Genomic DNA, 55,257 nt, shown 5'->3' with positions numbered 1-55,257 from the left:
GCGAGCGGTTGAGCCAGCCAGTCCGGCGCGGCTGGAGAACACGCGCTCGCCTATAGTGAACGCAGCCATGCAGCAGCCGGTCCTCGGGGGCTGCAGCGGCCACGGGAGGCGAGCCATGCGGATTGCGTCGATCGACACCATCGTGCTGCGCGTGCCATTCACGGTCGGCGGGGTCTCCGCCGCCGGCGTGTGGGGCGGGGCGGGTTTGCAGGCCGCCGATTCGCTGCTGGTCAAGGTGACCACGGACGACGGCATCGTGGGCTGGGGCGAAACCTTCGGCTTTATCGGCATCCCGATGGTCAAGGCGGCGCTCGACGAACTGCTGGCGCCCGCGTGCCTCGGCATGGATGCCACGCAGCCCGAGGCGCTAAGCCTGGACCTGCAGCGCCGGTTCCACGTCTTCGGGCGCAGCGGCGCCATCATGTACGGGCTGTCGGCGCTAGATATCGCGCTGTGGGACATCTGTGGCAAGGCCGCCGGCCTGCCGCTGTACCGGCTGCTGGGCGGAACGCGGCGGGAACAACTGCCGGCGTATGCCAGCCTGATCCGCTACGCCGACCGTGAGACGATCGCGGCCAACACGCAGCGCGCGATCGCCGACGGCTACCGCAGCATCAAGCTGCACGAGGTCGACCTCGCTGTCGTACAGGCCGCGCGCGAGACGGCCGGGCCCGATATCGAATTCACGCTCGATGCGAACTGTCCGTGGTCGCTGGCCGAGGCCATCGACATGGCGCGCGCGCTGGCGCCGCTGTCGCTGCGCTGGCTCGAGGAGCCGCTGTGGCCACCGGAGAACTACGCCGGCCTGGCCGCGTTGCGCCGGCAATGCGGCATTGCCGTGGCGGCGGGCGAGAACGCCTCGACGCTGATGGACTTCCACCAGATGCTCGGCGCCGGCGCGGTCGACGTCATCCAGCCGAGCCCGGCCAAGATGGGCGGCATCAGCCCGCTGCGCAAGGTGTTCGCGCTGGCCGAGGCGCACAACACGCAGGTGATGGTCCACACCTTCTACGACGGCCCCGGGCTGCTGGCCAGCATCCATGCCACGGCGGCGCTGGGCGATGCGCGTGCCATGATCGAATGGCGCTACTTCGACATGGAGGCCCGGGTGCTCGGCGATGCGGTGGTGCCGCGGGACGGGATGATTCGGGTGCCAGACGGGCCGGGTCTGGGCATCGATCCCGATCCGGAGGTGATCCGGCGCTACCGGGTCGGATGAAAGGCATCACCCCGAACAGCGCGTGCACCAGTTCCGTGCCTGTCCTGGGCTGGCGACGTCGGCAATCCAACGCAGGCAAAGTTGCCTGCGGCCCAACGGTCTCCGGGAAGTGCAGGGCCGGTACCAACACTACACCCATTCCGCCACACCGGCGTCCGCGAGTGGCTTGGCTAGCCGCCGGCGTCGATGCCCGCGCCGCACACCCAAAAATGTCATGCGAGGCAGGTACGCTGCACATCCCGCACGGCCTGGCAGCAAACTTGCTTGTTGATTGCATCTGGCCGACAGGGGACATCCATCCGTTGGGAGAAGCCATGCATCAAGCACGCATCACCGCGCACAAAGGGATTCTGGTCGTCGAACTGGTGCCTGACCCGGCAAACGGCGACGGCACCTCGACCGACAAGCTCCGCAACCTGGCCACGGTCATCCATGACACAGGACGGCACCTCGGCGTTTCAGAGGAAGCCCTGGCGCTGCTGAAGATGGTGAAGCGCGGCCTCGACCGCATCGGCGACTTTGCCTGGTTCAGCAGCGACGACGGCAAGGATCACTTCGCCTGGCTGGGCGGCCCGAAGCGGCTGGTGAGTCCGACGTCGGTGGCGGCTGCCCGCGACTACGCGATCCTTGCCCACCGGGTGATTCCGAACCAGGTGCCGGACGGCGCCAGGATGGCGATCGAGACGAACTTCTGAGTGCGCCGCCGCGCGCACCGGTGTCGAGACTGGCGTGAGGGGAAGCCATCACGGCCCAAAGCGCCGTGCTGTGGCTGGAATGCCAGCGGGTCCATTTGGTATACTTCAACGCAACTTCCTGGCCCTTTGCCGGGCCACAAATACCAACGACCCGCCATGACCCAACCGCAGAAGCAAAGCATGGCCGCCGAGATCCGGGCGGCCATCGAGGCCGAGATCGAAAGCGGTGCGTTGCCTCCCGGTACGCCGCTGGACGAGCGCAGCCTGGCAGAGCGCTTCGGCGTATCGCGCACGCCGGTGCGGGAGGCGCTGCAGCAACTCGCCGTGCAGAATCTCGTGCGCATCGCCCCGCGCGTAGGGGTCTTTGTCTCGCGCATGTCGATCACACAGTTGCGGGAAACGCTGGAACTGCTTGGCGAGCTGGAAGCGGTTGCCGCCAAGCTCGCCGCGCGCCGCATGGACGACGAGCAACGCCTCCAGCTCAAGGCCAGCATGCAGCAGTGCGCCGAGGCGTTCTCCCAGGAAGACGGCAAGAAATTCGCCGAGGCCAATGCCGGCTTTCATGACCTGGTCTACGCCGGCAGCCACAACGAATACCTGGTCGAGCAGATCCAGGGCATCCGCCGGCTGATGCAGCGCTACCGGCCGAAGATCTTCCTGACCCAGGGCCAGCGCCAGCGTGCGCTCGCGGACCACCAGCGCCTGGCCGATGCCATCCTGAGCGGCGACGAGGCCGCGGCGCATGCGGCCATGCTGGAACATGCGCCGGTCGGCACCACCGGGTTCTCGGAGTTCCTGTCGACGCTGCCGATGAGCTACCTCGAAACCGACAGCGGACCGGCCGCCGGCATGGCGCCCGCGACCGCCGGCAAGCGAGGCCGGCGCGCCGCGACGGAAGACGAGGGCGAAGCCAGGCCGCGCGCCCGGCGCATGCCGGGCCGCGTCAGCACGGCCTGACTGACGCGCCTCGCCGCCGCTCAGAAGCGGTGCCGTATGCCGGCGGCGACGCCGAACTGGCTGTCCTCGCTGGGCGCGATCCGGTAGGCCGCCGTGGCCCCGTTGAAGTTCTCGAAGTTGAGCGCCGCGTTCTTGGTGAAGGCTGCGCTGAGGTAGACGTCGGTGCGCTTGGACAAGCTGTAGTCGGCGATCATCGTGACCTGCCACGGGTTGGCCGGATCGCCCGCGGCGCCATAGACCGACCTGAGGTTGTCGTAGTAGACCGCGCCGGTCAGCTGCAGCGCCGGAGTGGCCTGGAAATTGAGGGCGAACCACCAGAGGTCGTCGCGCCCGATGGCGCCGGGCGTCGCGACATCGTTCTTGCCGTAGCGGTACGCGGCCTGGGCCAGCAACTGCGGCGTGACCTGGTAGCGCAGGCCCAGTGCTGCTTTCTGCGTCCGCTGGTAGTCGCCCGCCACCTTCGCGCTGTTCACATTGTCATAGGCCGCCGCAATGCCGAACGATCCGATGCGGTAGTCCACGCCGGCACCGTAGCCCGCGGATCCCGTCATCGAGCCCGGCTGCTCGCCAAAACTCCAGTGCAGTTCCGTGGACAGCGGGCCGAAGTCGCCGTGGTACTTCGCCATATTGTCCTGGCGCAGCCCGGCGCCGGCGATGGTGGTCACCGGTTCGTACAGGGTCGCATACGCGGTGGGCGAGTAGTTGGCCATGGTCAGGAACAGCGACGAGTATTGCCGGCCGAAGGTCAGCTTGTGCCCGCCGGCCGCGAGTCCGACCCAGGCCTGGCGCCCGAACAGCCGGCCGCCCTGCGTGGAAATGCCGGTGTCGACGCTGAAGCCGCTTTCCAGCGCGTAGATCGCCTGCTTGCCGCCGCCCAGGTCTTCCACCCCGCGCAGGCCCCAGCGGCTCGGCGACAGGCCGCCTGAGCTGAGCGCTACCTTTGACTTGCCGTCCGGCTGCCCCGTCGCGAGGTTGTTGTTGCTGTACTCGATGTTGGCATCGACCACGCCGTACAGCGTGACCGAAGCTTGCGCCGTGCCGGCCAGGCCGGCCAGGGCGCACGCGATGCCGATGGTGCTTTTTTTCATTGCTTTTCTCCTCCAGGATGAACGGATTGCGCGGCTGATCCCGCCGCTGCACCGGGGTGCCATTGCATCAACGGCATGAAAAAATGGCCGGAAACGGCGTTTTCCGGCGGCACGGACCCGCGCCCGAGGCGCAGCCCAGGCAGGGCTGCAATCCATCGGACGCATCGGACGGTGTCGGGGTGGCGAGGGGTGGAAAACTCAGGCCGGCACGAGGCCCGGCTCGAGGTCAGCGAAGCGACGGCCTTCGCGCGCCAGGCGTTGAAGCAGCGGGGACGGGGTCCACCAGTAGCCATGGCGGGCATGGAAGCGCTCGATATCCGCGCAGACGCTGGCCAGTCCCAGCTGGTCCGCCAGGTACATCGGTCCGCCGCGGTGCGCCGGGAAGCCGTAGCCGGTCACGTACACGATGTCGATATCGCTCGCGCGCAGCGCAACGCCCTGTTCGAGCAGTTTCGCGCCTTCATTGATCATGCCGTACAGGCAGCGCTTAAGGATCTCTTCCTCGTCAACCGGCTGGCGCGCGATGCCCAGCCTGGCGGATTCGTCGACGATAAACTGCTCGACCGCCGGGTCGCGTTGCGGCGTGCGGCTGCCTTGTTCGTAGCGATACCAGCCCGCACCGGACTTTTGGCCCAGGCGTCCCATCTCGGTCAGCTTCAGGATCAGGTCGTTCCAGCGCCGGTCGGTGGGGCGGGTGGCCAGCTGCGCCTTGCGGGTCTGGTAGCCCACGTCGTTGCCGGCCATGTCATGCACGGCGAAGATCCCCATCGCATAGCCGAAGCGTGTCAGCGCCTGGTCGACTTCATGCGGCAGCGCGCCTTCCTCCAGCAGGAAGTGCGCCTCGCGCGTGTAGTTGCGGAACAGCGCGTTGCCGATAAAGCCCGGATAGACGCGGGCGAGCACCGAGACCTTGCCCAGGCGGCGTCCCAGCTCCATCAGCGTCGCGATCACGTCCGGCGCAGTCTGCTGCGCGCGCACGACCTCAAGCAAACGCATGACATGGGCCGGGCTGAAGAAATGCGCGCCGACCACATCCTGCGGCCGCTGCGTGACCGCGGCGATGGCGTCCACATCCAGCCCCGAGGTATTGGTGGCCAGGATCGCACCGGGCTTGGCCAGCGCATCGAGCTTGCGGAAGATGTCCTGCTTGAGCGCCATGTCTTCGAACACGGCTTCCACGATCAGGTCGGCTCGTGCCACGTCGGCGAGCTCGACCGAGCCGCGGATCCGCGCAAGCCGCTCGTCCATCTGCGCCTGCTGCAGCCGGCCGCGCGCGACGCTGCCCGCATAGTTGTCGCGCACGCGCTGCAGGCCACGCTCCAGCGCGGCAGGCTCGGCATCGATCACCGTCACGGGAATGCCGGCATTGGCAAGCGCCATGGCGATGCCGCCGCCCATGGTGCCGGCGCCGATCACGGCCACGTGTTCTACCGGGCGCAGCGGCAGTTCCGCCGCAATGTCGGGAATCCTGGAGGCTTCCGCCTGCGCCAGGCGGATGTGGGTCTCGGCGGCGTCGCGTTCCGGCTGGGTCGCGGCGTTGCCGGCAAGGGCAGGGGTGGGGTTTGTCATGGCCTCAGTCCTGTTTGCCTGCCGGGGAGACCAGCGGCTGGGCCCGCCCTTCGACGAATTCGCGCAGCCGCTCGGCGGTTTCGGGGGAACGCTCCATGTTCGAGTTCAGGTACTCCATGAACAGGCCGTCGTCATGCGACAGGTCGTTGATGCGCGGCAGCACATTGGTGATGCGCCAGTTGGTGTCGGGCGTATTGCGGGCGATCCTGGCGGCCAGCTCGCGCGCCTTGTCCAGCGCCTGCCCGGCCGGCACAACGTAGCGCACGATGTGCTCGCGCTCGCCCTCGGCCGCCGACAGCAGGCGGCCGGTCAGCATCATGTCGGCCATCACGGTGTAGCCCACCACGCGCTGCACGCGCACCGTTCCGCCGCCGCCGACAAAGATGCCGCGCTGGCCTTCGGGCAGGCCGAAGAAGGCGGATTCATCCGCCACGCGCACGTGCGCCGCGGTGGCCAGCTCCAGCCCGCCGCCGACCACCGCGCCATGCAGTGCGGCCACGAACGGAATGGGACCGCGCGCGATGATGTCGAACACGGTGTGCCAGGAATGCCGCTGGCGCTTGCGTGGCCGCGGGGCGTTGGCGAGGGCGCCGGCCGCGCGCGCCAGCGCTTCCTTCAGGTCCAGGCCCGCGCAGAAGTTGCTGCCATGGCCAAACAGCACGCCGACGCTGGCTTCTTCGCCGGCGCGCACCACGGCATCGCGCAGCGCCCACACCACGTCTTCATTGATGGCGTTGCGCTTGTCGGGGCGGTTGAGGCCGATCAGCGCGACCGGCCCGTCGAGTTCATAGGTAACCAGTTCAGTGCTCATAATGGGAGTTCCAGTTGGCAGGAGCGGATATCGCTCGTTCGTTCATTCGATCGGTGGATGGGGGCGGTCACAGGTCCAGCACCAGCTTGCGGCTCCTGGCGCCGGAGCAGCAGATCATCATGCGTTGGTTCGCGGTCTTGTCCGCCTCGCTGAGCACCAGGTCGCGATGGTCCGGCACGCCGTCGAGCACGCGCACCTCGCAGGTGCCGCAGATGCCCTCCTGGCACGAATACGGCGGCTCGATGCCCTGACCGAGCAGGCAGTCCAGGATGGTCTGGCCCGCCTGCACTTCGACGCTGCGGCCGCTGCGGGCCAGCTCGACGGTGAAGCCGCCCTCGGTGGCGGCGCTCTCGCGCGCCGCGAAGTACTCGCGGTGGACCTGCGCGGGCGGCAGGCCGGTAGTGGCCTGCTCGAACGCTTCCAGCATCGGCAGCGGGCCGCAGCAATAGACATGGGCGCTGGCCGGCAGCGCACGGACGATGCCGGCGATATCCAGCATGCGCCCGCCGGGCTCGCGGTCGAAGCACAGCTGCACTTCGGCGTTGGCGTCATCGCGCAGCGCCTGCACGGCGTCGAGGAAGCCGGCATTGCGGCGCGTGCGCGCTGCGTAGTGCAGCTGCCAGTGCCGGCCGAGCGCCTGCAGGCGGCGGATCATGCCGAGGATCGGCGTAATGCCGATGCCGCCCGCGATAAACACACTCAGCGCGGCCGACTCCTCGAGCGGGAAGTTGTTGCGTGGGGCGCTGATCGCCAGCGTATCGCCGGGGCGCAGCACCTCGTGCAGGTAGCGCGAGCCGCCGCGGCTGTTCGGGTCCTTGTTCACGCCGATCACGTAGCGGTGCCGCTCGTGCGGCGCGTTGAGCAGCGAGTAGTTGCGGATCAGGCCATTGGGCAGGTGCACGTCGACATGGGAGCCGGCCGAGAACGGCGGCAGCGCCTTGCGCGGCGGCTCGGGCCACAGCTCGTAGCTCAGGATGCCGTCGGCCTCCCAGGCCATGGACTTGACCCTCACCTGCAGTGTTTCGGAATTGCTCATGGTGCTTCCTTCGGTTCTTCCTGTCGGAACGCTGTCATTCCGGGCTGAACCCGGACGACCTGATGATGGGTTCCCACGTCGCCAGTTCGGCGCGCTGCCGGCGGGCCATGTCCGCGGCGTTGAGGTAGTCGGGCACGACCGACAGGCGCTGCATCAGGAACGTCGCGGTCCCGGGTGCGGACAGGATCTTGCGCAGGGCTTGCTGCATGCGCTCAAGTTCGGCCGGCGGGGTCCGGGCGGGCGCCCACATCGCGGTCCAGCCTTCGGCGAACGGCATGTTCACGCCTTGCTCGGCCATGGTCGGGATCTCGGGCGCCAGCGGCGAGCGCTTCGGGCTGAAGATGCCGATCACGCGGACCTTGCCGCTGCGGTGGTACTTCATCATGTCGTCCAGCAGCGTGACGGCCGCGGGCACATGGCCGCCCACCAGGTCGGTGATCATCGGCGGGGTACCCTTGTAGGGCGCCGCGGTCAGCGTGATGCCGGCCGCCCGCGCGAACTGCATGCCGAGGAAGTGGTTCTGCCCGCCCAGCCCGGGCGTGCCGAAGGCCTCGGCTGGATGGCTTTTGGCCCAGCGGATGAACTCCTGCGCGTTCTTGCCGGTATCCGGGCGCACGGCCATGCCCAGCGGGTATGACACCAGCCCGGCCACCGGCGCGAAGTCGCGCCACAGGTCCCACTTGAGCTGCTTGCCGAACACCAGGGTCTGGAAGGTCGGCGTCGCGTTGGGGGCGATCATGTAGGTCAGGCCGTCGGGCCTGGCCGCCATCAGCATATCGGCCGCGATGCGGCCGCCCACGCCGACATGGCTTTCGATGATGACGGGCTGGTCCAGCAGCGCGGGCAGCCGGTCGGCGAAGTAGCGGGCGATCGCGTCGGTGCCGCCGCCGGGCGGCAGCCCGAGCAGAATACGGATCACGGGTCTGCCCTGCATGCCGGCATGCGCCGCCGCGGGGGCGGCTGGGGCGGCTGGGGCGGCTGGGGCGGCTGGGGCGGCTGGGGCGGCTGGGGCGGCTGGGGCGGCGATGGCGGCACAGGCCGCCAGCAACAGCCGGCGTCGGCACATGCTTGTCATGCTTGTCTCCGTTTCTCTTTGTCTTTGGTTTCCGTGCCGGCGCGCTTCAGCCCGCCTGGGTCAGCACGCGCCAGTCCGTGCCGGCGGGCAGCACGCCGCCCACCGATACCGCTTGCGCGTAGTCGAGCTCGGGGCTGTCCGCCAGCGTGGGGGTCTTGCCGGCCATGAACTCGCGCACGGACTTCAGCAGCGCCTGGCGCACGCGCAGCACGGCGCCGTCGGCCGAGCACAACTGTTCGGTGGTGCGGTCGGCGATCGGGCCCTGGCCCAGGAACATGGCGAAGTCTTCGGTCCCCAGGTGCTGCGGGAAGCCGGTGGCGTGGCCGCGCCGCATCAGGTCGCGGTTCTGTCCCCAGTTGTTGTCGGGGCCGCCCGGCGGCAGCGGCGGGAAGTCCCACACGTCCGGCGTGGCCGACATCACCGTCATGCCCAGCGGCCGGTGCGGATTGAAGTGGACGAACCAGGCGCGGTGCGTGACGTCGTCGACAGGCGTCGAGAAGAACACCGTGCCGGGACCCTTCGCGTCGGGGGCGCAGATGATCCCGTACCACGGCATCACGAAGTTGTTGACGCGGGCATAGACCTTGTCGTCGGCCAGGGGGCGGATGGCCGCATAACGGTAGCCGTAGGGCCGGTCCTCGAATTCCAGCCGCGGCGCCAGGGCCTGCGTCATGTGCAGGCGCTCGTTGCCGGAGCCGGCGGTGATCTGCGTGGTGGACTCGTGCAGCACGCCGACATGCGAAGAATCCATCGAGGCTTCCACGCCTTGGACCCAGTTGGTCGGCACTTCCTGGCTGGTGACCGAGCGCTGGTCTTCCGGCAGGGTGGTAAATGGCAGGTCGGGGAACTTCGGCGCTTGCTCGCCCTTGCCCAGCCACACCCAGACGATGCCGCCGCGCTCCTCCACCGCATAGCGGTTGACGCGCACGTGCTTGCAGAACTGCGCCTGCTCGCCGGTGTGGTTGGGCGCCTCCACTACCTCGCCGCGGGTGTTGAGCTTCCAGCCGTGGAAGATGCAGCGCAGGCCGTTGTCTTCGTTGCGGCCCATCAGCAACGAGGTCTTGCGGTGCGGGCACAATTCGTCGACCACGCCCACGCTGCCGTCGGTGGCGCGGAAGGCCGCATAGTTGCTGCCCAGCAGGCGCACGCGCACCGGCGCGCCGTCTGCCACCAGCTTGGCCGACGGCACCGCCGGCAGCCAGTAGTGCTGGCGGATCATCTCGCCCATCGGCGCGCCGCCCTCGACGCGGGTGAGCAGGTCGTTGTCTTCGCGGGTCATTGCCATGTCAGCACTCCTCGTCCTTGCGGAAGGCGCGTGAGTAGAGGCGGGTGCAGTTGCACTCGAAGATATTGCGGCGCTGTTCCTCGGTCAGCCAGTCGATGCTTTCGATCACCGGCTTCATGTCGTCGAAGTCGCGGCCCGAGACCGGGTCGCGCGCGCTACCCGTGCCGGGCTTCTCGGTGCCAAACAGCACGTTGTCGGTGCCGGCCACCTTGAGCAGCAGCTCGATCGCCTCGCGCGAGTAGTTGCAGGTGTCGAAGTACAGGTGCCTGAGCTGGTCGTCGAAACTGGTGGCTTCGCCCTTGCGCACGTTCCACGCGCGGAAGCGGCCCATCTGGTAGGGAATCGCGCCGCCGCCGTGTGCCACCACGATCTTCAGGTCCGGGTACTTGTCGAACACCTTGGCGCCCAGCAGCGAGACGATGGCGATGCTTTCCTCGTTGATGAACTTCAGCGTGTACGACTCGCGCGCGCTGCAGCTGCCCGCGGAGTGGATCAGGCCCGGCACGTCCAGTCGCGTCATGGCGTCGTAAAGCGGATGCCAGAACGGGTCGCCCAGCCCCGGCGGGGTCGGGCCTTCGCCTTCGGTGGGATCCGGATTGATCAGGCAGCCGACAAAGCCCAGTTCCTTGACGCAGCGTTCCAGCTCGGGCACCGCGCGCAGCGCCGGCGATTCGTCCATGTACTGGGGCAGGCCCGCCACGCCGCGGAAGCGGTCGGGGAACAGCTCGACGAAGCGCGCGATCAGGTCGTTGCAGTGGCGCGACCACAGTTCCGTGACGCGGCCGGGCTTGACCGAATGCATCTGCAGGTAGGGGCGTGGCGAGATGAACTGCACGTCGGTGCCGACGTTGTCCATGCTGCGCACCAGCTCCTCGGCGACCTTGCGCACCGATTCATCGGGGATGCGCGGCGTGGTCGAGGGGTTGGCGCGGCCGCCGACCAGTTCCGCCATGTAGCGGAAGCTTTCGGGGGGCATGACGATGTGGGCGTGGGAATCGATGATCATGGGTTTCAGCCTTGGGTATCGCTGGCCACCACGGCCAGGCATTCGAGTTGCAGCAACATGCCGTGCTGGAGGTCGTGCACGACGATGTGCCGCGCGGGGCGGTCGCGCGGGTCCGGGAAGCAGCGCAGCCATGCGCCGTTGATGGCATCGCGCACGCTGTCGTCCTTCACGTACACGGTGAGCTTGAGCACATCGGCGAGCGAGGCACCGCCGGCATCGAGCACGCCCTGCAGGTTGTGGAAGGCGAGCGCGGCCTGCGCGGCGGCGTCTGGCGGCAGCTCGCCGGTGCGCGCATCCTTGCCGGCGATCGCCGACGTGCAGATCAGGTTGCCCACGCGCGCGCCGACCGGGATCGGAGCCTTGTGCGCGAGGCCGGGAACATCGAGTGAGCGAGCCGGGCGGGTCATGGAGTCCTCTGTCAGGAGATGTCGGCGCCGTGGTCGCCGTCGAAGAAATGGCGGGGCACGGTGGCCAGGAATTCGGAAAAGCCGGTGGTGCCGGCCGGCACGTGCAGCAGCATCGCCTTGCCGGCCTGGGTTTCGTCGCCGGCCTGGATGGCGCGGGCGATCTGCTGGTGGTCGTGCAGCGACCTGGCGATCTGCGCCGGGCTGATGAAGTCGCGCGTGCGGTAGCGCTGCAGGCGCCGGCGCGCGTGGCGGATGTGGTCGGCCAGGAAGTCGTTGCGGCTGCCGGCATAGATGGCCTCGTGGAACACCACGTTGGCGGCCGCGTAGCCGGCGGCGTCGCCGCTGTCGGCGGCTGCCTGGCAGCAGCGCAGACCCTCGTCCAGCGCCGCCTGCACGGTTTCGTCGATGCGCCGCGCGGCCAGCCTGGCGCTCAGCGCCTCCAGTTCTCCCACGTACTCGAGCATCGCCCGCACCCTGGCGATCGACATGCGCGCCACCGTGGCGCCCTGGCGCGGCGACATGCATACCAGCTCGCGCGCGGCCAGTTGCTGCAGCGCCTCGCGCACCGGCGTGCGCGACACGCCGAAGCGGTCTGCCAGCGCGCGCTCGTCCAGCAGCGCGCCGGGCGTCAGCACACCCTTCTCGACCTCATCCTCGAGCGTGGCCCGTATGTCGTTGGCCAGGCCGGCACGTGCCGGGGCGTCAGCAGCGCCGGTGCCTGCCGTCGGGGCGGGCGTGTGCGGGTGAGGAGTGTGCGGAGTCATCGGCGTTTCTTTCTGTCGGGGCGAAGCCAGCTCTGTATGCGAAAAAATATACAACACATGATTTGTGGTATGCAAACAGAGATTTCAGGCATCCAGTTAGGTTGAGGCTGATACGCCGCTGGCAAAGTGCTGGTTTCGGGCCCATCGATGCATGCCGTCGCCGCCTCGGCAAGCTGTTGCTCCGGCTCGGAATTCGCAGCAAAGCCTTTGCTGGTGCGGAAAGCGCGTCCTAATCTGTTGCTGCGGAAGCGGCCTGGGAAGCAGTGCCTTCGGCGCCGCGCCGCGCTCGGGTGCGCAATCTTCGCCTAGGGAAAACACCGATCGGTGAATGCCAAGAAATTTATGTGGTGTGTTGAAATTGGTGTTCTGGTATGCCAGAATGAATTCAACCAACCCGGTCACGAACCAACCATGGCTGCGTGGGGCCTGTATGGCCCGGGCCGCACCATCCAACTGGAAGCTGCAATTCCATGAACAGTCACACTCCCGCCCCTGCATCCGAACTGGTGCCGGTGGATCGCATCCTGAAGCCGCGTTCGATCGCCATCGTCGGCGCCTCGGCGGACCCGAGGTCGTTTGGCGGCTTCGTGCTCGATAACCTGGAGCGCTTCGGCTATGCCGGCGCCATCCACCTGGTCAGCCGCAGCAGTACCGAGATCAACGGCCGTGCCTGCGTGAAGAGCGTGGATGAACTGCCGGAAGGCATCGACCTGGCCGTGCTGGCGATTCCCGAAGCCGGCGTGCTGGATGCCGTGCGGGCGCTGGCCGAGCGCCGTGCCAGCGCGGCGGTGTTGTTTGCCTCGGGCTATGCCGAGACCGGCGACGAAGGCCGTGCGAAGCAGGAGGAGCTGGCTGCCGCCGCGCGTGCGGCCGGCATCCTGCTGCTGGGCCCCAACTGCATGGGCTTCACCAACTTCGAGGCCGGCGTGCCGGTGACCTTCGAGCCGGTGCAGCCATATCCCTGCGGCGGCCGTCCCGGCATCGGCGTGGTGGCGCAGAGCGGCGCGATGGCGGCCAACCTGCGCGATGCCTTCATCGGCCGCGGGTTGCCGATGACCGCCACGGTGTCCACGGGCAACGAGGCGTCGGTCGGCATCGAGGACGTGCTCTCGTATTACATCGCCGATCCGCAGACGCGCGTCATCGCGGTCTACGCCGAGCAGGTGCGCAGGCCGGGCCTGTTCCTGCAGCTGGCGCGCACAGCCCGCGCCGCCGGCAAGCCCGTGGTGATGCTGATGCCGGGCCGCAGTGCGCGGGCGCGCGAGGCCGCGCAGTCGCATACCGGCGCGCTGGCCGGCGACCACGCCACGGCGTCGGTGCTGCTGGCGCGCGAGGCGGTGGTGCTGGTCGATGCGCTCGACGAACTGTTCGACACAGCGGCGATCCTGCTGCGTTTTCCGGTTCCGCCCAGCGGCGGGCCGGCCTTTATGACCGGATCGGGTGCGATGAAGAACATCGCGCTCGACTTCTGCGACGGACTCGGCCTGGAGCTGCCGGCGCTGACCGCGCCGACCACGCAGCGCCTTACCGAAATGCTGCCCGGCTATGCCGTCGCGGAGAATCCGCTGGACTACACCACCATCGGCGTGCGCCAGCCCGGCCTGATCGGCGACATCCTGCTGACCATGCTGGCCGATCCCAACATCGGCAGCATCGTGCTGGGCATTCCGGCCGGCCCGGAGGTGGCCCAGCGCGACAAGGCCGAGCACATCGTGCCGGCGCTGGCCCGCGCGGACAAGCCGGCGGTGCTGGTGGTGACCGGCGACAGCGGACCGATCGAACCGTTCTTCGTGGAGGCGATCCGCGCCAGCGGCGTGCCGTTCTTCCGTTCGCCGGACCGCGCGCTGCGCGCGCTGGCGCGCGTGGCCGCCTACGGCGAGGCGCTGCAGCGTGCGCACCGTGCCACGCAGGGCGCGCCACGGGCGCTGCCGCTGCCCGGCCCGGTGCCACCCTCGGGTGTGTTTGCCGAGTACCAGGGCAAGGCCTGGCTCGCCGGCGCCGGGCTGCCGGTGCCGCAGGGTGGCCTCGCCGCCACCGCGGACGAGGCCGTCGCAGTGGCCGCGCGCATCGGCTATCCGGTGGTGATCAAGGCGCAGGCCAGCGAGCTGCCGCACAAGAGCGACGTCGGCGGCGTGATCGTCGGGCTGGCGGGCGAGGCGGCCTTGCGTGCCGGCTGGCAGCAGCTGCACGACAACATCGGCAAGCACCGTCCCGGCCTGCGCCTGGACGGCGTGCTGGTCGAGGCCATGGGCCCGCGCGGGCTCGAACTGGTGGTTGGCGCGCGGCGCGATGCCGACTGGGGGCCGGTGGTGCTGGTGGGCCTGGGCGGCATCTGGATCGAGGCGCTGAAGGACGTGCGGCTACTGCCGGCCGACCTGGCCGAGGCCGACATCCTGCAGGAACTCGGCCGGCTGAAGGCGGCATCGCTGCTGCGCGGCATCCGTGGCGCGGCTGCGGTCGACACCGCGGCCATCGCCAAAGTGGTCGCGCTGATCGGCGAGCAGATGCGGGCCAATCCCGGGCTTGCGGAGATCGACATCAATCCGCTGGTGGCCTACCCGGACCGCGTGCTGGCGCTGGATGCGCTGGTGGTCCTGCAGCCGCAGGCGGTGGTCATGAAGCCGCACGCATGAGGCAAGCACGATGAGACTGACATTTTCCCCCGCAGAAGAAGCCTTTCGCCAGGAAGTGCGCGCCTTCGTGAAGGCGCACCTGCCGGCCGCCATCAAGCGCAAGGTCGAACTCGGCCTGCGCCTCGAACACGCCGACTACGTGACCTGGTTCCGCATCCTGGAAGCGCGCGGCTGGCTCACGCCGGGCTGGCCGGTCGAGCACGGCGGCCCGGGCTGGACCCACGTGCAGCGCTACCTGTTCGACGAAGAGACCATGCTCGGCGGCGCGCCGCGCATCATCGCCAGCGGTATCCAGATGCTGGGCCCGGTGCTGATTGCCTTCGGCACGCCCGAGCAAAAGGCCAGATACCTGCCGGACATCCGGCAGAGCAATACCTGGTGGGCGCAGGGTTTCTCAGAGCCGGGAGCCGGTTCGGACCTGGCAGCGGTGCGCACGACGGCGGTGCTGGAATCCGACGGCAAGCATTTCGTCGTGAACGGGCACAAGGTGTGGACCTCCTACGCGCACTGGTGCTCGATGATGTTCGCGCTGGTCCGCACCGATCCCGATGCCGCCAAGCCGCAGGAGGGCATCTCCTTCCTGCTGATCGACATGAAGTCGCCCGGCGTGGAAGTGCGCCCGATCCGCATGCTCGAAGGCGGCACCGACCTCAACGAGTGCTACCTGGACAACGTGCGCGTGCCGGTCGAGAACCTGGTCGGCGAGCTGCACAAGGGCTGGTCCTACGGCAAGTACCTGCTGGGCCATGAGCGCACCGGCATCGCCGGCATCGGCTCGTGCAAGCAGCAGCTCGAGCGGGCACGTGCGCTGGCGGTGCAGCAGGGACTGGAGCACGACGCGGTGCTGCAGTCGCGGCTCGCGCAGTTCGAGATCGAGCTGATGGCGCTTGAATTCACCGCGCTGCGCCTGCTGAGCCCGAACCAGCAAAGCCGCGTGCCGGCCGTCGAGGCCTCTATGCTGAAGGTGCGCGGCACCGAATTGCGCCAGGCCATCTATGAGCTGCTGGTGGAAATCGCCGGCCCGCATGCGGTGCCGTTCGACGAGGCCGCGCTGCTGGGTGGTGCCGGTGATGGCGCGGACGCAGCCAGTCCGCCGGAGCTCGCCGCGCTGGCGGCCAACTACCTCGATGCGCGCAAGCTGTCGATCTACGGCGGCGTCAATGAAGTGCAGCGCAACCTGATCAGCAAGGCCTTCCTTTCGGCCTGACACCGTACCCGACCATGGATTTTTCTCTTAGCGACGAACACCTGGCGCTGCGCGATGCGGTGCGCCGATTCTGCGACGGCGAGTATCCCGCCCACCAACGCGGCGAGGCCGAGCCGGCGGAACTGGCCGCCGCGCGCTGGGCCGGCATGGCCGATCTGGGCCTGCTCGGGCTGCCGCTGGCCGACGATGTCGGCGGCAGTGCGCAGGGCCCCGTGGAAATGATGCTGGTGGCGCAGGAACTCGGCCGCGCGCTGGGTGGCGCGGGCTGGCTCTCCAGCGTGGTGCTGGCCGGCCAGCTGCTGGACGAGGCGGGCAGCCAGGCCCAGCGACAACGCTGGCTGCCGGCCCTCGCCGGAGGCGAAGCGCGCATGGCGCTGGCATGCAGTGAAGCCGATGCGCGCTACGACCTGTCCCGCGTCACCACGCTGGCGCGGCGCGATGGCGCTGGCTGGGTGCTGGACGGCACCAAGACCCTGGTGCTGGAGGCCGGCAGCGCGGACGTGTTTCTGGTTGTCGCGCGCACCGCCGGCGATGCCGACGATGCTGCGGGCCTCTCGCTCTTTCTGGTCGAGGCGGGCACTTCGGGCCTTTCGCTCAGGGAATTCAGCACGCTCGACGGGCGCCGCGCCGCACACCTGACGCTGCGTGGCGTGCGCGTAGCGGCCGATGCCCTGGTGGGAGAGGCCGGCGCAGCGCTGCCACTGGTCGAGGCCGCCACCGACCGCGCCAGCGCCATGCTGTGCGCGGAGGCGGTGGGCGCGCTGGAAGCGCTGATCGAGCTGACTGCCGAGCAGCTCAAGACCCGCAAGCAGTTCGGCTCCACGCTGGCCAAGTTCCAGGTGCTGCAGCACCGCATCGCCGACATGCTGATCGCGCTGGAGCAGGGCAAGTCGATGGCCTGCGCGGCCGCCATGGCGGTGCAGGAAGGCGAGCCGGCACAACGGCGCCGGCTGGTGTCCGCGGCCAAGGTGCTGGCCGGCCAGGCCGGCCGCCAGCTCGGGCAGTGGGCCATCCAGATGCACGGTGCCATGGGCATGACCGACGAATGCCGCGTGGGGCACTACGCCAAGCGGCTGATGGTGATCAACCAGCTGTTCGGCGACGCCTCGCATCACCTGCGCCGCTTCGGCGGACAAGCGTAGCCGCCCGGACGGCGCATCCATAAAGATAAAAGGAGACAAGGCATGGCCATTTTCAAGACCCTCAGGACGGTGTGCTGCGCGCTGGCGCTGGGCTTCTGCCTCGCGGCCCACGCCCAGGAAAAGCCGCCGATCCGGCTGCTGGTGGGCTTTCCGCCGGGCGGCTCCACCGATACCGTCGCCCGCGTGCTGGCAGACAAGCTGCAAGGCGTGCTCGGCCAGGTGGTGATCGTCGACAACAAGCCCGGCGCGGGCGGCCGCATCGCCACCGGCATGCTCAAGCACAGCGCGCCCGATGGGCTGACCTATATGGTCGCGCCGAATGCCACCGCGATCTTCCCGACGCTGCTCTATCCGCCGGCAACGCTCAAGTACGACCTGCTGACCGACCTGAGCCCCGTCGCCGTGGTGATTTCCTACCCGCTGGCGCTGGTGGTGAGCAGCCAGACCGGCGTGACCAACGTCAGGGAATACGTGGCCTGGCTCAAGGCGCATCCCAAGGAAACCGTGTTCGGCAGCGCCGGCCTTGGCGGCCAGACGCACTTTACCGGGCTGCAGTTCGGCAAGGCAGCCGGCGTGCCGCTGAACGTGGTGCCGTACAAGGGCAACGGGCCGCTGGCGACAGACCTGATCGGCGGCCAGCTGGCCGCCGCGGTGATGACCGCCGGCGACATCCTGCCGCACACGCGCGGCGGCAAGGTGCGCATCATCGGCGTGTTCGGCGCCAGGCGCTCGCCGTTGCTGCCCGACGTGCCCACGGTGGCCGAGCAGGGCGTCAAGGTAGATGCCGGCGAGGCCTGGACCGGCGTCTGGGCGCCGGCGAAGACGCCCAAGGCCGAACTCGAACGCATGCAGACGGCGCTCGGCAAGGTGCTGGCCATGCCCGACGTGCGCAGCATGCTGGAAGAAAAGGCGGTGCTGCAGCCGGACTACCGCGACGCCGCGGACCTGGACCGCCTGCAGCGCAAAGAGCTGGCCTACTGGGGCCCCGTCATCAAGGCCAGCGGCTTCAAGCCCGAACAGTGACCCCTCCATCCATCCCGCTATGACTCTGAACGGATCCGCATACATCGTGGGGGCCTACGAGCACCCCACCCGCAAGGCCGACGATCTTTCCGTTGCCCGCCTGCACGCCGACGTCGCCCTCGGGGCGCTGGCCGATGCCGGCCTCTCGGCGAGCGATATCGACGGCTACTTCTGCGCCGGCGATGCGCCGGGGCTCGGCACCACCACCATCGTCGAATACCTCGGCCTGCGCCCGCGCCACGTCGATTCCACCGAATGCGGCGGCTCGGCGCCGATCCTGCACGTGGCCCACGCCGCCGAGGCGATTGCCGCGGGGCGCTGCAACGTGGCGCTGATCACGCTGGCCGGGCGCCCCCGCGCGGCGGGCGCGGCGCTCTCGCTCAAGGCGCCGGACCCGGACGCGCCGGAGCTGGCCTTCGAGTTGCCGTTCGGGCCGGCCACGCAGAATCTGTATGGCCTGGTGGCCCGGCGCCACATGCACGAATTCGGCACCACCAGCGAGCAGCTGGCGTGGATCAAGGTTGCCGCCTCGCACCATGCCCGGCACAACCCGCACGCGATGCTGCGCAATGTGGTGACGGTGGAAGACGTGGTGAATTCGCCCATGGTCTCGGATCCGCTGCACCGGCTCGACTGCTGCGTGATGAGCGACGGCGGCGGCGCGCTGATCGTGGCGCGTCCCGAGATCGCCAGGCAGCTCAAGCGCCCGCTGGTCAAGGTGAAGGGCGCTGGCGAGGCACCCAAGCACGCCATGGGCGGCAAGATCGACCTGACCTGGTCCGCGGCCGCGTGGTCCGGCCCCGCGGCATTCGCCGAAGCCGGGGTGACGCCGGCCGACATCAAGTACGCATCGCTCTACGACAGCTTCACCATCACCGTGCTGATGCAGCTGGAAGACCTCGGCTTCTGCAAGAAGGGCGAGGGTGGCAAATTCGTCGCCGACGGCGGCCTGATCTCCGGCGTGGGCAGGCTGCCTTTCAACACCGACGGCGGCGGGCTGTGCAACAACCACCCGGCCAATCGCGGCGGCGTTACCAAGGTGATCGAGGCCGTCCGCCAGCTGCGCGGCGAAGCGCATCCCGCCGTGCAGGTCAAGAACTGCGACCTGGCGCTGGCCAGCGGCATCGGCGGCGCGCTTGCCTCGCGCCACACCGCGGCCACGCTCATCCTGGAAAGGGTTTGAAACCATGAGCACCACGACTACCAACACCGCCGCGCGCAGGATCCCCGCGCCGCGCACGCTGGCAGAGAGCCTTCCTTTCTGGGAGGCCGCCGACCAGGGCCGCCTGCTGGTCAAGTTCTGCCTGGACTGCGGCGAGGCGCATCACTACCCGCGCGACGTCTGTCCGCACTGCCAGTCCCTGCGCACCGAATGGCGCGAGGCCAGCGGCCACGGCACGGTCTATTCGTACAGCACCATGGGGCGGGCCGAGGCGGCCTACACGCTGGCCTTCATCCAGCTCGACGAGGGCGTGACCATGATGAGCAACCTGGTGGACTGCGATCCGCGCGAGCTGGCCATCGGCCAGCGCGTGCGGGTGGTGTTCAGGGCGAGCGATGGCGGCCACGCGGTGCCAATGTTCACACCCGCATGACCTGGGAGAGCTTGAAGATGGAAGACAACGCAACCAATCCCCGGCAGGCGGAGCCGAAGCGCCACGGCCCCTTGTCGCGCTTCACCGTGATCGACGCCTCGCGCGTGCGGGCCGGCCCCACCGCGGTGCGGCTGTTCGCCGACATGGGCGCGCGCGTGATCAAGCTGGAGATCCCGCCCGGCGCACCCGGCGGCGACGACATGATCGGCGGGCGCGACCACAACCGTGCCGACTACGAGAACCTGCACCGCAACAAGGAAAGCCTGACGCTCAACATGAAGTCGCCGCAGGGCGTGGCGATCCTGCATGACCTGGTCCGGCGCGCCGATGTCTTCATCGAGAACTACCGGCCGGACGTGAAGCATCGCCTTGGCATCGGGCCCGATGCGCTGCGCGAGATCAATCCGCGCCTGGTCTACGCCAGCATCTCCGGCTTTGGCCAGGACGGCCCCTATGCGGGCTGGCCGGGCTTTGACTCCATCGCGCAGGGCATGGGCGGCCTGATGAGCGTGACCGGCAAGCCGGGCGAAGGGCCGATGCGGGTAGGCATTCCCATTGCCGACCTGTGCGCGGGCCACTTCTGCGCCATGGGCATCCTGACCGCGCTGCTCGAACGCGAAGCGTCGGGCCAGGGGCAGTGGGTGCAGACCTCGCTGCTGGAAGCGCAGATCGCCATGCTGGACTTCCAGGCCGCGCAATGGCTGATCGACGGCAAGGTGCCGGCGCAGAGCGGCAACGAGCATCCGCTCACCGTGCCCACCGGCGTGTTTGCCACGCGGGACGGCTACCTCAATATCGCCGCGATCGGGCAGACCATGTGGAAGCGGCTGTGCGAGGCACTCGACGTGCCGCATCTCGTCGACGAGCCGGGCATGGGCTCGGACCCGGAACGCGTGCGCAACCGCGACCAGGTCAATGCGGCAGTCGCCGCCGCGCTGCGCGGGCGCACCACCGCGGAATGGACCGAGCGCCTGCTCAAGGCCGGCGTGCCGTGCGGGCCGATCCACGGCATCGACCAGGTATTCGCCGACGCGCAGGTGCGCCACCTGGGCATGGCATGGCCGATGCGGCATGCGGAACTGGGCGAGGTCTCGCTGGTGGGCCAGCCCATGCGCCTGTCGCGCTATCCGCGCGAAGCGCCGCCGCGCATGGCGCCCGAACAGGGCGGCGACACCGACACCATTCTCGCGGAGCTTGGCTACAGCGCGGCGCGCATCGCCGAACTGCGCGCGGCATTCATCGTCTGATCGAAGGACATTTCCATGGCAAAAATCGTTGCCGCATTCGGCTCTTCACACAGCATCATGCTGGCCGCCCAGCGCGAGGACTGGCAATACGGCTTCCCGCAGGTCGATCCCAAGAACCCGTATTACTTCGACCGCGCGGGCGAGCCCACCACCTACGAGAAGCTGCTTGCCGCGGCGCCGGCCGAGGCCGAGTCCATGGTTACGCCCGGTCGCATGGGCGAGCGCTACGACCGCGCCGAGGCCGCCATGGACGAGCTGCGCGAGCGTATCCACGCCGCCCGGCTGGACGTGCTGCTGGTGGTCGGCGACGACCAGACCGAGTTGTTCCGCACCACCAACAACCCGGCCTTCGCGATCTACTACGGCGACACCATCCGCAACGCCAGGCGCGACGTGGGCGCGAACGACGGCTGGTACAAGAAGGCCCGCATGGCGCGGCAAGAGCCCGACGCCGACCGCGACTACCCCGTGCATGCGCCGCTGGCGCGCTGGCTGATCCGCGCGCTGTGCGACCGCGATTTCGACATCACCGCAATGGACGGCCTGGAGCGCGGGCAGTTCGAGGGCCATGCCTTCTCGTTTATCCACCGCCGCTACCTGCAGGACATTGACCGGCCAGTGGTGCCGATCGTGCCGGTGATCGTCAACACCTTCGATCCGCCCAACCAGCCCACGCCGCGGCGCTGCATCCAGCTCGGCACCGCGCTGCGCGAGCTGATCGCCAGCTACCCGGAAGACCTGCGCGTGGGCGTGCTGGCCTCCGGCGGCCTGAGCCACTTCGTGGTGGACGAAACGCTGGACGAAGCCATCATCGCCGCCATCCGCAACAAGGACACCGCCTTCCTGGCTTCGCTCGATCCGAAGCAGCTGCAGGCCGGCAGCTCAGAGATCCGCAACTGGCTGATCGCCGTGGAAGCGGTGCGCGAGCTGGACCTGGAATGGGTCAGCTACGTGCCGGGCTACCGCACCCCCGCGCTGACCGGCACCGGCCTGTGCTTCGCCGCCTGGCGCACGCTGGGCTGACCGCATCCCGCCACACAAGACAAGCCAAGACAACACCATGACGCAACCTGATTCCTACGTACAACGCCTGCGCCGGCTCGATTGCTGCGCCGTCTCGGACGCGCTCGACAAGCTGCAACTGCCCGGCGTGGTCACGGGCCTGCCGCAGCGCAGCGGCGCCGGCCGCATTGCCGGCCGCGCCATCACCGTCAAGCTCGGCACCGGCGCGCCGCCGGCGGGGCCGGTGCGGCACCTGGGCTGCACCGCCATCGAAGCGGCCGGCCCCGACCACATCATCGTGGTCGAGCAGCGCAGCGGCGTCGAAGCCGGCAGCTGGGGCGGCCTGCTGTCGCTGGGCGCCAAGGTGCGCGGCGTGGCCGGCGTGGTCGCCGATGGCCCCGTGCGCGATATCGACGAGGCCATCGCCTTTGATTTCCCGGTGTTCAGCCGGGGCCTGACGTCCTTCACCGCACGCGGCCGCGTGGTGGAGAAGGGCACCAACGTGCCGGTCGAGATCGCGGACGTGACCGTGGCCGGCGGCGACTACGTGCTTGCCGACCGCAGCGCGGTGATCTTCATCGCGGCGGGCGATATCGAGCGCGTGCTCGACACCGCCGAGGCCATCGTCCTCAAGGAGTCCGCCATGTCGAAGGCCATCCTGGCCGGCACGCCGATCGGGCAGGTGATGGGCGGCAACTACGAACACATGCTGAAGGATTGACGACCATGAGCGAATCAACGGACATCAACGTGGGCCGCGCGGCGCGGCTCGATACCGCCACCCTGAGCGACGCGCTCGACAAGCTCGGCATCGCCGGGCAGTGCTACCGCATCAAGCCGCGCGGCGACAGCTTTGCCATGGCGGGGCGCGCGTGGACGCTGCTGTACGGCCCGGCTTCCAACCCGCCGGGCACGGTGGGCGACTACATCGACGACGTGCCGCCGGGCAGCGTGCTGGTACTCGACAACGGCGGGCGCGACAACGCCACCGTGTGGGGCGACATCCTGACCGAGATCGCGCACCGCCGCGGCATCGCCGGCACCGTGATCGACGGCGTGTGCCGCGACGTGGCGCTGTGCCGCCAGCTCGGCTACCCGGTCTTCAGCAAGGACCACTGGATGCGCACCGGCAAGGACCGCGTGCAGGTGGAAGCCACCAATATCCCCGTCAATATCGGTGATGCGCGCGTGCAGCCCGGCGATATCGTGCGCGGCGATGCCGATGGGGTGGTGGTGATCCCGCGCGAGCATGAAGCGGCGGTGCTGGACACGGCCGAGGCCGTCGAGCATGCCGAGAACGCGATCCGCGAAGCCGTGCGCGGCGGCATGCGCCTGGACGAGGCGCGCCGCCAGTTCCGCTATCACCAGTTGCAGACGAAAGGGGCATGAGCATGAAGGAACATGACGCAGCCAGCACCACGCGTGCGGATTTCGAACGCGTGCCGGCGGAGGTCGTCGTGGCCGCGGCGACGCTGCCAACCGCCACGCTGCACGAGGCAGGCGGCAAGATCGGCGTGCTGCCGCCGGTGATCAAGCCGGTGGCGCCCCGCTTCCGCCTGTGCGGCCCGGCGCTGACCGTGCATTCGCCCGGTGGCGACAACCTGTGGCTGCATCGCGCCATCGAAGCCGCCCGGCCCGGCGATGTGCTGGTGGTCCATGTCGGCGGCGCCTACGAGCACGGCTATTGGGGCGAGATCATGACCACTGCCGCCAAGGTGAAGGGCCTGGCGGGACTGGTAATCGACGGCTGCGTGCGCGACGGCGTGCTGCTCGACGAGATCGGCCTCCCCGTCTTTGCGCGCGGGCTGTGCATACGCGGCACCGGCAAGGACTATGGCGCCATCGGCTGGCTCAACGAGCCGGTGCTGTTCGGCGAAACCCGCGTGGAAGCCGGCGACCTGATCGTGGGCGACGCGGATGGCGTGGTGGTCGTGCCGCGGCGGAGCGCGGCCGACGTGGTGGCGCGCGCGCAGCAGCGCGAAGCTGCCGAAGCCGCCATCCTCGGCCGCGTGCGCGCGGGCGAATCGACCATGCAGATCTATGGCTTCCACTGACGGTAAGGCCAGCGCGACCGCGCCGGGGCAGCCGCCGGCGCTTGCCATCGACGGTGCGGTGGCGGTCATCACGCTGCGCCGGCCCGAGGTCGCGAACCGCCTCGAGCCGGAAGACCTCGACCTGATGCGCGAGCACATCGCCGCCATCAATGCCCGCGACGAAGTGCTGGTGCTGCGGATCGAGGCGCAGGGCAAGCATTTCTGCAGCGGCTTCCATATCGGAAAGGTCGGTGGCAGCAACGCCGGCGAGCGCTTCGAAGCCCTCGCCAACGCGCTCGAAGCGGCACGGCCCGTCACCATCGCGGTGATCCAGGGCGGCCTGTACGGGGGCGCTACCGACCTCGCGCTGGCCTGCGATTTCCGGCTGGGCGCGCAGGGCGTCGACATGTTCGTGCCGGCGGCGCGGCTGGGGCTGCTGTTCTATCGCGGCGGGCTGGAGCGCTACGTGGCCCGGCTGGGCCTGGCCACGGCCAAGCGCGTGCTGCTGGCGGCCGACAGGCTTGATGCGGCGCAGATGCTGGCATGCGGCTTCCTTGACCGCGTGGCGGCGGATGCGCAAGCGCTGCAGGTGCAGGCCGCCGGGTTGAGCGAAAAGCTGGCCGGCATGGCGCCGCTGGCCCTGCTTGGCATGAAGCGATACCTGAACCGGATCGCGGCCGGCACGCTCGATCCGGCGGAGATTGCCGCCGACATTGCGCGCGCCGATGCGTCCGCAGACCTGCGCGAAGGCGCGCAGGCCTGGCTGGAAAAGCGCGCGCCGCGCTTTCGCGGCTGCTGAGAAGAGAGGATAGAGAATGACATCGTTGTCGACATCGTTGGAAAAAGCCTCGGACAACTACTTTGCCAGGATGCGGCGCGGGCAGGTGCCGCCACCGCCGATCTGCGCATTGCTTGGCGGCAATATCGGCGCGGTCGACCTGCAAGCGGGAACGCTGGAATCCGCCTATCAGGCCACGCCGGCTTTCCTGAACCCGGCCGGCCAGGTGCAGGGCGGCATGCTGGGAGCGATGCTCGACGACGTGACTGCCATGCTGGTGACGGCTACGCTGGGCGCTGAGGAATTCTGTGCAACGCTGAACCTCAACCTCTCCTTCCTGCGGCCGGCCAGAGCAGGCGAATTGCTCGGGCGCGCCAGGCTGGAGCGCCGCGGCAAGAACGTCTGTTACGTTGCGGCGGAGCTGCTGCAGGACGGCCGGGCGGTCGCCACCGCGACGGCAACGTGCATGCTCGTCAGCCGGGCATCGGGCTGACCGGACGCGGCAGCCTTCAGCGCTTGCCGCCCGCTTGCGCCGCGAACGTCCGCCATTCGCGGAACACGGCGTCGAGGCATGCCGCCGTCTCGCAGCCGTCACGCTTCTTGCGGAACGCGGCAACCTCGGCCTCCGTGATCGTGCCGGCCTTCAGCTGCCGCTGCTGGTCGGCATAAATGCGCTGATAGCCCATCGAAAACAGCGCCGACTCGCAGATCAGCCGCTGCGAGGGCGCGCGGCCCGCGGGCGCGGCCGACGGGTCGCAGTCGATATCGGTCGCAGCATGGGCGGTGCCGGCGAGCGCAACGGCAATGGCGGCAATGCAGCAGCGCACAAAGCGGGAGCGGAAAAAGCGGAAGCGGAGAAAGCGGGTCATGACGGGTTATGCAGCGGCACGGCCTGACGGCGCTGTGGTGCCGAACTGCTTGCGGTAGGCGGAAGGTGAAATGGCAAAGGTCTGGGCAAAGTGCTGGCGCAACGAAACCGCCGAGCCGAACCCGACTAGGCCGGCGATCACGTCGATGCTCTTGCTGGTGGTCTCCAGCAGCCGCTGCGCCGCGGTGAGCCGGTGGTTCAGCACCCACTGCGTCACCGTGGTGCCGGTCTTGGCCTTGAAGCGCCGCGTGAAATTGCGCCGGCTCATGCCCGCCTTGTCGGCCAGCAGGTCAAGCGTCAGCGGCTGTTCCAGGTGCTCGATGGCCCAATCGAGCGTGGTGCTCAGCTTGTCGGCGCCGGCCGTCTGCGGCAGCGGCTGCTCGATGTACTGCGCCTGCCCGCCATGCCGGTGCGGCGCCACCACCATGCGGCGGGCCACGCGGTTGGCGACGTCCGCGCCATGGTCGCGGCGCACCAGGTGCAGGCAGCAGTCCAGCGCGGCGGCGGTGCCCGCCGACGTGAGGATGCTGTCATCGTCGATATAGAGCGAACGGCGGTCGAGCCGGACCCTGGGATAGCGCGCGGCGAAGTCATCGGCCCAGACCCAGTGGGTGGCCGCCGGCCGGCCGTCGAGCAGGCCGGCCTCGGCGACCACGAAGGTGCCCAGGCACAGCCCGGCGATGCGCGCGCCGCGGGCGCTGGCGGCCTGCAGCGCCGCCAGCAGGGCCGGCGACGGACGTTCCGCCGGGTCGCGCCAGGCCGGCATGATGACGGTATCGGCCTGTTCCAGCGCGCAGAGGTCGTGCTCGACCTCGATGCGGAAGCCCGACATGGTCCGGATCAGGCCGGTCTGCTCGCCGCAGATCAGCAGTCGGTAGCGCGGCACGCCCAGATTGGCGAGATCGTCGCCGAACACGATGCAGGGCACGGACAGGTGGAACGGGCTGATGCCTTCGAAGGCAATCACGGCGACGGTGTGCATCGCTTCCTCGCAGGCAGGGGGGCGTCTGAAGTTGGCCCGATTCTAGCGGATGTTGTCCATCGGGACGCTTTCGGGGCGGCGGCGGTCGTTGGAAACTGCGTGCAGCGATGTGCCATGGCGGCAATCCCGCCAGGCAGGCGCGCTCCCTTCCATCACGATGAAGACAGCGAGGACAACGATGACACACCCGACGATCCGCACCCTGGCCGGTGCCAGCGCCCCCACCGCGATCGCAGCCGCCAGCACGGCGCTGCTGGTGATCGATTTCCAGAACGAATACTTCGACGGCAAGCTGCCGATCCCGGATGGCGCGGCCGCGCTCGGCAACGCGCGGCGCCTGGTGGCGCATGCGGACGCCGCCGGCATTCCCGTGTTCCACGTCCAGCACCTGGCGCCGGCGGGCAGCCCCGTCTTTGCGGAGCAGGGCGCCAGCGCGGCGTTCCACCAGGACCTGCAGCCCGCAGGCCACCATACGGTGGTGCAGAAGACTTCGGTCAGCGTGTTTCCGACCACCGACCTGGACCAGCGCCTCAAGGCCGCCGGCATCAGGACGCTGGTCATCACCGGGTTGATGACGCACGCCTGCGTCGCTGGCGCCGCGCGCGACGCGGTGCCGCTGGGCTATGGCGTGATCGTGGCGGAAGACGCCTGCGCGACGCGCGACCTGGACCGGCGCGGCGGCGTGGTGCGGCATCCTGACCTTCACCAGGCGGCGCTGGCGAGCATCGAGGATACCTTTGGCGATGTGCTGACGACGGAGCAGGTGCTGAAGCTGCCGGTGGTCTGACCGCGGCGCTGCGCGGTCGCCAGCCTACTGTTGCCCCGTGGCGTGTCCCTTTGCCAACCGCACCGGATCCACGAGTCGGTCGAATGCCTCGCCGCTCAGCAATCCCAGCGCAATCGCCGCTTCCCGCGGCGAGACGCCTTGTGCCAGCGCGACTTTGGTGATCTGCGCCGCGCGGTCATAGCCCAGCACCGGGTTGAGCGCGGTGACCGCCAGCAGCGGGTTGTCCAGGTTGCGCGCCAGCCGTTCGGCGTTGACCGCCAGCCCCTGCACCAGCCGCAGGGCGAATACGCGCGCACCATCGGCCAGCACGCGGATCGACTGCAGCACGTTGTAGATCAGCACCGGCTTGGCCACGTTCAGTTCGAAGCTGCCGGAGGCGCCCGCCATGGTCACGGTGACGTGGTTGCCGGCCACCTGCATGGCGGCCTGCGCCACGACCTCGGCGATGGTCGGGTTGCGCTTGCCGGGCATGATCGACGAAGTCAGGCCATCGTCCGGCAGCACCAGCTCGCCCAGCCCGCAGCGCGGGCCCGAGCCCAGCCAGCGCAGGTCGTTGGCGATCTTGGTGAGGGAGACGGCGATCACGTTGAGCACGCCCGACAGCTCGACCAGCGCATCGTGCGCGGCCATGCCCTCGACCTTGCAGGGATTGGAGCGGAAGGAATGGCCGGTGAGCTGACTGGCTTCCTCGCAGAAGGCCTCGGCAAAACCCGCCGGGGCGTTCAGGCCGGTGCCGGCCGCGGTGCCGCCTTGCGGCAGCACCAGCAGGCGCGGCAGGGCGCCGCGCACGCGTTCGATGGCGTTGTCTACCTGCGCGGCAAAGCCGTCGAACGCCTGCCCCATGGTCATGGGCACGGCGTCCATCAGGTGCGTGCGCGCAATCTTGAGCATATCGGCAAAGGCCAGGGCGCGCTCGCGCAGGGTGTCGCGCAGCATCACCAGGGCAGGTAGCAGCCGGTCTTCCAGTTCCAGCACCGCGCTCAGGTGCATGACCGTCGGAAAGCTGTCGTTGGACGACTGCGACGCGTTGACGTGGTCGTTCGGGTGCACCGGCGCGCGCGTGCCCAGGGGTTGGCCCAGCCGCTCGTTGGCGCGGTTGGCGATGACCTCGTTGGCATTCATGTTGGTCTGCGTGCCCGATCCGGTCTGCCAGATCGTCAGCGGGAAATGGCTGTCGAAGCGGCCACAGCGCAGCTCGGCGGCGGCGTCGACGATCGCCTCGGCAATGGCGGCGTCGAGCGCGCCGCAACGCAGGTTGGCCCTGGCCGCCGCCATCTTGTGCACGCCGAAGGCATGGACCAGGCAGTCGGGAAAACGCTCTTCGCCGATCTCGAAGATCGCCAGCGCCCGCTGCGTCTGGGCGCCCCAGTAGCGGTCGGCGGGGATGTCGAGCGGACCGAAGGCGTCGTGTTCTACGCGATATGCTGTCATGGTTGCTCAGTCCAGCGCTCAGTCCAGCGAGATATTGGCCCTGGCCGCCACTGCCTTCCAGCGCGTGATCTCGGCCTGGGTGTGCTTGCCGAGCGCGCCGGCGGTGTATTGCTCAGGCGGCAGCATCTGGATCGCCTGCGCGGTCATCTTGCCGGTGAAGGCCTTGTCGGCAATGACCTTCAGGTAGGCCTGCTGCATCTTGTCGATGACGGCCTGCGGCGTGCCCCTGGGCGCGTAGATGCCGTACCACGTGCTGGCCTCGAAGCCGGCCAGTCCCGATTCGGCCAGCGTGGGTACGTCCTTGAGCTGCGCCACGCGGGTCGCGGAGGTGACCGCCAGCGGCCGCACCTTGGATTCGGTGATCTGCGGCAGCGCCGTATTGGTCTGGTCGAACATGCCGTCGACCTGCCCGCCGATCACGTCGATCAGCGCCGGGCCGGCCCCCTTGTACGGCACCAGCGATACCTGCATGCCCGCCGACGCCGCGAACAGCGCCGCCACCAGGTGCGAGGTGGAGCCCATGCCGGCATTGCTCAGGTTGAGCTTGCCGGGGTTCTTCTTGCCGAACTCGACCAGGTCGCGCACGTTTTTCGCGGGATGGTCCTTGCGCACCATCAGCACCATCGGCGTATCCGGGAAGCGGAACACCGGCGCGAAGTCCTTGACCGGGTCGTAGGACAGTTTCTTGTACAACGCCGGCGCGGCGCCCATGTAGCCCATGTGCCCGACCAGCATGGTGTAGCCGTCAGCCGGCGCGCGCGCCGCCTTGGCCGTGCCGACGGTGCCGCCGGCGCCCGGCGAGTTGTCGATGATGATCGACTGGCCGACCTCGCGCGAGACCCGCTCGGCAATGGTGCGCGCCAGCGCATCGGTGGGGCCGCCGGCCGCGAACGGGACGATCCAGGTGATCGGCTTGCTGGGCCAGGCCTGTGCCAGTGCCGGGGTTGCGGCCACGGCCGTGGCGAGTGCCAGTGCCGCGCAGGCGGCCACTTTGCGGATGGGGTTCATGGCTTTGTCTCCTTGGATTGATTGGTAATGCGGGTCGGCCTGCTGCCTCAGGCCGCGGATTGCTTTCGGGACAGCGCGACGGCGCGGTCGACCATCTGCGGCGCGAGGCCGAGGTAGTTGGCCGGATCGGTCATCCGGTCGATGGCGGCGCGGTCGAAGTGCTTCGTCACGGCCGGCAGCGCGGCCAGCGCGTCGGCCAGCGTGCCGCCGTGCTCGTTGACCGTGCGGCAGGCGTCGTAGACCACGTCGTGGGCCTGCTGGCGGCCGATATGCGGGGCCATCCCCATCATCACAGCCTCGGCCACGATCAGGCCGTTGGTGATACCCAGGTTGTGCTTCATGCGGGCTTCGTCGACGACCAGGTCGCCCAGCGCGAACTTCGCCTGGTGCAGCGCGCCGGCGGTCAGGATGAAGCTCTCGGGGATGGCAATCCATTCCGCATGCCAGGGTCCGGTGGCGCGCTCGAAGTCCTGCACCATCGCGTCGACCATCAGCCCGGCGTGCTGGCGCACCGCCTTGGATGCGGCCAGCATCAGCTCGCTGGAAATCGGGTTGCGCTTCTGCGGCATGGTGCTGCTGGCACCGCGGCCCTTGACGAAGGGCTCGTACACCTCGGCGAATTCGGTCGACGCCATGATCATGATGTCGAGCGCGATCTTGCCCAGCGAGCCGGTGATGAGCGCGAGCAGGTTGACCGCTTCGGCAAAGCCGTCGCGTGCCACGTGCCAGGTGGTGGCCGGCACGCCGAGGCCCAGCTCCTGCGCCAGCGCTTCCTGCACTGCGAAGCCCTTGTTGCCATCTTGTCGGCCGAGCGATGCCAGCGTGCCGGCCGCGCCCGCGAACTCGACCACGGCCACACGCGGACGCAGTTCGGCCAGGCGCTGCTGGTGGCGGTCGAACATGGCCAGCCAGATCGCCGCCTTATAGCCGAAGGTCACCGGCAGCGCCTGCTGCAGGTGGGTGCGGCCGGCCATCGGCGTGTCGCGGTGCCTGACCGCCAGGTCGGCCAGGATGCCGCGCAGCGCGCGGATATCGGCGTCGATGCTGTCGAGCGCGTCGCGCACCTGCAGCGCGACCGCGGTGTCCATGATGTCCTGCGTGGTGGCGCCCCAGTGCACATAGCGTCCGGCGTCGCCGCACATCGCCACCAGCTGGTGTACCAGGGGCAGGATCGGATAGCCGACAATGTCGGTTTCCTCGCGCATGTGGTCGAAGTCGATGCGCTCCAGGCGCGACTCGCGGGCGATGACCTCGGCCGCTTCCGCGGGGATGATGCCGACCCTGGCCTCGGCCTTGGCCAGCGCGACCTCGACGTCGATATAGCGCTGGATCAGGGCCACATCGGAGAAAATCTGGCGCATCCCGGCGGTGCCGAAGGCATCGCGGAACAGGATCGAGTCAACGACAGTACTGGCCGTAGGGGCAAGGAACAGGGTCATGGGGCTACCTTGAGGAAAAGAGGGTAGTTCGTTAATATGTTCGAACATATCCACCATTAAATATGTTCGAACATATTTAGGAAAGGAGGGTAAACCCGTGTCCTACGAGGCCGCGGGCAGGCGGTCATGAGCAAAACCAATCCGGCAGAGATCAGCAAACAACTTATCGAGGGCATCACCTCCGGCCGCTACGCGGTCGGATCGCTGCTGCCCACCGAATTCGAGCTGTGCGAGCAGTACCAGGCCAGCCGCTACACCATCCGCGCGGTGTTGCAGGAACTGCAGCAGCTGGGGCTGGTGTCGCGGCGCAAGAACGTGGGCACGCGCGTGGAATCGGCGCGGCCGCGGCCGGTGTTCCGGCCCTCGCTGGCGTCGGTGGACGACCTGATGCAGTTCGCCGCCGAGCACCTGCGCGTGGTGCAGTCGGTGGATGAGGTCGCGGTGACCGCCGAGGTGGCGGCCGAGATCGGCTGCGAGCCGGGTGCGCGCTGGCTGCGGATTTCCAGCCTGCGGATGGATGGCGGCGAGGGCGGCACGCCGATGGCATGGACCGACATCTACGTGGATCCTGCCTATGCCGAGCTTGGCGAACTGGTGCGCGCGTCGCCGGACATGCTGGTCAGCACGCTGATGGAGTCGCGCTATGACCGGCAGATCGCGGAGATCCGCCAGGACGTGCGCGCGTTTGCGCTCGGTGAGGGGCGCATCGCCGAAGCGCTCAGGCTGGAACCTGGCGCGGCCGCGTTGAAGATCGTGCGGCGCTACCTGGACGCCGCCGGCGAGACCTTCGAAGTCTCGGTTACGGTACACCCCGCCGACAGTTTTTCTGTTTCGATGCGCTTGCAGCGCTCGGCGGGGTAGGGATTGCCGCAGCCGCCGTGCGGCGGCTCTATGCTGAAGTGGGAGCGCCAGCGGACATGCACCATCCACACCTTCAGCCAGGCACACTTTGGCCGGCCATTGTCCGACGGACAGCGCACGCCCTGCAGAGCGGCGCATTATGTCCGATCGAGACCATCCAGACGGTAATCGAGGACGGCGGCGTGCGCTTCCTGGTGCGCGAGGTGTCGAGCCTGCGGAGCAAGGACAAGGCTCGCAAGGGGGGCAGTGCCGGCGGCAATCCGTTCCTGCCCTATGACGCTGAACTGTTTGTCACGGATATCTCCGACGGCCATGTGGCCCTGCTGAACAAGTTCTACGTCATCGAACATCACCTGCTGATCGTCACCCGCTGCTTCGAACCGCAGGAATCACTACTGACCCTCCCGGACTTTGCCGCACTGCTTGCTTGCATGGCGGAGTTCCCAAGCCTGGGCTTCTACAACGGCGGGGCGGCCGCCGGTGCGAGCCAGGCCCACAAGCACCTGCAGCTCGTGCCGCTGCCTCTGGCCGCAGGCAGTCCATTGCCGATCGATACCCTGCTGCAGCCGGCGCGGATCAGCGGCGACCCAGGCGCCATCCGCGCCGTCCCGGGCCTTCCGTTTGCGCACGCATTCGCACCACTGGACCTGGTTGCGGCGCCCCCGCACGAGCTGGCGTGCACGGCCTGCGAGCGCTACCGCGCATTGCTCGATTCGGTTGGCGTACGGACGCTGCATGTCGATGGCACATTGCTTCAGTCGGCGCCATACAACCTGCTGGTCATGCCTGCCGGGCTGCTGCTGGTGCGCAGGGCCAGGGAATGCGTGGAAGGCATCGCGCTCAATGCCCTCGCATTTGCCGGCTCGTTGTTTGTCCGGGATGCAGCGCAGAGACGCACGGTTGAGAGGCTTGGCCCGATGAGTCTCCTCCGGCGCGCCGCGGCAGACGGTGAGACGGGTGGGGAGGGGTAGCCATGCAATGCCCGACAGGACACGCCTGTCCGCCTGCCAACGCAACGCCATTATGTAAGCAAATGTTATATACATGACGTTTAATGCACATTAAGGCGTGGGCTTCACTTCACCTCTGGTAAGTCCCTAGGGACGAAATTAGAGCAAGTCCTCTAATCTTTGCGTTGGTCTTTGTGCAGTGCACCAAGGCCCATAACCGTTTGGAAAACCACGCTCGACCGGTGCGTTGTAGCCTTGCGGCAGGCGACACCCGGCGACTACAAGAGGCATACCCAATCCATGTCCTTTTTTACGTCCGATCAGTTTGCGGCAGTCCATAAGAACAACCTGACCAACCTGGCCAAGCTGTCGAACTCCACCCTCGAAGGGATCCAGAAGCTGACGGAACTGAACCTGCAGGCGGCCAAGGCAGCCATGGCTGAAGGGCAGGTAATCCTGCAGGCCGTGTCGGCCAACCAAGATCCGGGGTTGTCAGTTCAAGGCAATGTGCCGCAATCTGCTGCGGACAAAGCCATCGAGTATGCGCGCCACGTGTGCGAGATCGCATCGCAGGCCCAGGCCGACCTGGCCAGGGCCGTTGAAGAGCAATACGAGCAGCAGCAGCGCAATGTGCAGGCCTTCGTCGATGCCTTCGTGAAAAATGCCCCGGCCGGTTCCGAAGCCATTTCCGCCACGCTGCAGGCGACATTAGATAACGCCACGCAATCCTACCGCGCCGCGCAAGCCCTGAGCCAGCAGCTGGCCGGCCTGGCTTCCGCCACGTTTACCGCAACCCCCGGCGCGGCTACGGGCCCGGATCGCCAGCCAACGCAGCGCTAGTCCGCCGGATCGAGCGGCGCGCGCCGGCCTGGCCGGTATCCATCCAAGAAGAAACTCGGTCATCGATCGGCTCCCCCCTTGCCGCATGGCGCCGGCAGGGGCTGCAGCCGTTGCGGTAAGCCGTTAAGTCGGCCTGCCATTCCCGGCAGGTCAGGGGTCTTTTACTTTGCAAGAAGAGAGAATCAGCATGACGAAGAAAATCGCATTGGTTACCGGCGGCATGGGTGGCCTGGGAGAGGCCATTTCCATCCGCTTGCATGACGCGGGCTATACGGTGGTGGTTACGCATTCGCCGGGCAACACCAAGGTCCAGGAATGGCTGGCATCCATGGCCGCCGGCGGCCGCGAGATCCGCGCATACGAGGTCGATGTGGCGGACTACGAGAGCTGCCAGGCAGGCATGGCACGGATCCTGGCCGAGTTCGGCCGCGTCGACATCCTGGTGAACAACGCCGGCATCACGCGGGACATGGCGTTCAGGAAGATGGACAAGCCAAACTGGGATGCGGTGATCAGGACCAATCTCGACTCCGTGTTCAATGTCACCAAGCCCCTCTGCGAGGGCATGGTGGAGCGCGGGTGGGGCCGGATCATCAACATCTCGTCAGTCAACGCTTCCAAGGGCGCCTTTGGCCAGACCAACTATTCCGCGGCCAAGGCCGGCATGCATGGCTTCACCAAGGCCCTGGCCCTGGAGGTCGCCAGGAAAGGCGTGACGGTCAACACGGTATCGCCGGGCTACCTGGCCACCAAGATGGTGACGGCCGTGCCGAAGGAGATCATGGACAGCAAGATCCTGCCGCAGATTCCGATGGGGCGCCTGGGCAAGCCCGAGGAAGTGGCGGGACTGGTCGCTTTCCTTTGCTCGGAGGATGCGGCTTACCTGACTGGTGCGAATCTCGCCATCAACGGCGGTCAGCATATGGACTGACGTAGGGATGGGCGGTCGGGGCGCCGTCAATGGCTATATCGCCGGCTATGCGGCAGCCGTGATTGCCGGCCTCGGATTCCAAAGAAAATGCCCGCCGTGATCCGCGGCGGGCATTCCTTGGCAACGAACCCGGTGGCGGCGCGCCGGCCTTACTCCAGCTTCGCGCCCGAACGCTCGACGATGTCCTTCCACTTCTTGTAGTCCGACTGCACCAGCTCGGAGAACTCCCTGGTCGTCATCAGCTTGGCTTCCGCGCCTTGCTCCTGGATCGCCTGGATCATCGCCGGCGTGGCCAGGACCTTGTTCACTTCGGCATGGATGCGGTTGACCACCTCGGGCGGCGTCCTGGCCGGGGCGAACAGGCCGTACCAGGTGCTGACGTCCACCTGCTTGTAGCCGCTTTCCGCCACGGTGGGCACGTCAGGCAGCGACGTGCTGCGCGTGGCCGAGGTCACGGCCAGCGCGCGCAGCTTGCCCGCCTTGACCTGCGCCAGCGCCGACGGCACCGATGCCACCATCAGGTCGACGTTGCCGGCCAGCGCGTCCATCATCGCCGCGTTGGAGCCCTTGTAGGGCACGTGCAGCAGCTTGATCCCCGCCGCATGGCTGAAGATCTCGGCAGCCAGGTGGATGGTGGTGCCGTTGCCGGGCGAACCATACTTGACTGCGCCCGGTGCGCTGCGCGCGGCGGTGACCACGTCGGCCAGCGTCTTGAAGCGCGAATTGGCCGACGTGACGATCACGATCGGGGTGTAGGCGACATGGCTGATCGCGACCAGGTCGCGGTTCGGCACATAAGTGACCGACTTGTACAGCCACGGCGCGACCACCAGATTGTCCTTCTGGCCCATCACCAGCTCATAACCGGTCGGCGCTGCCCGGACCGCCTCGGCGATGCCCAGCGTGCCGCCGGCGCCCGGCTTGTTGTCCGGCACGAAATTCCACTTGGTGGCCTGGCCGACCTGCGTTGCCACCAGGCGGGACAGGATGTCGGTGCCGCCGCCGGGCGGGAACGGGATCACTAGCCGGATCGGCTTGGTCGGAAAGCTGGCCGGGGTCTGCGCGTGGGCGCTCGTCAGTCCGCATGCCACCAGCAGGGTGGCAAAGAGGGCCTTCAACATCTTGTTTCTCCTCGATCGAAATCTTGCGGGGCGGACCCTGGCTTGCTGCCTGTGAACCTGTCGGATTGCGGCGGTGTCGGGCACTGGAACGGCCCGGAGCGGATGGCGGGGAACGTCTGGATCGTGCGGTGGCGAGGCAAGCGCAGGGGTCTCGGCCCTGGTCGCGAGCCGACATTTTCGCATATTAGGTATGCGTTGGCCCGATATCGCCTTCGGGCAGCGTGGGTCCTGTTGCGTTGGCGCGCTCAGCCGGCCAGCGCGCGGCAGAGCGATGGCAGGTCGCTGAGGATCAGGTGCGGGCGCGCGCCGCCGCGTTGCCATTGCGCCGTGTGCGGGCCGTCCGGGCGCACCAGCCACGCGGCCTGCAGCCCCGCGCCGAGTGCGCCGACGATGTCGAGGTCGGGATCGTCGCCGACATGCAGCATCTGTTCCGGCGGCGTGTCGACTGCCGCGGCCGCCGCATGGAAGATCGCCGCCGCCGGCTTGGCCGTGCCGAACGTTCCGGCGCTGAGCGCCGCGCGGAAGAAGTGATGGCCGCCGGTGACCTTCAGGTCGGCGTTGCCGTTGGACACGGCCACCAGCGGGAAGCGTTCGCTGAGCCATTCCAGCGCGGGCAGCGCGTCCTCGAAGAATTCGACCTGCTGCCGCGCGGCAAAGAAGGCGTCGTATGCGTCTTCTGCCAGGCTAGCGTCCTCGCCGGCCATCTCCAGCGCCAGCAGGATCGAGCCGAGGCGCAGCGCACGGTAGTCATGCGCAAGGTGCGGGTTGCGGCCTTCATAGCTCGCGCGCAGGTCGCGCAGCACCGCGGGCGAGGTCAGCACCCCGGCTGTCTTCGGCGCGTGCTGCAGCAGCCAGGCCAGCAGCGTCGCCTCGGCGCGGGCCACGGCGGGGCCGAACGGCCACAGGGTGTCGTCGAGATCGAAGGAGATGGCGGAGACCTTGGACAGGCGCATGGGGCGGGGACGCTGCGGATTGGCGAGGGCGATGGGGTCTGGTAGCTTACCACCGCACGGGCCCCGTTTCCGTCGCTCGTTTCCGCCGGCCATTTCCGCCGGCCGTTTCCGATGTGCCGGCCGCGCCATAATCTCGCACCGCCCGCATCTTGTGGCGGGAATCCGCCAGCGTGTTCGAGCCCGATTATGCGACCGAGGCGTCGCGGCGCGGCGACTCCACCGTGCGCGTGCACCTGCGCAACTACGATGCCGCGCGCCTGCAGCGCTTCTGGCATGCGTGGTGCGCAGATACGACGTACAACCTGACCTACCGGAATTGCGCCGTCAGCGTGGCGCGCGCGCTCGAAGCCGCGGTGGAAGGCGCCTTGATGCGCAGGCGAGGGCAGCGGCAGTCGTGGACGCTGCTGCTGCAGACGCTGTGCATGCCGGAGCTATGGCTGGCCGCACAGATCCGCAAGCGCGGCAAGACCATGGCGTGGACGCCGGGGCTGGTGCGTGACTACGCGCGTGCACTGAGCCTGCTGGTCGATCCGCATCCGCACCCGCATGCGCACCCGCGCCGGTTGTGGCGGCTCGGCATCGCTGCGATGAATCGCTGGCGCCGGCAGCGGCGGCAATGGCGCGCGGCCGACCACCGCGTGCACGCGGAATAGCGCGCGTACGCGTGGTCGTCTTCAATGCAAGCGCTGGCTACTTGCCCTGCCGCTGACCCGGCTTGCGGCTTGCATCGCCCTGGTGTTGCCTGCTTGGGTCCTGGTTCTTGAAGCCGCCATAGCTGCTCTGGCCCGGATCTTCGCTGCGGCTCTTGATGTCGCGCGCGTCGCGGTCGGTCCTGACGCCCGGATTGGGCTGGGCCCCAGGCGCATTCCGCTGTTCCTTCTGCGTTGCCATATCGCTCTCCTGTGGGTTGGCCGGAACCGATGGAGTTGCAACATCCATGCCGTGGCGGGCAGGGCGCTGCAGACTCCGGCAGAGCTGTGCCGGAGGGCGTTGCGCCCTGGGTTTCCGTGCCTCCCGCTGAACATCTTGCCGCCCGTTGTAGAAATGAAACCCGTCGCGGGCGATGCGGTAACAGGCGTGTTCTAACATCTCTGTTCCCGCGCTCCGGTGACGTGGCACGAGCCGAACTTTCGCGCCGCCGGGGTGTCGTTAGCTCCATAACCGTGCAACCCGCAATGAACAGGACGACGCATGAACCTTGACCTCCTCCTCGATCATCCCTGGTTCGGCACGTGGACCGCCGCGCTGGTCGCCGTCATCGTCGCGCTGATCGCGCATCGCCTTGGCGGCCTGGTGCTGTTGCGCATTACGCGCGCCACGCCGGTGCTGCATGCCATCGCGATCAAGTCGCGCGCGCCGGCCAAGGCGGTGCTGCCGCTGCTGGCGTTGCAGGCAGTTTGGCAGGCGGCGCCGGACGACCTGCGCTGGATCGACAACGTGCGTCATCTGAACGGCCTGCTGATGATCATCGCCATGACCTGGCTGGCGGCGCGCGTCATTGCGGGCTTTGCGCAGGGCGTGCTGGAACGGCACCCGGTCGATGTGGCGGACAACATGGGCGCGCGGCGCATCCACACGCAGACTCGGGTGCTTTCGCGCATCGCCATGTCGCTGGTGATCGTGATCGGCGCGTCGATGGTGCTGATGACCTTCCCCGGCGCTCGGCAGGTCGGCGCCAGCCTGCTGGCCTCGGCCGGCGTGGTCGGCCTGATCGCGGGCTTTGCCGCCAAGCCGGTGTTCAGCAACCTGATCGCCGGCCTGCAGCTGGCGCTGACCCAGCCGATCCGGCTGGACGATGTGCTGATCGTCGAGGGCGAGTGGGGCCGCGTGGAGGAGATCACCGGCACTTACGTGGTGCTGCGGATCTGGGACGATCGCCGCCTCATCATTCCGCTGCAGTACTTCATCGAGAAGCCGTTCCAGAACTGGACCCGCAGCAGCGCGGAGCTGCTGGGCTCGGTGTTCTTCCACGTGGACTACGGCATGCCGCTGGCACCGCTGCGCAAGGAGCTGGAGCGCATCGTCCACGCGGCGCCCGAATGGGACCGGCGCTTCTTCAACCTGGTGGTGACCGATGCGACCGAGCGCACCATGCAGCTGCGCGTGCTGTGCACCGCGGCGTCATCCGGCCTGGCGTGGGACTTGCGCTGCGTCGTGCGCGAAGGGCTGATCGACTTCATGCAGCGCGAGTATCCGCAGTTCCTGCCTCGCCTTCGCATTGAAGGGGAGGGTGAGGGCAAGGGAGATGCCGCGGTTCGCGGCGCCGCCGTGCACATGGCGTAAAGCGGTGTGCACGGCAACGACCCTTGCCGTGCGGATCAGAAATCTACCTTTTCTCCCGGCTGCGGCACGATCACGCGCGTGACCGCGCCGGCGCCCAGCGCGGTGGTGAATTCCTCCGGCGTGCCGCGCAGCTGCGGTGAAGTCTGATAGTGGATCGGGATGGCAAAGCGAGGCCGGATCATGTCGCGCACCGCGATCGCCGCGTCCTGCGGCCCCATGGTGAAGTGGTCGCCGATCGGGATCAGCACCAGGTCGGGGCGGTAGCGGTCGCCGATCAGCCGCATGTCGCCGAACAGGCCGGTATCGCCCATGTGCCAGATGCGGAAGCCGTTCTCCATCTCGACGATGTAGCCGACCGGTTCGCCGCCATAGTGGGTTTCGTCCTTGCCGGTGGCCGGGTTCTTCATCACCAGTTCGGACGAGTGCTCGGCGTGTACCGCGGTGATCTTGGGTCCGGTCTGGCCGAACGGCATCACGGTGCCGCTCTTGCCAAAGCGCTGCACCAGCGCGGCCGGGACCATGCCGAGGTTGATCAGTGCCTGCCCCATGCCGCCTGCGTTGTAGATCGGCGCGTTGTTGAGCTGCGCGAGCGCGGGGGCGTCGCCAAGATGGTCGCTATGCGCATGGGTGACCAGGATCAGGTCGACCTTGCCCAGCGACGTCAGCTGCTTGAATCCTGCAGGGGTCTTTGGGTTGGTGGTGAGCCACGGATCGATGACGATGACCTTGCCGCCCGGCGAGGTGATGCGGATCGCGGACTGGCCGAGCCACAGGACTTCAGTCTTGCCGGCGGCGGTGGTGGGGGTGGGTACCTGCGTAACCGCGGTCGGTGTCGGCGTGGGCGTGCCGCAGGCGGCGAGTGTGGCGACGGCGGCGGTGAGTACGACTGCGCGGAATCTGATCATGGTCATTCCTTCCGTGGCGGAGTCATGGGTTTGCGGCAAGGCTTAGCGGACGAAAACGCCGAGCCCTTCGTGGTCGTAATACTCCAGCCATACCCGGTCGCTGGAGAATTCTGCCCGGGAGATGGTGCCGGGATTGGCGTTCTCGTTATTTAGCGTGAATGTAAAGACATCTCCGTCCCAGTGCGTCAGCGGCAGGACCAGCGGTTTCGCGCCCAGCGTCATCACCAGCGCGCCGCCCTGCTCGGCGACCACTAGCGGGCCGTAATAGTCGTTGCGATAGGTGCCGGCATAGGTTGACAACGCCCGCGCGGGCAACGGGCTTGCCGGCGGCGACTGCCCGACCAGCCTGCCTTCGGGCAGCAGCAAGGGCGCGAAGGCCTCGGCAAAGATCGCGCCCCAGTCGCGGCGGAAGGTGCCGTACTGGACCAGATCGAAGAACTGCGCATTCAATGTTTCCGGGATGCCGATGGGGTAGCCGTTGGTCAGCGTGACGATGGCCAGGTTCAGCGACGGCACCGCGGTAAAGCTGGTCGCCGCGCCGACCGCGAAGGCCCCGGAATGGTTGTAGTTGGTCAGCCCCAGTTCGGTCGTGCCGATATTGAAGCCGTAGCCGTAGTAGCTCGCAGGGCGGCCTTGCACGGGCGGGCCGCTTTGCATCTGCTGCGACAGCGCCGGCGCAAGGGCCGCCGCATCGACGATGCGCTGGCCGGCGAACTCGCCCTTGGCCAGCACCATGATCAGCCATTTCGCCAGGTCGTTGACCGAGGCGCTGACGCCGCCCGCGGGCGATTGCGCATCGGGCATGGTGCCCATGCCCTGCACCCAGGTGCCGTTGACCTTGACGTGGCCGAGCGCGCGGTTGTCGCGCGCGGCAAAGTCGGCGTAGCGCGAGCTGGTGCGGGTCATGCCCAGCGGCTGGTAGATGGCCTGCTCGGACAGCGTGGCCCAGTCGATGCCCGCGGCGCTGGCCACCGCATCGGCGGCGGCGGTCATGCCGAAGTTGGTGTACTCGTAGACCGCGCCCAGCGGATGCAGCGGCAGGAAGCGCAGGCGCGTCAGCACTTCGCGGCGGTCGTAGCCCATGTCCTCGAGGCGGTCGCCGGCATGGTCGGGCAGGCCGGAGCGATGCGCATAAAGGTCGCCGATGGTGACGGCTTCTGTCGTTTCCGCATCGGCCAGCGCGAACCATGGCAGGTGCTGAATGACCGGGGTGTCCCAGCCGATGCTGCCGCGCCCCACCTGCCGCGCCACCACCGTGGCGCCGATGGACTTCGACACGGACGCCAGCTGGAACACGGTATCGGCATCGACTGGCGCGGGATCGGTGACCAGCCGGCGGCCGAAGCCCCTGGCGTAGACGACCCGGTTGCCGCGCACCACCGCGATGGCCATGCCGGGCACGCCCGAGCTGGCCATCAGGTTGGCGGCCAGCGTATCGACCTGCGCGATGGCGGCGGTGATCTGCGCTTCGGGAACCGGATCCGGCGGCGGCGCGGGATCGTCATCGCCGCCGCAGGCGGGCAGGGCCGGTGCGAGCAGGCCGCTCAGCGCGGCTCCCAGGAAACGGCGACGCTCTTTCAGTTTGCCCACGGCAGGTCTCCCGACGGCGGCGCTATGGCGCCTGTCGGATTTACTGTAGGCGATGGATGCGGGCAATGAATGCGAAGCGTCTCATGTACGCCCTGACGGCAGGGCGGGAGACTGGAAGCCTCACCGAGGGGTTCGGTGAGGCGGGCGCGACAACCCGAAGGAACCAAGGGAGTTTGGTAAGAATCGCGCGAGCAAGCCGTTTCCACGGCGGGCCGGGCGGGGCAGCCGCATGGCTGGCCGGTTTTCCCTCGGTTCACCGGTTGTCACCCCCGTTGTCAGGCCCGCCACCTCCTGTCTGAACCAGATCGGCGGCGTTTCTCTTGTCGGAGGAAGAATGCTATGCATACGCGCAGTTATCACACCACAGACGTACTCAACATTGTCCCGCCCGGGACGGCGGAATCGCTGGAGCGAATTAGCGCCGGATTGAGCGCCATCTTGTTGTTGCTGGAGAAGGAGAGCGAGCGATCAGAGTCGACGCATGATATCCATTGCCTGTTGGCAATGGTCAAGTCGCAATGGACTTGGCGGCGTCGGAGCTTTGCTCGGCGGATTGATTGACAGGTTCCGGAAAAACAAAAAGCCCGCACATTCGTGCGGGCTTCTCGCTTGAAACCTTTGGTGCCCAGGAGAGGACTCGAACCTCCACAGTGTTGCCACCGCTAGGACCTGAACCTAGTGCGTCTACCAATTCCGCCACCTGGGCAAGGTGAGCGCCGCATTCTACACGGCGCGTCGGAATTTGCAAGGCCCGGAAGCACCGTGTCCAAAATTCATATCAGTCGGCGCAAAAACAAAAAGCCCGCACATTCGTGCGGGCTTCTCGCTTGAAACCTTCTGGTGCCCAGGAGAGGACTCGAACCTCCACAGTGTTGCCACCGCTAGGACCTGAACCTAGTGCGTCTACCAATTCCGCCACCTGGGCAAGGTGAGCGCCGCATTCTACCGAAGGCGGCGGAATTTGCAAGCACGAAGTTGCAGAGCCAGGCGCGTCCGGTCAGAACGACGGCACCATCGCGCCCTTGAACTGGGCCTTCATGAACTGGCGCACGTCTTCCGACTGGTAGGCGGCAACCAGCTTCTTGACCCACGGCTTGTCCTTGTCCTGCGTGCGCACCACGATGATGTTGGCGTACGGGCTGTGGATGTCTTCCAGTGCGATCGCATCCTTGGTCGGCTGCAGGCCGGCGGCCAGCGCGTAGTTGGTGTTGATCACCGCGGCGCCGACATCGGGCAGGGCGCGCGCCAATTGCGCAGCGTCCAGTTCCACGATCTTCAGCTTCCTGGGATTCTCGGCCACGTCCAGCGGCGTGGCGTTGTTGCCATTGGTGCCGGCACCGGCCTTGAGCTTGATCACGCCCTGCGACTGCAGCAGCAGCAGCGCGCGGTTTTCATTGGACGGGTCGTTGGGCACCGCCACCTTGGCACCCTGCGGCAGGTCCTTGGGCGACTTCAGGTTCTTCGAGTAGATGCCCAGCGGCGAGATATAGGTGTAGCCGACGCTCTGCATCTTGTAGCCACGCTGCTTGACCTGGCTGTCCAGGTAGGGCTGGTGCTGGAAGCTGTTGGCATCCAGGTCGCCCGCATCCAGCGCAGCGTTGGGTTGCACGTAGTCGTTGAATTCCACGACCTTGACGTTCAGGCCGTTGCGCTTGGCGACCTTCTGTACGACTTGCCAGACTTCCGCGTCCGGACCGCTGACCGTGCCGACGCGTATGGTCTGTTCCTGGGCCGAGGCGCTGCCGGCGGCGATAAAGCCGATTGCGGAGATGGCAACCGCCAGGCGCTTGATAAGGGAGGTGCTGCGCATAGGAGTTCTGTATGTTTTGATTATGTGGCGAGAGAGACAGGTACGCCTTGGCAGGGATTGTCTACGTAGGCGAGGCCACAGATTAACGCAATTGCGCTAAAACCGCGCAACAGGAACGGATCTGGCGTCTATTTCTTTTTCATATGCTTATGAATCCTACCTAAAGGCGAATGCCGGCATTAAATGGCGCTATGCTGGGCGCGGCGTCCTGTCACACTAGGGACGGCGCGCAGCGCAGCCGAAGGCGTCCCACCGATAACGCATTTAGCAGGCGGCCTACGCCCTGCATGGGGATCGTCCAATAGTGGGACGACGTAGCCACTATCCCAAACTCACCTGGCGTAGCAGGTTCGAACCACCATCCACATCGAACGGAAATCACCACCGCCCGAACCACGCACGCAGCTAAATTGATAGCCAGCCGCTCAGGCGACGCGTTTTTTGGTTACTTTTTGTCGCTTGGACAAAAAGTGACCCGCCCAGGAGGGCGGAACCAGGCGGTTCAATGGCCGACAACATGTCACCAGCCGCGACAAGGCCAGGCTTTGATAGCGGCAAACCGGTCATTCAGCCCGCCACCACCCCATACCCCTCACCCCTCCACTCAACAAAACAAAGCCCATGCCCAAACGGATCCGACAACGTAGCCTGCCTGCCCCAGTCGAAATCCTGCGGCCAGTCCTCGATCTCGGCCCCGGCTTCCAGCGCCCGTTCGATCGCGGCTTCGAGGTCGGCCACGACAAAGTCGAGATGCACCGGCGTCCAATGCCGCCGGTAATCGCGCCGGGTATCCGAACGACTGGTAGGGCGGGTGCCGGCGGGTTTGGCGAGCAGGTAAATCGGCGTATTGCCGCCCAGCATTTCAGCGACGGTGCCATCAAACAGCCGACGCTGCAGCTTCAGCCCCAGGCCTTGCTCGTAGAAGGCGATGCCGCGCGCGAGGTCGTCGACATCGATATTGATCAGCAACTCCATGACAGCCTCCTTGCGGCGTTCCGTGTGAAAGCGGCCGCATTGTGCGCCGGCCCTCCTGACAACTGCTGTCAGGAGTGATGTTTCAGCCGGCCGCTGAAGGAGTGCCGAGACGCGGGGGTCAGCGCGGCAGCAGTTCGCGAACGACAGGATGCAATGCGTCGCCAAGCGCCACGTGGGCGTCCGCGTCAAGATGCACGCCGTCGACGGCGCTGCTGTGGATGACCGTGCCGGCATCGAACATCGGGCAATCCAGCTGCGCGCAGAGTTCGGCAACCGCCTGCGGCAGGCCGGTCCATTTATGCTCGCCACCGGCAAACTTGGGCGCCAGCGGCCCGCGCGGCGTGCGGATCGGCGGCGGCACCACCACCAGCACGGATGGCACCGGCATGCCCGGTTCGATCGGTGCGCTGCGGATGGCCTGCACCAGGGCGCCGATGCCCTGGGAGGCGTGCCAGGCATTGTGCGGATGCATCGACTGGAAATCGTTGTTGCCCAGCATCAAGACCACCAGTGCCAGCGGCGAGTGGATCTCGATACGCTGCGCCAGCCCCTGCAGCCCGTTGCGTCCCGGCTTGAAGGGATCGTCCCAGACCGTGCGGCGGCCGTTCAGGCAGTCTTCGATGATGCGCACCGGCGTGCCGCGGTCGGCATTCAGCGCCAGTTCCAGGCGGCCCGGCCAGCGCACCGGGAACGGCAGCCGCTGGCGCGTGCCGGGGACGATCCCCCAGGACAGTGAATCGGCATAGACAAGGACTTGCAGCGGATCGGTGTCTGCTAGCGACGCGGCAGGCATGCGCGGTACTCCAGTCAACATGATGATCGGTCGATATCCGGCGAGAGGGCTGCCTCGGCAATGTTGCACCGCGCAGACAAAAACGTCTTCCGAACACGCGGAGACTTCATAATATCGACTTATTGAAGACAGGGAGAGAGAAGTTGCGTTTCGAGCACTTGGTGGAAATCAATGATCCCGGCAACCCCCAGCTGGATCCGCTGACACCCGACCAGCTTTGGCAAGGCCTGGTGTTGCGCGCCGAGTCTCCCGAACTGTTCGTGCTGGGCCTGGACAGTGCCGAAGTGGTGGCGCGCGGCGACAACTGGATCGACCGCGTGCTGCATTTCGGCGAGGCGTCCATCCATGACCGCGTCGTGTTCGAGCCGCGCCGCCAGGTGCGCTACGAAACCGCAGCCACTGCCGAGCACGCCGGGGGCACGCTGACCATGGTGATCGAGACCCCCGGCCCGGGCGCGCTGCTGCTGCGCTTCACCTACGACACCACCATGCCGGCCGTCGATGCCAGCGGCGACGACCGCTACGCCGAGATCGTCAAGTCCGCCTATCACGAGGCCGACCTCGACACCGTCCGCAAGATCCGCGAGATCGCCGACACCGGGCGGCTGGGGTGAGCGAGGGCCCCGTCGCGCCGGAGACGTCCGGCAAGCAGCCGGGCGGGCCGACCCGGGCGGCGCTGCGTGAGCGCTATGGCGACCGCCTGCGCTGGCTGGTGCTGATGACACTGATGCTGGGCACGGTCTCGTCGATCGTCTCGTCCACCATCATCAACGTTGCCATCCCCGACCTGAGCCGGCACTTCGTGCTGGGGCAGGAGCGCGCGCAATGGGTCGCGGCCAGCTTCATGATCGCGATGACGCTGTCGATGCTGCTGACGCCGTGGCTGCTCAACCGCTACGGGCTGCGCCGCACCTTCCTGGGGTCGCTGCTGCTGCTGGGCGCGGGCGGACTGTTCGGCGGGTTCTCGCCGACCTACGGCGTGATGATCGCCATGCGCGTGGCCGAAGGCGCCGCCGCCGGCATCATGCAGCCGCTGCCCAATATCCTGATCCTGCGTGTGTTCGAGGAGCGCGAGCAGGGCAAGGCCATCAGCATGTTCGGCTTCGGCGTGGTGCTGGCGCCGGCGCTGGGGCCGAGCCTGGGCGGCTTCCTGGTCGAGGCGTTCGGCTGGCGCTCGATCTTCTTCGTGGTGGTGCCGCTGACGCTGCTCGGCGCGGCGATGGCGCGGCGCTTCATGGCGGTGGATTCGATCATGATGGGCGAGCGCGAGCCGCTGGACTGGCGCGGCCTGGCGCTGGCCGGCGTGGCGACCGTGAGCCTGCTCAACGGCGTGGTCGAAATGCGCGAAAGCGTGGCCGCGGGCATGGCGCTGGCCGGCTTCGGCGTGCTGATGCTGGCGGCGTTCGTGCTGTGGCAGCTGCGCGCGCCCCATCCGCTAATGAACATGCGGCTGTACAGCTACCGGCAGTTCGCGGCGGGCGCGGTAGTGGCATTTATCTACGGTGCGGGCCTGTTCGGCTCGACCTACCTGCTGCCGGTCTACATGCAGATGGCGCTGGAGTACACGCCCTCGCGCGCGGGCCTGGTGCTGCTGCCGGCGGGCGTGATGCTGGCGCTGACCATCGCCGTGGCGGGCCGCTTCACGCACCGGATCTCGCCGCATGTCCAGGTATCGTTCGGGCTGGCGCTGCTGGCGCTGTCGTTCCTGCTGATGGCGCTGGGGTCGCCTTCTACGCCGTATCTGCTGCTGGTCGCGCTGGCGGTGCTGGGGCGGATCGGGCTCGGCTGCATCTTGCCGTCGCTGACGCTGGGATCGATGCGGGGCGTGGATTTCTCGCTGATCGCGCAGGGGTCGAGCTGCATCAACTTTATCCGTCAGCTGGGCGGCGCGATCGGCGTGAGCCTTGCCGGCGTGGGGCTGCAGTGGCGGCTGACGCAGCACGGCGCGGTGCTGGACCAGGCGGGCGACGCCGCGCTGCAGGCGGCGCGCATCCGCGCCTTCGATGAGACTTTCCTGGCGGTCGGGGTGGTGATCGCCAGTGCGATCTTCGCGGCCTGGCGTATCCGGCCAAGGCCGCTGCCGGCGGGCTGAGGCCGCCGGCTGGCGTGGCAGGGCTTAGCTGGCCGCCGCTGCGCAGTTCTTCCACCAGCGCGATGTACTGCTCCATCGCCTGCTCGCGCGCGGTGCCGCGCAGCGCTTCCCAGGCTTCGAACTTGTAGCGGCCGACAAAGTCGGTCATGCCCGGCTTGTCGCCGTGCGCGTCGCCTTCGCTGCCTTGCTTGAACAGGGCGTACAGGCGCAGCAGGGTCATGTTGCTGGGGCGCTCGCTCAGTTGCTTGACGTCGATCTGGGACTGGTCGAAGCGTGCCTGCAGGTCGCTCATGGGTTTCTCCGTGGGAGTTTGTGAAAGTGCTGCCGATGATAGCCGCGCCGGTGCGCCAGACCGCGCGTCTAAAACCGAAGAAGCCCTCGGTTCCGGGCGCCAGCGGCTACAATCGCGCCATGTCCTGGATTCTTGCTGTTGAAACTTCTACGGAGTGGTGCTCGGTCGCGCTCGGACGTGCCGTGGCCGGCGCCGGCATTGAGTGCCTGGTGCGCCATGAGCACACCGGCGCACGCTCCTCCGCGCGCGTGCTGCCCGCCGCCGGCGAGCTGCTGGCCGAGGCCGGCATCGCACTGGCCGATTGCGCCGCGATCGCCTTCGGCGCCGGTCCCGGCTCGTTTACCGGCCTGCGTACCGCGTGTGGCGTGGCGCAGGGACTGGCCTTCGGTGCCGGCCTGCCGGTGGTGCCGGTCAATACCTTGCTGGCTTGCGCCGAGCGCGTGCGCGCCGCCGAGCCGGCGCTGCCCGCGGATATCTCGGTGCTGGTCGCGCTTGACGCACGCATGGACGAGGCCTATGCCGGCGCCTTCGGCTGGGATGCCGCCGCGCAGGAGTGGGTGGAGCGCACGCCGATGCTGGTAAGCGCGCCGGAAACCGTGCAGCTGCCCGGTGGCGAATTCTGGCTGGCGGGCAATGCCGCCACGGTCTTCGGCGAACGCCTCGCCGGCCTGGCGCGCGCGCAGCGCGTGCTGCCGGAGGCGATGCCCCATGCGCAGCCGATGGTCGCCATCGCACTGCGCGCGCTGGCGCGTGGCGAGGCCATCGACGCCGACCGTGCCATGCCGATCTACCTGCGCGACAAGGTCGCGCGAACCGTCGCCGAACGCGAAGCCGCCGCCGCCGCGCGCGCCGCGGCCACGGCCGGGAGTGCATCGTGAGCGCCGCCTACCCGCTGGAAGAGCGTGCCGACTGGCCGGCCGTGCCCGCCATGCCGCCGCTGCCGCCGGGCTTTGCGCTGGGCCGGATGAGCGCGCTCGACCTGGAGGCGGTGGCCGGGATCGAGGCGCGCGCCTACAGCCATCCGTGGACGCGCGGCAATTTCGAGAACTCGGTCAAGGCCGGGCATCTCGGCCTGACGCTGCGCGATCCCGCCGGCACGCTGGTGGCCTATGCAGTGCTGATGCCGGTGGTCGACGAGATGCACCTGCTCAATATCACCGTCGACCCGCCGCGCCAGCGCCAGGGGCTGGGGCGGCTGATGCTGTCGATCGTGCTGGCGACCTCGCACGCGCATCGCATCCATACCATGCTGCTGGAGGTGCGCCCGTCCAATGCCGGCGCGATCGCGCTGTACCAGGCCGCCGGGTTTGCCGAGATCGGCCGCCGCAAAGGCTATTACCCGGCGGTGGGCCGGAACCGCGAAGACGCGCTGGTGCTGCGCCGGAGCTGGCCTGACAAGGTGGCCGGGAAGTCCAGGGAAGGCGGGGAGGGCCGCGCATGAGCCGCCGCGCGCGTTTCCTCGAGGCATTGGGCATCACGGCCGAATGGCTGCCGCGGGCACGCGCTGACGCGCCGCAGGCGGTCGTGGTGTCCGAAGCCGTTGCGCTTGCCGTGCCCGTTGCCGAGGCCATTGCCGAGGCCATTGCCGAGCCTGTCACGGTGGCCGCGCCGGCCGTTGCGCCCCTCGTGGAAGCCGCGCCTGCGCTCGAAATGGCTACCCCGGTGGTGCCTGCCGTCCCCGTGGCGGCGCCTGTCTCGCGTGCGCCAGCCGAGCCCTCGCTGGTACCGGCCGGCCCCGAGCCCGACTCGGCGCAGGCCGCGCGCGAGGCTGCCATCGCCGCCATGGCATGGCCCGCGCTGGATGCCGCCGTGGCCGGCTGCACCGCTTGCGGACTGTGCCAGACCCGCACCAATACCGTCTTCGGCGTCGGCGACCGGCAGGCGGAATGGATGCTGGTAGGCGAGGCCCCGGGCGAGAACGAAGACCTGCAGGGCGAGCCTTTCGTCGGCCAGGCCGGCAAGCTGCTCGACAATATGCTGGGCGCGCTCGGCCTGGCGCGCGGGCGCAACGTCTTTATCGCCAACGTGCTCAAGTGCCGCCCGCCGGGCAACCGCAACCCCGAGCCGGCCGAGGTGGCGCAGTGCGAGCCCTTCCTGCGCCGGCAGATCGCGCTGGTTCGCCCGAAGGTGATCGTGGTGCTGGGCCGCTTCGCCGCGCAGTCGCTGCTGCGCACCACCACGCCGATCGGCAAGCTGCGCGGCACCGTGCATACCTATGAAGGCATCCCCGTGGTGGTGACTTACCACCCGGCCTACCTGCTGCGCACGCTGACCGACAAGGCGCGCGCATGGGAAGACCTGTGCCTGGCCCGCGAGGTACATGACCGTGCGGGAGCTGGGGCCTGACCTCTCGCTGCATCGCGGCGGCGACGGCAACCTGCCGCCGGAGCCGCCGCTGTGGCGCCGCGCCTTGTCGCCGCGCACGCGCGACCTGGCCTGGACCACGCTGTCGCCGCCGCTGCTGTCCGCGGTAGCGGGCGCCGCTGCGGCGCGCTGGCCCGCCGGTACGCTGGCGGCGTGGCGGCACTGGCTGGAAGCCGCCGACCCGGCGGCGCTGCCGGCCACCATCGACGAACTGGCCGCCGGCCATGCCGCCTTTCCTTCCGATCCCGCTCCCGGCTCCGCCGCCGCGCTGCAGCCGCAGGATCCCGCCAGCCGCAGCCTGCGGCTGGGGCGCCATGCCGAACGGCTGCTGCATTTCGCGCTGCGCCGGATGGAGGGGCTGACGCTGCTGGCGGCCAACGTCCCGGTACGGCGCGCCGGTGCGCATGGCATCCGCACGCTGGGCGAGCTGGACTTCGTCTGGCGCGAGCAGGCCTCCGGCGACGTGGTCCATTGGGAAATGGCCGCCAAGTTCTACCTGATGGCAGGCGCCGTGGCGGCGCCGACCCTGCTCGATTTCGTCGGGCCCAACATGGTCGACCGGCTCGGCGACAAGCTCGGGCATGTAGTCGGGCGCCAGCTGCCGCTCGGGCGCACGCCGGAAGCGCGCGCGCTGCTCGGCCATGTGGTCGACCGCAGCGAAGTCTACCTGCTGGGCTGGCTGTTCTACCCGGACGGGCAAGTGCCGGCGGGACTCGACCAGCTGGGCATCGCGCCGGACCACCTGCAAGGCTGGTGGTCGACGCTCGACGGCTGGCGTGCGCGCGCGGCGGCGCGGCCGGGCCTGCGCTGGTGCCGGCTGCCACGTTCGGAATGGTTGTCGGGGGCGCTGGTGCCTGCCAGCGGCACGGAGGAGGTCGACGCCCTGTACGCCACGCTGGCGCAGCGCTTTGCCGACCCGCGCCACGACCACGGCTGGCGCCGCGAAGCGCCGGTGATGCTGTGCGAGCTGGAGCTGGCCGGCCACGGCTGGTGGCGCGAATGCTCGCGCGGGTTCGTGGTGCCGCCGGGATGGGAGGCGCGCGCCATGGCGCGGGCGGCGGAGCCGACCCGGCAGGGCGCGCAGGCGCTGGCCGACGGACCCTGAACGGGGCGCCGGCCTGGGGAGGTCAGGAGGTCAGTGGTGCTTGTCCTCGCCGATCATCGCCAGCGAGTTGAAGGCGCGCATGTTGTACTTGTGCAGCTTGATCACCAGCATCATGGTCACGCAGATGAACAGGCCCAGCGCGATGATGACCACGCCGATCGGCACGTTCAGCTTGATCAGCAGCGCGTACAGGCACAGCATCAGCAGCACCGATACATTCTCATTGAAGTTCTGCACCGCGATCGAGTGGCCCGCCGACAGCAGCACGTGGCCGCGATGCTGCAGCAGCGCGTTCATCGGCACCACGAAGTAGCCCGACATCGCGCCCACCAGCATCAGGAACACGTAGGCGATGGCCATGTACAGCGGCATGTTCATGCCCAGGATGCTCAGCGTCACCTGGGGCATGGCGTCCTTGGTGTAGAAAGCCATGATCATCACGGTCGCGCCCATCGCCACACCGAACGGCAGCACCGACAGCGACTTGCGTAGCGGAATGCGCGCGGCGGCGGCGATTGCGCCCACGGCCACGCCGACGGCCACTACCGCCTGCAGCAGTGCGCCCTGCGACAGGTTCAGGCCCAGCGACTTCTCCGCCCACTTCAGCACGATGAACTGCAGCGTCGCGCCCACGCCCCAGAACAGGGTCGTAACCGCCAGCGAGATCTGGCCCAGCTTGTCGCGCCACAGCGCCAGGAAGCAGTCGCCGAATTCGGCGATCAGCTTGATCGGGTTCTTTTCCTGCTGCGGATAGCGGGCGCCGGTATCGGGAATGAACAGGTTGAACACCGACGCGATCACGTAGAACAGCATGATCACGACCATCGCGGCCTCGGCCGGCGTGTCGATGCCGGTGTCGATGAAGGGCAGGTCGAGCCGCATCAGGATGTCCGACACATGCACGGAAATCAGCGCGCCCCCCACCACGGTGCCCAGGATGATCGAGCCCACGGTCAGCCCCTCGATCCAGCCGTTGGCCAGCACCAGTTTCTCCGGCGGCAGCAGCTCGGTCAGGATGCCGTACTTGGCCGGGGAATAGGCCGCCGCGCCGAAGCCCACCACGCCGTAGGCGAGCAGCGGGTGGAAGCCGAACATCATGATCGCGCAGCCGACCACCTTGATGGCATTGGTGATGAGCATCACCCGCCCCTTGGGCATCGAGTCGGCAAAGGCGCCGACGAAGGCGGCGAGGATGACGTAGGAGAGAACGAAGAACAGCTTGAGCAGCGGGGTCATCCACTGCGGTGAATGCAATTCGGTGAGAAGGGCGATGGCGGCGATCAGCAACGCATTGTCGGCCAGCGACGAAAAAAATTGCGCGGCCATGATGGTGTAAAAACCCTTCTTCATGCTTTCGACTTTGTCTCCATCGCGGACTTCCGTCACGCCGGTCAGGGCGGCACCGGCTGGGGAGGCTATGGTTTGCAGGGAACCTTGCGCCGCGGCCGTGTCGAATTGTCTTTGTTGCACTGCGCTGCGGCGCCGTGCGGTTTGCCTGACAGTCATTGACATAATGCTTCGCTTTTAGAACATGGCCGGAGCGTCCGGCTTTATATCACGAAAACATGACATTCCCGAACCCCGGCAAGGTGCCTTTTTGACTGCAAATTGCCGCGCCGATTCCCCAATGACCCCCGGCAGCGGCTCCCGGATGTGTTCAAATAACGGCTGCGATCCCGGCCAGACGACGGGTGTACCGCTGACTGGTGCAGCGGCAAGACAATATCGCAGCCGGACGCCCACGTGACCAGGCAAACGCAAATTTCCCATGGCCGCTCACCTTAGCGCGACATGCCCGCAATATGAAGCACTTCGCATCTACGTGCCGTCGCCCACTGACAGGTGACCCTCGCGCCATTAAAGCTGAGACAGAGCCGTCCTTCCAGTCCCCGCAGTGACGTGAGCGATGCGCCACCGCGCTGCCCGCACTGCCTGATTCCCGAGATGTGACTCCATGCCAAGACCCATCCACGCCGTCATCCACCAACCCGCCCTGGCCAACAACCTCGACGTCGTCCGCCGCAGCGCCCCCGCTTCGCGCATCTGGGCCGTCGTCAAGGCCAATGCCTACGGCCACGGCATCCGCCGCGTCTTTGCCGCGCTGCGCGGCGCCGACGGCTTTGGCCTGCTGGACCTGAATGAAGCCGTGCTGCTGCGCGACCTGGGCTGGCAGGGCCCCATTTTGCTGCTGGAGGGCTTTTTCCAGCCGCAGGACATCGCCCTGATCGAGCAATACCGCCTGACCACCGCGATCCACTGCGACGAACAGCTGCGCATGCTGGAAAGCGCGCGCCCCAGGGGCCCGCTGGCGATCCAGCTCAAGCTGAACACCGGCATGAACCGGCTCGGCTTCCATCCAGCCCAGTATCGCGCCGCCTGGGAGCGCGCCCGCGCCATGCCCTGCGTAGGCAGTATCGTCCATATGACGCATTTTTCCGATGCGGATAGTCCCCGAGGCATCGCCCACCAGGTCGAGGCCTTCGACGCCGCCACCGCCAACCTGCCGGGCGAGGCGAGCCTGTCGAACTCGGCCGCGGTGCTGTGGCATCCGCAGGCGCACCGGGCCTGGGTGCGTCCCGGCATTATCCTGTACGGCGCCTCGCCGACCGGCCGCGATGCCGATATCGCCGGCACCGGCCTGCAGCCGGCCATGTCGCTGCACAGCGAGCTGATCTCGGTGCAGGACCTGCAGCCGGGCGAGACGGTGGGTTATGGCTCCTTGTTTACCGCCGACCGCCCGATGCGCATCGGCGTGGTCGCCTGCGGCTATGCCGACGGCTACCCGCGCCATGCCTCCGGCTGGGGCGCGCAGCGCGCGCCGGTGCTGGTCGACGGCGTGCGTACGGAACTGGTCGGCCGTGTCTCGATGGACATGCTGTGCGTGGACCTGACGCCGTGCCCGAAGGCGCGGGTCGGCAGCCCGGTGACGCTGTGGGGCCAGGGCCTGCCGATCGACGAGGTGGCACAGGCCAGCGGCACGGTCGGCTACGAGCTGATGTGCGCGCTGGCGCCGCGCGTGCCGACCACGGTGGCAACCATCACGGCATCCGACAGCGCCGCGCCGGCCGTGGTGTAGAAGGTTGCAAACGAGAGGTTGCAAACGAGAGCTGGCGGCAGCGCCTGCCGCCGGCTAGTGTGAGGGCCGGGCCACTTCTGCGCCCGGCCTGTTCTTTCCCGCAAGGATTTTCCGTTGGCCAAGACCAAGACCGTCTACACCTGTACCGAATGCGGCGGCACCGCGCCGCGCTGGGCCGGCCAGTGCCCGCATTGCCAGCAATGGAACACGCTGGTGGAAACGGTGGCCGAGACGGCCGCGTCCAAGCGCTTCCAGCCGCTGGCGGCATCGGCCATGGTGCGCAAGCTGTCCGAGATCGAGGCCGCGGACGTGCCGCGCTTCTCCAGCGGCATCGACGAGTTCGACCGCGTGCTGGGCGGCGGACTGGTGGCGGGCGGCGTGGTGCTGATCGGCGGCGATCCCGGTATCGGCAAGTCCACGCTGCTGCTGCAGGCGCTGGCCAACCTGGCCGGGCAGCGCCGCGTGCTCTATGTCAGCGGCGAGGAATCGGGCGCGCAGATCGCCCTGCGCGCGCAGCGGCTGGGCGTGGAAAGCCCGGCGCTGGGGCTGCTCGCCGAAATCCAGCTAGAGAAGATCCAGGCCACGCTCGAAACCGAGAAGCCGGAAGTGGCGGTGATCGACTCGATCCAGACGCTGTACTCGGAGGCGCTGACGTCGGCGCCGGGCTCGGTCGCGCAGGTGCGCGAGTGCGCGGCGCAGCTCACGCGCATCGCCAAGAGCAGCGGCATCACCATCATCCTGGTCGGCCACGTCACCAAGGAAGGCAGCCTGGCCGGGCCGCGCGTGCTGGAGCATATCGTCGACACGGTGCTGTACTTCGAGGGCGATACGCATTCTTCGCACCGGCTGATCCGCGCCTTCAAGAACCGCTTCGGCGCGGTCAACGAGCTGGGCGTGTTCGCCATGACCGAGCGCGGGCTGCGTGGCATCAGCAACCCCTCGGCGCTGTTCCTGTCGCAGCATGAAGAGACCGTGCCCGGCTCGTGCGTGCTGGTGACGCAGGAAGGCACGCGCCCGCTGCTGGTGGAGATCCAGGCGCTGGTCGACACCGCCCACGTGCCCAACCCGCGCCGGCTGGCGGTGGGCCTGGAGCAGAACCGGCTGGCGCTGCTGCTGGCGGTGCTGCACCGGCATGCGGGCATTGCCTGCTTCGACCAGGATGTGTTCCTGAACGCGGTAGGCGGGGTCAAGATCACCGAGCCGGCCGCCGACCTGGCGGTGCTGCTGTC

The 55,257-nt window shown here is 68.0% G+C and carries 54 protein-coding genes, 2 tRNA genes and 1 pseudogene (1 of these 57 only partly in view); 31 read left to right on the top strand and 26 right to left on the bottom strand.

Going from position 1 to position 55,257, the window contains the following annotated elements:
- Window positions 1–115: 115 nt before the first annotated feature.
- From E0W60_RS20500 to E0W60_RS20490, 3 genes are all read left to right on the top strand, one after another.
- Entirely contained in the window at window positions 116–1,219 is a 1,104-nt protein-coding gene (locus tag E0W60_RS20500) for a mandelate racemase/muconate lactonizing enzyme family protein (protein ID WP_135705435.1), read from the top strand.
- A 314-nt stretch (window positions 1,220–1,533) separates the two neighbouring features.
- Window positions 1,534–1,914: a hypothetical protein gene (locus E0W60_RS20495; RefSeq protein ID WP_135705434.1), complete on the top strand. Its 381-nt coding sequence runs from the start codon at window positions 1,534–1,536 to the stop codon at window positions 1,912–1,914.
- Window positions 1,915–2,070: 156 nt separating this feature from the next.
- Window positions 2,071–2,871 carry a GntR family transcriptional regulator gene (locus E0W60_RS20490; RefSeq protein ID WP_135705433.1) on the top strand — a complete coding sequence of 267 codons (801 nt, stop codon included), beginning with the start codon at window positions 2,071–2,073 and terminating at the stop codon, window positions 2,869–2,871.
- Window positions 2,872–2,891: 20 nt separating this feature from the next.
- Here the strand turns inward: E0W60_RS20490 and E0W60_RS20485 are convergent, their stop codons facing one another.
- The 9 genes from E0W60_RS20485 to E0W60_RS20445 all read right to left on the bottom strand — a co-directional run bounded on the left by E0W60_RS20485 (window position 2,892) and on the right by E0W60_RS20445 (window position 11,912).
- The gene (locus E0W60_RS20485; protein ID WP_135705432.1) at window positions 2,892–3,959 is read right to left on the bottom strand and encodes a porin; all 1,068 of its coding nucleotides are present in this window, start codon (window positions 3,957–3,959) and stop codon (window positions 2,892–2,894) included.
- A gap of 198 nt (window positions 3,960–4,157) precedes the next feature.
- Entirely contained in the window at window positions 4,158–5,528 is a 1,371-nt protein-coding gene (locus E0W60_RS20480) for a 3-hydroxyacyl-CoA dehydrogenase (RefSeq protein ID WP_135705431.1), read from the bottom strand.
- 4 nt (window positions 5,529–5,532) lie between these two features.
- Window positions 5,533–6,339, bottom strand: coding sequence for a crotonase/enoyl-CoA hydratase family protein (locus E0W60_RS20475; RefSeq protein ID WP_133096398.1), 807 nt, complete (start codon window positions 6,337–6,339; stop codon window positions 5,533–5,535).
- A gap of 67 nt (window positions 6,340–6,406) precedes the next feature.
- A complete protein-coding gene (locus E0W60_RS20470) occupies window positions 6,407–7,375 on the bottom strand; it encodes a PDR/VanB family oxidoreductase (protein ID WP_135705430.1) in 969 nt (322 codons plus the stop codon).
- A gap of 34 nt (window positions 7,376–7,409) precedes the next feature.
- Window positions 7,410–8,294 carry a tripartite tricarboxylate transporter substrate-binding protein gene (locus E0W60_RS20465; protein ID WP_240745878.1) on the bottom strand — a complete coding sequence of 295 codons (885 nt, stop codon included), beginning with the start codon at window positions 8,292–8,294 and terminating at the stop codon, window positions 7,410–7,412.
- A gap of 202 nt (window positions 8,295–8,496) precedes the next feature.
- Window positions 8,497–9,735, bottom strand: a complete 1,239-nt coding sequence (locus tag E0W60_RS20460; RefSeq protein WP_133096395.1) for a Rieske 2Fe-2S domain-containing protein — start codon at window positions 9,733–9,735, stop codon at window positions 8,497–8,499.
- 1 nt (window position 9,736) lies between these two features.
- Window positions 9,737–10,741: an amidohydrolase family protein gene (locus E0W60_RS20455; protein ID WP_133096394.1), complete on the bottom strand. Its 1,005-nt coding sequence runs from the start codon at window positions 10,739–10,741 to the stop codon at window positions 9,737–9,739.
- Between the two features lie 5 nt (window positions 10,742–10,746).
- The gene (locus E0W60_RS20450) at window positions 10,747–11,148 is read right to left on the bottom strand and encodes a RidA family protein (RefSeq protein WP_135705428.1); all 402 of its coding nucleotides are present in this window, start codon (window positions 11,146–11,148) and stop codon (window positions 10,747–10,749) included.
- Between the two features lie 11 nt (window positions 11,149–11,159).
- Window positions 11,160–11,912, bottom strand: coding sequence for a GntR family transcriptional regulator (locus E0W60_RS20445; RefSeq protein WP_135705427.1), 753 nt, complete (start codon window positions 11,910–11,912; stop codon window positions 11,160–11,162).
- A gap of 470 nt (window positions 11,913–12,382) precedes the next feature.
- Between E0W60_RS20445 and E0W60_RS20440 the strand changes: the two genes are divergently transcribed.
- From E0W60_RS20440 to E0W60_RS20380, 13 genes are read left to right on the top strand one after another with little or no spacing between them, the layout of a single operon-like run.
- Window positions 12,383–14,545: an acetate--CoA ligase family protein gene (locus E0W60_RS20440; RefSeq protein ID WP_135705426.1), complete on the top strand. Its 2,163-nt coding sequence runs from the start codon at window positions 12,383–12,385 to the stop codon at window positions 14,543–14,545.
- 10 nt (window positions 14,546–14,555) lie between these two features.
- Window positions 14,556–15,752, top strand: a complete 1,197-nt coding sequence (locus E0W60_RS20435) for an acyl-CoA dehydrogenase family protein (protein WP_133096389.1) — start codon at window positions 14,556–14,558, stop codon at window positions 15,750–15,752.
- A gap of 14 nt (window positions 15,753–15,766) precedes the next feature.
- Window positions 15,767–16,894 (top strand): acyl-CoA dehydrogenase family protein, encoded by a 1,128-nt coding sequence (locus E0W60_RS20430; protein ID WP_135705425.1) that lies wholly within the window; start codon window positions 15,767–15,769, stop codon window positions 16,892–16,894.
- 42 nt (window positions 16,895–16,936) lie between these two features.
- Complete coding sequence (locus E0W60_RS20425; RefSeq protein ID WP_133096387.1) at window positions 16,937–17,917, top strand: Bug family tripartite tricarboxylate transporter substrate binding protein; 981 nt, start codon at window positions 16,937–16,939, stop codon at window positions 17,915–17,917.
- A gap of 19 nt (window positions 17,918–17,936) precedes the next feature.
- Window positions 17,937–19,100, top strand: coding sequence for a thiolase domain-containing protein (locus tag E0W60_RS20420; RefSeq protein ID WP_135705424.1), 1,164 nt, complete (start codon window positions 17,937–17,939; stop codon window positions 19,098–19,100).
- 4 nt (window positions 19,101–19,104) lie between these two features.
- Window positions 19,105–19,512 carry a Zn-ribbon domain-containing OB-fold protein gene (locus E0W60_RS20415; RefSeq protein WP_135705423.1) on the top strand — a complete coding sequence of 136 codons (408 nt, stop codon included), beginning with the start codon at window positions 19,105–19,107 and terminating at the stop codon, window positions 19,510–19,512.
- A 17-nt stretch (window positions 19,513–19,529) separates the two neighbouring features.
- Window positions 19,530–20,759, top strand: coding sequence for a CaiB/BaiF CoA transferase family protein (locus E0W60_RS20410; RefSeq protein ID WP_133096384.1), 1,230 nt, complete (start codon window positions 19,530–19,532; stop codon window positions 20,757–20,759).
- A 15-nt stretch (window positions 20,760–20,774) separates the two neighbouring features.
- Window positions 20,775–21,782 carry a protocatechuate 3,4-dioxygenase gene (locus E0W60_RS20405; protein ID WP_135705422.1) on the top strand — a complete coding sequence of 336 codons (1,008 nt, stop codon included), beginning with the start codon at window positions 20,775–20,777 and terminating at the stop codon, window positions 21,780–21,782.
- A gap of 37 nt (window positions 21,783–21,819) precedes the next feature.
- Window positions 21,820–22,482, top strand: coding sequence for an RraA family protein (locus E0W60_RS20400; protein WP_133096382.1), 663 nt, complete (start codon window positions 21,820–21,822; stop codon window positions 22,480–22,482).
- Window positions 22,483–22,487: 5 nt separating this feature from the next.
- Window positions 22,488–23,150 (top strand): RraA family protein, encoded by a 663-nt coding sequence (locus E0W60_RS20395; RefSeq protein ID WP_133096381.1) that lies wholly within the window; start codon window positions 22,488–22,490, stop codon window positions 23,148–23,150.
- A 2-nt stretch (window positions 23,151–23,152) separates the two neighbouring features.
- Window positions 23,153–23,815 (top strand): 4-carboxy-4-hydroxy-2-oxoadipate aldolase/oxaloacetate decarboxylase, encoded by a 663-nt coding sequence (locus E0W60_RS20390; protein WP_133096559.1) that lies wholly within the window; start codon window positions 23,153–23,155, stop codon window positions 23,813–23,815.
- A complete protein-coding gene (locus E0W60_RS20385) occupies window positions 23,802–24,593 on the top strand; it encodes an enoyl-CoA hydratase/isomerase family protein (RefSeq protein ID WP_135705421.1) in 792 nt (263 codons plus the stop codon). The genes E0W60_RS20390 and E0W60_RS20385 overlap by 14 nt, the downstream gene beginning before the upstream one ends.
- A 16-nt stretch (window positions 24,594–24,609) precedes the next feature.
- Window positions 24,610–25,065 carry a PaaI family thioesterase gene (locus E0W60_RS20380; protein WP_135705420.1) on the top strand — a complete coding sequence of 152 codons (456 nt, stop codon included), beginning with the start codon at window positions 24,610–24,612 and terminating at the stop codon, window positions 25,063–25,065.
- A 16-nt stretch (window positions 25,066–25,081) separates the two neighbouring features.
- Here E0W60_RS20380 and E0W60_RS20375 read toward each other — a convergent pair whose 3' ends face one another.
- Both E0W60_RS20375 and E0W60_RS20370 read right to left on the bottom strand, forming a co-directional pair.
- Window positions 25,082–25,441 carry a hypothetical protein gene (locus tag E0W60_RS20375; RefSeq protein ID WP_240745877.1) on the bottom strand — a complete coding sequence of 120 codons (360 nt, stop codon included), beginning with the start codon at window positions 25,439–25,441 and terminating at the stop codon, window positions 25,082–25,084.
- Window positions 25,442–25,447: 6 nt separating this feature from the next.
- Window positions 25,448–26,422 (bottom strand): GlxA family transcriptional regulator, encoded by a 975-nt coding sequence (locus E0W60_RS20370; protein ID WP_135705419.1) that lies wholly within the window; start codon window positions 26,420–26,422, stop codon window positions 25,448–25,450.
- Between the two features lie 178 nt (window positions 26,423–26,600).
- Between E0W60_RS20370 and E0W60_RS20365 the strand changes: the two genes are divergently transcribed.
- Window positions 26,601–27,209 carry a cysteine hydrolase family protein gene (locus E0W60_RS20365; protein ID WP_135705418.1) on the top strand — a complete coding sequence of 203 codons (609 nt, stop codon included), beginning with the start codon at window positions 26,601–26,603 and terminating at the stop codon, window positions 27,207–27,209.
- A 24-nt stretch (window positions 27,210–27,233) separates the two neighbouring features.
- Here the strand turns inward: E0W60_RS20365 and E0W60_RS20360 are convergent, their stop codons facing one another.
- Genes E0W60_RS20360 through E0W60_RS20350 form a run of 3 tightly spaced genes read right to left on the bottom strand, consistent with a single transcriptional unit; the run spans window position 27,234 to window position 31,087 of the window.
- Window positions 27,234–28,640, bottom strand: coding sequence for a class II fumarate hydratase (locus tag E0W60_RS20360; protein ID WP_133096378.1), 1,407 nt, complete (start codon window positions 28,638–28,640; stop codon window positions 27,234–27,236).
- Between the two features lie 18 nt (window positions 28,641–28,658).
- Window positions 28,659–29,648, bottom strand: coding sequence for a tripartite tricarboxylate transporter substrate binding protein BugD (locus E0W60_RS20355; RefSeq protein WP_135705417.1), 990 nt, complete (start codon window positions 29,646–29,648; stop codon window positions 28,659–28,661).
- Window positions 29,649–29,695: 47 nt separating this feature from the next.
- Entirely contained in the window at window positions 29,696–31,087 is a 1,392-nt protein-coding gene (locus E0W60_RS20350; RefSeq protein ID WP_135705416.1) for a class-II fumarase/aspartase family protein, read from the bottom strand.
- Between the two features lie 126 nt (window positions 31,088–31,213).
- On the opposite strand from E0W60_RS20350, the gene E0W60_RS20345 reads away from it, so the two are divergent.
- The 4 genes from E0W60_RS20345 (at window position 31,214) to phbB (ending at window position 34,669) form a co-directional block, all read left to right on the top strand.
- A complete protein-coding gene (locus E0W60_RS20345) occupies window positions 31,214–31,948 on the top strand; it encodes a GntR family transcriptional regulator (RefSeq protein ID WP_135705415.1) in 735 nt (244 codons plus the stop codon).
- A gap of 56 nt (window positions 31,949–32,004) precedes the next feature.
- On the top strand, window positions 32,005–32,919 hold the full coding sequence (locus E0W60_RS20340) for an ATP adenylyltransferase family protein (RefSeq protein ID WP_135705414.1): 915 nt from the start codon (window positions 32,005–32,007) through the stop codon (window positions 32,917–32,919).
- 234 nt (window positions 32,920–33,153) lie between these two features.
- On the top strand, window positions 33,154–33,738 hold the full coding sequence (gene phaP / locus E0W60_RS20335; RefSeq protein WP_240745876.1) for a TIGR01841 family phasin: 585 nt from the start codon (window positions 33,154–33,156) through the stop codon (window positions 33,736–33,738).
- A 187-nt stretch (window positions 33,739–33,925) separates the two neighbouring features.
- Window positions 33,926–34,669, top strand: coding sequence for an acetoacetyl-CoA reductase (phbB, locus tag E0W60_RS20330; RefSeq protein WP_133096373.1), 744 nt, complete (start codon window positions 33,926–33,928; stop codon window positions 34,667–34,669).
- 149 nt (window positions 34,670–34,818) lie between these two features.
- Here the strand turns inward: phbB and E0W60_RS20325 are convergent, their stop codons facing one another.
- Window positions 34,819–35,790 (bottom strand): Bug family tripartite tricarboxylate transporter substrate binding protein, encoded by a 972-nt coding sequence (locus tag E0W60_RS20325; protein WP_135705413.1) that lies wholly within the window; start codon window positions 35,788–35,790, stop codon window positions 34,819–34,821.
- A 245-nt stretch (window positions 35,791–36,035) separates the two neighbouring features.
- Complete coding sequence (locus tag E0W60_RS20320) at window positions 36,036–36,743, bottom strand: HAD-IA family hydrolase (RefSeq protein ID WP_135705412.1); 708 nt, start codon at window positions 36,741–36,743, stop codon at window positions 36,036–36,038.
- Window positions 36,744–36,913: 170 nt separating this feature from the next.
- Between E0W60_RS20320 and E0W60_RS20315 the strand changes: the two genes are divergently transcribed.
- Window positions 36,914–37,396 carry a hypothetical protein gene (locus E0W60_RS20315; protein ID WP_195427608.1) on the top strand — a complete coding sequence of 161 codons (483 nt, stop codon included), beginning with the start codon at window positions 36,914–36,916 and terminating at the stop codon, window positions 37,394–37,396.
- A 37-nt stretch (window positions 37,397–37,433) separates the two neighbouring features.
- Here the strand turns inward: E0W60_RS20315 and E0W60_RS20310 are convergent, their stop codons facing one another.
- Complete coding sequence (locus E0W60_RS20310) at window positions 37,434–37,634, bottom strand: hypothetical protein (RefSeq protein ID WP_135705411.1); 201 nt, start codon at window positions 37,632–37,634, stop codon at window positions 37,434–37,436.
- A 300-nt stretch (window positions 37,635–37,934) separates the two neighbouring features.
- On the opposite strand from E0W60_RS20310, the gene E0W60_RS20305 reads away from it, so the two are divergent.
- The gene (locus E0W60_RS20305; protein ID WP_133096369.1) at window positions 37,935–39,026 is read left to right on the top strand and encodes a mechanosensitive ion channel family protein; all 1,092 of its coding nucleotides are present in this window, start codon (window positions 37,935–37,937) and stop codon (window positions 39,024–39,026) included.
- Window positions 39,027–39,061: 35 nt separating this feature from the next.
- Here E0W60_RS20305 and E0W60_RS20300 read toward each other — a convergent pair whose 3' ends face one another.
- The 7 genes from E0W60_RS20300 to E0W60_RS20265 form a co-directional block, all read right to left on the bottom strand.
- The gene (locus E0W60_RS20300) at window positions 39,062–39,931 is read right to left on the bottom strand and encodes a metal-dependent hydrolase (RefSeq protein WP_135705410.1); all 870 of its coding nucleotides are present in this window, start codon (window positions 39,929–39,931) and stop codon (window positions 39,062–39,064) included.
- 42 nt (window positions 39,932–39,973) lie between these two features.
- Entirely contained in the window at window positions 39,974–41,521 is a 1,548-nt protein-coding gene (locus E0W60_RS20295; protein WP_133096367.1) for a serine hydrolase, read from the bottom strand.
- A gap of 619 nt (window positions 41,522–42,140) precedes the next feature.
- A tRNA-Leu gene (locus E0W60_RS20285) sits at window positions 42,141–42,227 on the bottom strand.
- Between the two features lie 132 nt (window positions 42,228–42,359).
- A tRNA-Leu gene (locus tag E0W60_RS20280) sits at window positions 42,360–42,446 on the bottom strand.
- 72 nt (window positions 42,447–42,518) lie between these two features.
- Window positions 42,519–43,331: a MetQ/NlpA family ABC transporter substrate-binding protein gene (locus E0W60_RS20275; RefSeq protein WP_135705408.1), complete on the bottom strand. Its 813-nt coding sequence runs from the start codon at window positions 43,329–43,331 to the stop codon at window positions 42,519–42,521.
- Window positions 43,332–43,898: 567 nt separating this feature from the next.
- Window positions 43,899–44,306: a VOC family protein gene (locus tag E0W60_RS20270; RefSeq protein ID WP_135705407.1), complete on the bottom strand. Its 408-nt coding sequence runs from the start codon at window positions 44,304–44,306 to the stop codon at window positions 43,899–43,901.
- A gap of 118 nt (window positions 44,307–44,424) precedes the next feature.
- Window positions 44,425–45,099 carry an SGNH/GDSL hydrolase family protein gene (locus tag E0W60_RS20265; RefSeq protein ID WP_135705406.1) on the bottom strand — a complete coding sequence of 225 codons (675 nt, stop codon included), beginning with the start codon at window positions 45,097–45,099 and terminating at the stop codon, window positions 44,425–44,427.
- Between the two features lie 143 nt (window positions 45,100–45,242).
- On the opposite strand from E0W60_RS20265, the gene E0W60_RS20260 reads away from it, so the two are divergent.
- Complete coding sequence (locus E0W60_RS20260; protein WP_133096362.1) at window positions 45,243–45,713, top strand: SRPBCC family protein; 471 nt, start codon at window positions 45,243–45,245, stop codon at window positions 45,711–45,713.
- On the top strand, window positions 45,710–47,191 hold the full coding sequence (locus E0W60_RS20255) for a DHA2 family efflux MFS transporter permease subunit (RefSeq protein WP_135705405.1): 1,482 nt from the start codon (window positions 45,710–45,712) through the stop codon (window positions 47,189–47,191). The genes E0W60_RS20260 and E0W60_RS20255 overlap by 4 nt, the downstream gene beginning before the upstream one ends.
- A gap of 34 nt (window positions 47,192–47,225) precedes the next feature.
- Here E0W60_RS20255 and E0W60_RS20250 read toward each other — a convergent pair.
- Window positions 47,226–47,483 (bottom strand): annotated as a pseudogene (locus E0W60_RS20250) (acyl-CoA-binding protein); the annotation flags it as partial.
- A gap of 119 nt (window positions 47,484–47,602) precedes the next feature.
- Here E0W60_RS20250 and tsaB point away from each other — a divergent pair.
- From tsaB to E0W60_RS20230, 4 genes are read left to right on the top strand one after another with little or no spacing between them, the layout of a single operon-like run.
- Window positions 47,603–48,361, top strand: a complete 759-nt coding sequence (gene tsaB / locus E0W60_RS20245; protein ID WP_167884589.1) for a tRNA (adenosine(37)-N6)-threonylcarbamoyltransferase complex dimerization subunit type 1 TsaB — start codon at window positions 47,603–47,605, stop codon at window positions 48,359–48,361.
- Window positions 48,358–48,924, top strand: a complete 567-nt coding sequence (gene rimI / locus E0W60_RS20240) for a ribosomal protein S18-alanine N-acetyltransferase (protein ID WP_133096359.1) — start codon at window positions 48,358–48,360, stop codon at window positions 48,922–48,924. Before tsaB ends, rimI begins: the two co-directional genes overlap by 4 nt.
- The gene (locus E0W60_RS20235) at window positions 48,921–49,829 is read left to right on the top strand and encodes a uracil-DNA glycosylase (protein ID WP_135705404.1); all 909 of its coding nucleotides are present in this window, start codon (window positions 48,921–48,923) and stop codon (window positions 49,827–49,829) included. The genes rimI and E0W60_RS20235 overlap by 4 nt, the downstream gene beginning before the upstream one ends.
- On the top strand, window positions 49,804–50,952 hold the full coding sequence (locus tag E0W60_RS20230) for a DUF1853 family protein (RefSeq protein ID WP_133096357.1): 1,149 nt from the start codon (window positions 49,804–49,806) through the stop codon (window positions 50,950–50,952). Before E0W60_RS20235 ends, E0W60_RS20230 begins: the two co-directional genes overlap by 26 nt.
- Window positions 50,953–50,982: 30 nt before the next feature.
- On the opposite strand, the gene lplT is transcribed toward E0W60_RS20230, so the two are convergent.
- Window positions 50,983–52,302 (bottom strand): lysophospholipid transporter LplT, encoded by a 1,320-nt coding sequence (gene lplT / locus E0W60_RS20225; RefSeq protein ID WP_135705403.1) that lies wholly within the window; start codon window positions 52,300–52,302, stop codon window positions 50,983–50,985.
- A gap of 604 nt (window positions 52,303–52,906) precedes the next feature.
- Here lplT and alr point away from each other — a divergent pair.
- Together alr and radA are read left to right on the top strand one after the other, a co-directional pair.
- On the top strand, window positions 52,907–54,028 hold the full coding sequence (gene alr, locus E0W60_RS20220) for an alanine racemase (protein WP_133096355.1): 1,122 nt from the start codon (window positions 52,907–52,909) through the stop codon (window positions 54,026–54,028).
- 114 nt (window positions 54,029–54,142) lie between these two features.
- Window positions 54,143–55,257, top strand: partial view of a DNA repair protein RadA gene (gene radA / locus E0W60_RS20215; protein ID WP_135705402.1) — the 5' portion only. It continues 247 nt past the right edge of the window; 1,115 of the gene's 1,362 nt are visible here — the first part of the coding sequence; it begins with the start codon at window positions 54,143–54,145; its stop codon lies off the right edge, out of view.

Source organism: Cupriavidus oxalaticus, assembly GCF_004768545.1.
In the GTDB taxonomy this organism is placed as follows: domain Bacteria; phylum Pseudomonadota; class Gammaproteobacteria; order Burkholderiales; family Burkholderiaceae; genus Cupriavidus; species Cupriavidus oxalaticus_A.
The sequence above is the reverse complement of the archived record's forward strand: the minus strand, read 5'-3'. Positions and strand labels throughout refer to the sequence as shown.

Bases quoted from the DNA above. Each gene is read 5' to 3' on its own strand.
- E0W60_RS20300 (WP_135705410.1), bottom strand. From the start codon at position 39,931: ATGATCAGATTCCGCGCAGTCGTACTCACCGCCGCCGTCGCCACACTC.
- E0W60_RS20400 (WP_133096382.1), top strand. From the start codon at position 21,820: ATGACGCAACCTGATTCCTACGTACAACGCCTGCGCCGGCTCGATTGC.
- E0W60_RS20405 (WP_135705422.1), top strand. From the start codon at position 20,775: ATGGCAAAAATCGTTGCCGCATTCGGCTCTTCACACAGCATCATGCTG.
- E0W60_RS20445 (WP_135705427.1), bottom strand. From the start codon at position 11,912: ATGACTCCGCACACTCCTCACCCGCACACGCCCGCCCCGACGGCAGGC.
- E0W60_RS20490 (WP_135705433.1), top strand. From the start codon at position 2,071: ATGACCCAACCGCAGAAGCAAAGCATGGCCGCCGAGATCCGGGCGGCC.
- E0W60_RS20355 (WP_135705417.1), bottom strand. From the start codon at position 29,648: ATGAACCCCATCCGCAAAGTGGCCGCCTGCGCGGCACTGGCACTCGCC.
- E0W60_RS20385 (WP_135705421.1), top strand. From the start codon at position 23,802: ATGGCTTCCACTGACGGTAAGGCCAGCGCGACCGCGCCGGGGCAGCCG.
- E0W60_RS20350 (WP_135705416.1), bottom strand. From the start codon at position 31,087: ATGACCCTGTTCCTTGCCCCTACGGCCAGTACTGTCGTTGACTCGATC.
- phbB (WP_133096373.1), top strand. From the start codon at position 33,926: ATGACGAAGAAAATCGCATTGGTTACCGGCGGCATGGGTGGCCTGGGA.
- E0W60_RS20395 (WP_133096381.1), top strand. From the start codon at position 22,488: ATGAGCGAATCAACGGACATCAACGTGGGCCGCGCGGCGCGGCTCGAT.
- E0W60_RS20440 (WP_135705426.1), top strand. From the start codon at position 12,383: ATGAACAGTCACACTCCCGCCCCTGCATCCGAACTGGTGCCGGTGGAT.
- E0W60_RS20365 (WP_135705418.1), top strand. From the start codon at position 26,601: ATGACACACCCGACGATCCGCACCCTGGCCGGTGCCAGCGCCCCCACC.
- E0W60_RS20305 (WP_133096369.1), top strand. From the start codon at position 37,935: ATGAACCTTGACCTCCTCCTCGATCATCCCTGGTTCGGCACGTGGACC.
- E0W60_RS20430 (WP_135705425.1), top strand. From the start codon at position 15,767: ATGGATTTTTCTCTTAGCGACGAACACCTGGCGCTGCGCGATGCGGTG.
- E0W60_RS20320 (WP_135705412.1), bottom strand. From the start codon at position 36,743: ATGCGCCTGTCCAAGGTCTCCGCCATCTCCTTCGATCTCGACGACACC.
- E0W60_RS20235 (WP_135705404.1), top strand. From the start codon at position 48,921: ATGAGCCGCCGCGCGCGTTTCCTCGAGGCATTGGGCATCACGGCCGAA.
- E0W60_RS20450 (WP_135705428.1), bottom strand. From the start codon at position 11,148: ATGACCCGCCCGGCTCGCTCACTCGATGTTCCCGGCCTCGCGCACAAG.
- E0W60_RS20310 (WP_135705411.1), bottom strand. From the start codon at position 37,634: ATGGCAACGCAGAAGGAACAGCGGAATGCGCCTGGGGCCCAGCCCAAT.
- E0W60_RS20420 (WP_135705424.1), top strand. From the start codon at position 17,937: ATGACTCTGAACGGATCCGCATACATCGTGGGGGCCTACGAGCACCCC.
- E0W60_RS20435 (WP_133096389.1), top strand. From the start codon at position 14,556: ATGAGACTGACATTTTCCCCCGCAGAAGAAGCCTTTCGCCAGGAAGTG.
- E0W60_RS20455 (WP_133096394.1), bottom strand. From the start codon at position 10,741: ATGATCATCGATTCCCACGCCCACATCGTCATGCCCCCCGAAAGCTTC.
- E0W60_RS20360 (WP_133096378.1), bottom strand. From the start codon at position 28,640: ATGACAGCATATCGCGTAGAACACGACGCCTTCGGTCCGCTCGACATC.
- E0W60_RS20345 (WP_135705415.1), top strand. From the start codon at position 31,214: ATGAGCAAAACCAATCCGGCAGAGATCAGCAAACAACTTATCGAGGGC.
- E0W60_RS20230 (WP_133096357.1), top strand. From the start codon at position 49,804: ATGACCGTGCGGGAGCTGGGGCCTGACCTCTCGCTGCATCGCGGCGGC.
- E0W60_RS20480 (WP_135705431.1), bottom strand. From the start codon at position 5,528: ATGACAAACCCCACCCCTGCCCTTGCCGGCAACGCCGCGACCCAGCCG.
- E0W60_RS20270 (WP_135705407.1), bottom strand. From the start codon at position 44,306: ATGGAGTTGCTGATCAATATCGATGTCGACGACCTCGCGCGCGGCATC.
- E0W60_RS20495 (WP_135705434.1), top strand. From the start codon at position 1,534: ATGCATCAAGCACGCATCACCGCGCACAAAGGGATTCTGGTCGTCGAA.
- E0W60_RS20375 (WP_240745877.1), bottom strand. From the start codon at position 25,441: ATGACCCGCTTTCTCCGCTTCCGCTTTTTCCGCTCCCGCTTTGTGCGC.
- E0W60_RS20265 (WP_135705406.1), bottom strand. From the start codon at position 45,099: ATGCCTGCCGCGTCGCTAGCAGACACCGATCCGCTGCAAGTCCTTGTC.
- E0W60_RS20410 (WP_133096384.1), top strand. From the start codon at position 19,530: ATGGAAGACAACGCAACCAATCCCCGGCAGGCGGAGCCGAAGCGCCAC.
- E0W60_RS20340 (WP_135705414.1), top strand. From the start codon at position 32,005: ATGCACCATCCACACCTTCAGCCAGGCACACTTTGGCCGGCCATTGTC.
- lplT (WP_135705403.1), bottom strand. From the start codon at position 52,302: ATGAAGAAGGGTTTTTACACCATCATGGCCGCGCAATTTTTTTCGTCG.
- E0W60_RS20470 (WP_135705430.1), bottom strand. From the start codon at position 7,375: ATGAGCAATTCCGAAACACTGCAGGTGAGGGTCAAGTCCATGGCCTGG.
- E0W60_RS20485 (WP_135705432.1), bottom strand. From the start codon at position 3,959: ATGAAAAAAAGCACCATCGGCATCGCGTGCGCCCTGGCCGGCCTGGCC.
- alr (WP_133096355.1), top strand. From the start codon at position 52,907: ATGCCAAGACCCATCCACGCCGTCATCCACCAACCCGCCCTGGCCAAC.
- E0W60_RS20370 (WP_135705419.1), bottom strand. From the start codon at position 26,422: ATGCACACCGTCGCCGTGATTGCCTTCGAAGGCATCAGCCCGTTCCAC.
- E0W60_RS20460 (WP_133096395.1), bottom strand. From the start codon at position 9,735: ATGGCAATGACCCGCGAAGACAACGACCTGCTCACCCGCGTCGAGGGC.
- E0W60_RS20425 (WP_133096387.1), top strand. From the start codon at position 16,937: ATGGCCATTTTCAAGACCCTCAGGACGGTGTGCTGCGCGCTGGCGCTG.
- tsaB (WP_167884589.1), top strand. From the start codon at position 47,603: ATGTCCTGGATTCTTGCTGTTGAAACTTCTACGGAGTGGTGCTCGGTC.
- E0W60_RS20390 (WP_133096559.1), top strand. From the start codon at position 23,153: ATGAAGGAACATGACGCAGCCAGCACCACGCGTGCGGATTTCGAACGC.
- E0W60_RS20475 (WP_133096398.1), bottom strand. From the start codon at position 6,339: ATGAGCACTGAACTGGTTACCTATGAACTCGACGGGCCGGTCGCGCTG.
- E0W60_RS20500 (WP_135705435.1), top strand. From the start codon at position 116: ATGCGGATTGCGTCGATCGACACCATCGTGCTGCGCGTGCCATTCACG.
- E0W60_RS20325 (WP_135705413.1), bottom strand. From the start codon at position 35,790: ATGTTGAAGGCCCTCTTTGCCACCCTGCTGGTGGCATGCGGACTGACG.
- E0W60_RS20275 (WP_135705408.1), bottom strand. From the start codon at position 43,331: ATGCGCAGCACCTCCCTTATCAAGCGCCTGGCGGTTGCCATCTCCGCA.
- E0W60_RS20415 (WP_135705423.1), top strand. From the start codon at position 19,105: ATGAGCACCACGACTACCAACACCGCCGCGCGCAGGATCCCCGCGCCG.
- E0W60_RS20380 (WP_135705420.1), top strand. From the start codon at position 24,610: ATGACATCGTTGTCGACATCGTTGGAAAAAGCCTCGGACAACTACTTT.